The organism is Flagellimonas sp. 2504JD1-5 (genome assembly GCF_053618295.1).
This window is the reverse complement of sequence record NZ_JBSIOU010000002.1, coordinates 977,895-1,035,565: the sequence shown is the minus strand read 5'-3', so window position 1 is coordinate 1,035,565 and position 57,671 is coordinate 977,895. Positions and strand designations below refer to the sequence as shown.

Annotated in this window: 52 protein-coding genes (2 of these 52 cut by a window edge); 39 read left to right on the top strand and 13 right to left on the bottom strand. The window is 39.9% G+C overall.

The window, feature by feature from the left end:
- The 12 genes from ACULLG_RS14160 to ACULLG_RS14105 all read left to right on the top strand — a co-directional run.
- On the top strand, window positions 1-171 hold the end of the coding sequence (locus tag ACULLG_RS14160) for a hypothetical protein (RefSeq protein ID WP_452127453.1). The gene continues 915 nt to the left of window position 1, outside the view; the window shows 171 of its 1,086 coding nt (coding positions 916-1,086); its start codon lies beyond the left edge, outside the window; it ends in the stop codon at window positions 169-171.
- Window positions 168-1,103, top strand: coding sequence for a hypothetical protein (locus ACULLG_RS14155; RefSeq protein WP_452127452.1), 936 nt, complete (start codon window positions 168-170; stop codon window positions 1,101-1,103). Before ACULLG_RS14160 ends, ACULLG_RS14155 begins: the two co-directional genes overlap by 4 nt.
- Before the next feature lies 1 nt (window position 1,104).
- Window positions 1,105-2,313, top strand: coding sequence for a hypothetical protein (locus ACULLG_RS14150; RefSeq protein ID WP_452127451.1), 1,209 nt, complete (start codon window positions 1,105-1,107; stop codon window positions 2,311-2,313).
- Complete coding sequence (locus ACULLG_RS14145; protein WP_452127450.1) at window positions 2,297-3,367, top strand: hypothetical protein; 1,071 nt, start codon at window positions 2,297-2,299, stop codon at window positions 3,365-3,367. The genes ACULLG_RS14150 and ACULLG_RS14145 overlap by 17 nt, the downstream gene beginning before the upstream one ends.
- 2 nt (window positions 3,368-3,369) lie before the next feature.
- Window positions 3,370-4,263: a hypothetical protein gene (locus ACULLG_RS14140; RefSeq protein ID WP_452127449.1), complete on the top strand. Its 894-nt coding sequence runs from the start codon at window positions 3,370-3,372 to the stop codon at window positions 4,261-4,263.
- Window positions 4,260-5,384 (top strand): hypothetical protein, encoded by a 1,125-nt coding sequence (locus ACULLG_RS14135; RefSeq protein WP_452127448.1) that lies wholly within the window; start codon window positions 4,260-4,262, stop codon window positions 5,382-5,384. The genes ACULLG_RS14140 and ACULLG_RS14135 overlap by 4 nt, the downstream gene beginning before the upstream one ends.
- An 11-nt stretch (window positions 5,385-5,395) precedes the next feature.
- The gene (locus ACULLG_RS14130; protein WP_452127447.1) at window positions 5,396-5,959 is read left to right on the top strand and encodes an OmpH family outer membrane protein; all 564 of its coding nucleotides are present in this window, start codon (window positions 5,396-5,398) and stop codon (window positions 5,957-5,959) included.
- 1 nt (window position 5,960) lies between these two features.
- Entirely contained in the window at window positions 5,961-6,569 is a 609-nt protein-coding gene (locus ACULLG_RS14125) for a hypothetical protein (RefSeq protein ID WP_452127446.1), read from the top strand.
- A 37-nt stretch (window positions 6,570-6,606) separates the two neighbouring features.
- The gene (locus ACULLG_RS14120) at window positions 6,607-11,868 is read left to right on the top strand and encodes a hypothetical protein (RefSeq protein ID WP_452127445.1); all 5,262 of its coding nucleotides are present in this window, start codon (window positions 6,607-6,609) and stop codon (window positions 11,866-11,868) included.
- 51 nt (window positions 11,869-11,919) lie between these two features.
- Complete coding sequence (locus tag ACULLG_RS14115; protein ID WP_452127444.1) at window positions 11,920-15,669, top strand: RHS repeat domain-containing protein; 3,750 nt, start codon at window positions 11,920-11,922, stop codon at window positions 15,667-15,669.
- A 2-nt stretch (window positions 15,670-15,671) separates the two neighbouring features.
- Window positions 15,672-16,358, top strand: a complete 687-nt coding sequence (locus ACULLG_RS14110) for a hypothetical protein (RefSeq protein WP_452127443.1) — start codon at window positions 15,672-15,674, stop codon at window positions 16,356-16,358.
- Window positions 16,359-16,478: 120 nt separating this feature from the next.
- Window positions 16,479-17,033 (top strand): hypothetical protein, encoded by a 555-nt coding sequence (locus tag ACULLG_RS14105; RefSeq protein ID WP_452127442.1) that lies wholly within the window; start codon window positions 16,479-16,481, stop codon window positions 17,031-17,033.
- Between the two features lie 129 nt (window positions 17,034-17,162).
- Here the strand turns inward: ACULLG_RS14105 and ACULLG_RS14100 are convergent, their stop codons facing one another.
- Window positions 17,163-17,570: a hypothetical protein gene (locus ACULLG_RS14100; RefSeq protein ID WP_452127441.1), complete on the bottom strand. Its 408-nt coding sequence runs from the start codon at window positions 17,568-17,570 to the stop codon at window positions 17,163-17,165.
- A 122-nt stretch (window positions 17,571-17,692) separates the two neighbouring features.
- On the opposite strand from ACULLG_RS14100, the gene ACULLG_RS14095 reads away from it, so the two are divergent.
- The 13 genes from ACULLG_RS14095 to ACULLG_RS14035 all read left to right on the top strand — a co-directional run bounded on the left by ACULLG_RS14095 (window position 17,693) and on the right by ACULLG_RS14035 (window position 28,255).
- Window positions 17,693-17,929 (top strand): helix-turn-helix domain-containing protein, encoded by a 237-nt coding sequence (locus tag ACULLG_RS14095; RefSeq protein WP_452127440.1) that lies wholly within the window; start codon window positions 17,693-17,695, stop codon window positions 17,927-17,929.
- A gap of 450 nt (window positions 17,930-18,379) precedes the next feature.
- Window positions 18,380-18,631 (top strand): type II toxin-antitoxin system Phd/YefM family antitoxin, encoded by a 252-nt coding sequence (locus ACULLG_RS14090; protein WP_452127439.1) that lies wholly within the window; start codon window positions 18,380-18,382, stop codon window positions 18,629-18,631.
- On the top strand, window positions 18,628-18,888 hold the full coding sequence (locus ACULLG_RS14085; protein WP_452127438.1) for a Txe/YoeB family addiction module toxin: 261 nt from the start codon (window positions 18,628-18,630) through the stop codon (window positions 18,886-18,888). The genes ACULLG_RS14090 and ACULLG_RS14085 overlap by 4 nt, the downstream gene beginning before the upstream one ends.
- Before the next feature lie 667 nt (window positions 18,889-19,555).
- Window positions 19,556-20,284 carry a hypothetical protein gene (locus ACULLG_RS14080; protein ID WP_452127437.1) on the top strand — a complete coding sequence of 243 codons (729 nt, stop codon included), beginning with the start codon at window positions 19,556-19,558 and terminating at the stop codon, window positions 20,282-20,284.
- A gap of 5 nt (window positions 20,285-20,289) precedes the next feature.
- Window positions 20,290-20,985 carry a hypothetical protein gene (locus ACULLG_RS14075; RefSeq protein WP_452127436.1) on the top strand — a complete coding sequence of 232 codons (696 nt, stop codon included), beginning with the start codon at window positions 20,290-20,292 and terminating at the stop codon, window positions 20,983-20,985.
- Window positions 20,982-21,449: a hypothetical protein gene (locus ACULLG_RS14070; protein ID WP_452127435.1), complete on the top strand. Its 468-nt coding sequence runs from the start codon at window positions 20,982-20,984 to the stop codon at window positions 21,447-21,449. The genes ACULLG_RS14075 and ACULLG_RS14070 overlap by 4 nt, the downstream gene beginning before the upstream one ends.
- Window positions 21,436-22,698: a hypothetical protein gene (locus tag ACULLG_RS14065; RefSeq protein WP_452127434.1), complete on the top strand. Its 1,263-nt coding sequence runs from the start codon at window positions 21,436-21,438 to the stop codon at window positions 22,696-22,698. Before ACULLG_RS14070 ends, ACULLG_RS14065 begins: the two co-directional genes overlap by 14 nt.
- Window positions 22,686-23,027: a hypothetical protein gene (locus tag ACULLG_RS14060; protein WP_452127433.1), complete on the top strand. Its 342-nt coding sequence runs from the start codon at window positions 22,686-22,688 to the stop codon at window positions 23,025-23,027. Before ACULLG_RS14065 ends, ACULLG_RS14060 begins: the two co-directional genes overlap by 13 nt.
- Entirely contained in the window at window positions 23,017-23,481 is a 465-nt protein-coding gene (locus ACULLG_RS14055) for a PulJ/GspJ family protein (protein ID WP_452127432.1), read from the top strand. Before ACULLG_RS14060 ends, ACULLG_RS14055 begins: the two co-directional genes overlap by 11 nt.
- Window positions 23,481-24,623 carry a type II secretion system F family protein gene (locus tag ACULLG_RS14050; protein WP_452127431.1) on the top strand — a complete coding sequence of 381 codons (1,143 nt, stop codon included), beginning with the start codon at window positions 23,481-23,483 and terminating at the stop codon, window positions 24,621-24,623. The genes ACULLG_RS14055 and ACULLG_RS14050 overlap by 1 nt, the downstream gene beginning before the upstream one ends.
- A gap of 326 nt (window positions 24,624-24,949) precedes the next feature.
- Complete coding sequence (locus tag ACULLG_RS14045) at window positions 24,950-25,969, top strand: formylglycine-generating enzyme family protein (protein ID WP_452127430.1); 1,020 nt, start codon at window positions 24,950-24,952, stop codon at window positions 25,967-25,969.
- Between the two features lie 5 nt (window positions 25,970-25,974).
- Entirely contained in the window at window positions 25,975-27,321 is a 1,347-nt protein-coding gene (locus tag ACULLG_RS14040) for a Gfo/Idh/MocA family protein (RefSeq protein WP_452127429.1), read from the top strand.
- 16 nt (window positions 27,322-27,337) lie between these two features.
- Complete coding sequence (locus tag ACULLG_RS14035) at window positions 27,338-28,255, top strand: hydroxypyruvate isomerase family protein (protein WP_452127428.1); 918 nt, start codon at window positions 27,338-27,340, stop codon at window positions 28,253-28,255.
- Between the two features lie 8 nt (window positions 28,256-28,263).
- On the opposite strand, the gene ACULLG_RS14030 is transcribed toward ACULLG_RS14035, so the two are convergent.
- From ACULLG_RS14030 to ACULLG_RS14015, 4 genes are all read right to left on the bottom strand, one after another.
- Window positions 28,264-29,352, bottom strand: a complete 1,089-nt coding sequence (locus tag ACULLG_RS14030; protein WP_452127427.1) for an aldose epimerase family protein — start codon at window positions 29,350-29,352, stop codon at window positions 28,264-28,266.
- 152 nt (window positions 29,353-29,504) lie between these two features.
- Entirely contained in the window at window positions 29,505-29,951 is a 447-nt protein-coding gene (locus ACULLG_RS14025; protein WP_452127426.1) for a Fur family transcriptional regulator, read from the bottom strand.
- A 6-nt stretch (window positions 29,952-29,957) separates the two neighbouring features.
- Window positions 29,958-32,141 (bottom strand): TonB-dependent receptor, encoded by a 2,184-nt coding sequence (locus ACULLG_RS14020; RefSeq protein ID WP_452127425.1) that lies wholly within the window; start codon window positions 32,139-32,141, stop codon window positions 29,958-29,960.
- Window positions 32,142-32,195: 54 nt separating this feature from the next.
- Window positions 32,196-32,510 (bottom strand): DUF6660 family protein, encoded by a 315-nt coding sequence (locus tag ACULLG_RS14015; RefSeq protein ID WP_452127424.1) that lies wholly within the window; start codon window positions 32,508-32,510, stop codon window positions 32,196-32,198.
- Window positions 32,511-33,084: 574 nt separating this feature from the next.
- Between ACULLG_RS14015 and trxB the strand changes: the two genes are divergently transcribed.
- Window positions 33,085-34,053 carry a thioredoxin-disulfide reductase gene (gene trxB, locus ACULLG_RS14010; RefSeq protein WP_452127423.1) on the top strand — a complete coding sequence of 323 codons (969 nt, stop codon included), beginning with the start codon at window positions 33,085-33,087 and terminating at the stop codon, window positions 34,051-34,053.
- Window positions 34,054-34,121: 68 nt separating this feature from the next.
- Here the strand turns inward: trxB and ACULLG_RS14005 are convergent, their stop codons facing one another.
- From ACULLG_RS14005 to ACULLG_RS13985, 5 genes are all read right to left on the bottom strand, one after another.
- Window positions 34,122-34,571: a hypothetical protein gene (locus ACULLG_RS14005; protein WP_452127422.1), complete on the bottom strand. Its 450-nt coding sequence runs from the start codon at window positions 34,569-34,571 to the stop codon at window positions 34,122-34,124.
- Window positions 34,572-34,751: 180 nt separating this feature from the next.
- Window positions 34,752-35,474, bottom strand: coding sequence for a head GIN domain-containing protein (locus ACULLG_RS14000; RefSeq protein ID WP_452127421.1), 723 nt, complete (start codon window positions 35,472-35,474; stop codon window positions 34,752-34,754).
- An 86-nt stretch (window positions 35,475-35,560) separates the two neighbouring features.
- On the bottom strand, window positions 35,561-37,294 hold the full coding sequence (locus ACULLG_RS13995; protein ID WP_452127420.1) for a PspC domain-containing protein: 1,734 nt from the start codon (window positions 37,292-37,294) through the stop codon (window positions 35,561-35,563).
- A gap of 9 nt (window positions 37,295-37,303) precedes the next feature.
- Window positions 37,304-37,633 carry a PadR family transcriptional regulator gene (locus tag ACULLG_RS13990; protein ID WP_452127419.1) on the bottom strand — a complete coding sequence of 110 codons (330 nt, stop codon included), beginning with the start codon at window positions 37,631-37,633 and terminating at the stop codon, window positions 37,304-37,306.
- 165 nt (window positions 37,634-37,798) lie between these two features.
- Window positions 37,799-38,281 (bottom strand): DUF4870 domain-containing protein, encoded by a 483-nt coding sequence (locus tag ACULLG_RS13985; protein WP_452127418.1) that lies wholly within the window; start codon window positions 38,279-38,281, stop codon window positions 37,799-37,801.
- 168 nt (window positions 38,282-38,449) lie between these two features.
- Here ACULLG_RS13985 and ACULLG_RS13980 point away from each other — a divergent pair, with 168 nt between their 5' ends.
- The 7 genes from ACULLG_RS13980 to ACULLG_RS13950 all read left to right on the top strand — a co-directional run bounded on the left by ACULLG_RS13980 (window position 38,450) and on the right by ACULLG_RS13950 (window position 44,043).
- Entirely contained in the window at window positions 38,450-38,902 is a 453-nt protein-coding gene (locus ACULLG_RS13980; protein ID WP_452127417.1) for a DUF4442 domain-containing protein, read from the top strand.
- A gap of 87 nt (window positions 38,903-38,989) precedes the next feature.
- Window positions 38,990-40,579, top strand: coding sequence for an outer membrane protein assembly factor BamB family protein (locus ACULLG_RS13975; protein WP_452127416.1), 1,590 nt, complete (start codon window positions 38,990-38,992; stop codon window positions 40,577-40,579).
- A gap of 119 nt (window positions 40,580-40,698) precedes the next feature.
- Window positions 40,699-41,028 carry a YegP family protein gene (locus tag ACULLG_RS13970; RefSeq protein ID WP_452127415.1) on the top strand — a complete coding sequence of 110 codons (330 nt, stop codon included), beginning with the start codon at window positions 40,699-40,701 and terminating at the stop codon, window positions 41,026-41,028.
- A 136-nt stretch (window positions 41,029-41,164) separates the two neighbouring features.
- Complete coding sequence (locus tag ACULLG_RS13965) at window positions 41,165-41,962, top strand: TIGR00266 family protein (RefSeq protein ID WP_452127414.1); 798 nt, start codon at window positions 41,165-41,167, stop codon at window positions 41,960-41,962.
- Window positions 41,963-42,074: 112 nt separating this feature from the next.
- The gene (locus ACULLG_RS13960; protein WP_452127413.1) at window positions 42,075-42,728 is read left to right on the top strand and encodes a DUF2461 domain-containing protein; all 654 of its coding nucleotides are present in this window, start codon (window positions 42,075-42,077) and stop codon (window positions 42,726-42,728) included.
- Window positions 42,729-42,918: 190 nt separating this feature from the next.
- Window positions 42,919-43,503, top strand: a complete 585-nt coding sequence (locus ACULLG_RS13955) for an NUDIX domain-containing protein (protein WP_452127412.1) — start codon at window positions 42,919-42,921, stop codon at window positions 43,501-43,503.
- Between the two features lie 21 nt (window positions 43,504-43,524).
- A complete protein-coding gene (locus ACULLG_RS13950; RefSeq protein WP_452127411.1) occupies window positions 43,525-44,043 on the top strand; it encodes a peptide-methionine (S)-S-oxide reductase in 519 nt (172 codons plus the stop codon).
- Here the strand turns inward: ACULLG_RS13950 and ACULLG_RS13945 are convergent.
- A complete protein-coding gene (locus ACULLG_RS13945; protein WP_452127410.1) occupies window positions 44,018-45,214 on the bottom strand; it encodes a D-alanyl-D-alanine carboxypeptidase in 1,197 nt (398 codons plus the stop codon). The genes ACULLG_RS13950 and ACULLG_RS13945 overlap by 26 nt on opposite strands.
- A gap of 208 nt (window positions 45,215-45,422) precedes the next feature.
- Here ACULLG_RS13945 and ACULLG_RS13940 point away from each other — a divergent pair, with 208 nt between their 5' ends.
- Entirely contained in the window at window positions 45,423-45,620 is a 198-nt protein-coding gene (locus ACULLG_RS13940; RefSeq protein ID WP_452127409.1) for a hypothetical protein, read from the top strand.
- 36 nt (window positions 45,621-45,656) lie between these two features.
- On the opposite strand, the gene ACULLG_RS13935 is transcribed toward ACULLG_RS13940, so the two are convergent.
- Complete coding sequence (locus ACULLG_RS13935; protein WP_452127408.1) at window positions 45,657-46,598, bottom strand: LysR substrate-binding domain-containing protein; 942 nt, start codon at window positions 46,596-46,598, stop codon at window positions 45,657-45,659.
- Window positions 46,599-46,768: 170 nt separating this feature from the next.
- Here ACULLG_RS13935 and ACULLG_RS13930 point away from each other — a divergent pair, with 170 nt between their 5' ends.
- The 5 genes from ACULLG_RS13930 (at window position 46,769) to ACULLG_RS13910 (ending at window position 54,908) form a co-directional block, all read left to right on the top strand.
- Window positions 46,769-48,619, top strand: coding sequence for a sigma 54-interacting transcriptional regulator (locus ACULLG_RS13930; protein WP_452127407.1), 1,851 nt, complete (start codon window positions 46,769-46,771; stop codon window positions 48,617-48,619).
- A 176-nt stretch (window positions 48,620-48,795) separates the two neighbouring features.
- Window positions 48,796-49,350 carry an OsmC family protein gene (locus ACULLG_RS13925; RefSeq protein ID WP_452127406.1) on the top strand — a complete coding sequence of 185 codons (555 nt, stop codon included), beginning with the start codon at window positions 48,796-48,798 and terminating at the stop codon, window positions 49,348-49,350.
- 69 nt (window positions 49,351-49,419) lie between these two features.
- Window positions 49,420-52,890, top strand: coding sequence for a 4Fe-4S binding protein (locus tag ACULLG_RS13920; RefSeq protein ID WP_452127405.1), 3,471 nt, complete (start codon window positions 49,420-49,422; stop codon window positions 52,888-52,890).
- 159 nt (window positions 52,891-53,049) lie between these two features.
- Window positions 53,050-53,283: a hypothetical protein gene (locus ACULLG_RS13915; protein ID WP_452127404.1), complete on the top strand. Its 234-nt coding sequence runs from the start codon at window positions 53,050-53,052 to the stop codon at window positions 53,281-53,283.
- Between the two features lie 191 nt (window positions 53,284-53,474).
- Window positions 53,475-54,908, top strand: coding sequence for an adenylate/guanylate cyclase domain-containing protein (locus ACULLG_RS13910; protein WP_452127403.1), 1,434 nt, complete (start codon window positions 53,475-53,477; stop codon window positions 54,906-54,908).
- A 5-nt stretch (window positions 54,909-54,913) separates the two neighbouring features.
- Here ACULLG_RS13910 and ACULLG_RS13905 read toward each other — a convergent pair whose 3' ends face one another.
- Window positions 54,914-57,671, bottom strand: the 3' portion of a protein-coding gene (locus ACULLG_RS13905; RefSeq protein ID WP_452127402.1) for a response regulator. The gene runs 638 nt beyond the window's last position; 2,758 of the gene's 3,396 nt are visible here — the last part of the coding sequence; the start codon falls outside the window, past its right edge; it ends in the stop codon at window positions 54,914-54,916.

Below are 57,671 nucleotides of genomic sequence, written 5' to 3'. Positions count from 1 at the left end.
GCAAAGGAAGTTGAAGAAAATGGCATCTTACTAGGCGAGATGGACAAACTGCTCTTGGAGAAAATTGAAGAGCTCACGCTTTATGTTATTGAAATAAAGAAAGAACAAGAGATGCTCAAATTGGAAAACAGAAAACTAAAGCTTGAAATGGACAAAATTCTCAAAAAATGAAGCAACTAATTTATATTGTCACTTTATCCCTTTCCGCATTGGTAACAGCTCAAAACCAATATACAGAAACAGAAAATGTAAATAATATGACTTCAGGGGTTTATTATCAACAAGGCCCTGGGAGCAATAATTCTGTATTGAACTGGACATATCCTTACGGGACAAAACTCACGGTTCTTGGTGTAGAGCATAGAAATTTTGAACTGGCAACAACTACCTATCCTTATGGTGATTTAAAGCTAAGACAGTGGGATCCAACTAATGACATTTGGATTGGTTGGAGAAACATTTTGGTAGAGAACGAAAATGGGAATTATGGTGTGGGGACATCAAATCCTTCTGCTTTTTTGGAAGTAAATAAATCCATCAATAATTCGTGGACAGCGAAGATTTATAATGGAGGAGGTGATGGACAAGGACTTTTGGTGCAAAGTGGATATGGCGGCTCACAATCATCCAACAATCCAACGATTCTCAGATTGGAAGACGGAAGTGGCAATGTTAGGATGAAAGTGCAAAGTAATGGAAAAGTGGGAATCGGAACGACTAATCCAGACTCCAAACTCACCGTAAAGGGCAATATCCATGCCGAGGAGGTTAAGGTGGATCTTTCTGTTCCTGGCCCTGATTATGTTTTTAAGGAGGATTACAACCTTAAATCTTTAGAGGAAGTCCAAAACTATATTAAAGAGCATGGGCATTTGCCTAACATACCCTCAGCCAAGGAAATGGAGGCCAACGGTATCCAATTGGGCGAGATGAACATGAAGCTCTTGGAGAAAATTGAGGAGTTGACATTATATACTTTGGAACAAGAAAAAAAGCTAAAGACTCAAAATTTCAAAATTGAAAAACTGGAAGAAAAGAATAAAAAGATAGTTGAACTTGAAAACCGCCTTCAAAAAATCGAAAAACTTCTAAATAAAAAATGATATGAAAAGAAGACTATGCCTTGTATTGACGATTTGTTTGCCTTTTCTGGGTACTCATGCCCAATGGGACACTACAACGGTAAGCAATGAGGTGAGCACTACCGATGAAATTGTGGGACCTGTCTTAAGATTGAGCAACGAGATCAGAATACCGAACACATTTAGTGCAACTGACCCAACCATTGGCACTTTGGATAACTCACACTATGGAATCAACCTTCATAAGACCGATGGGATAGGATTTGCCTTTGATGGCACTCACAAAATGGTCTTTAAACCAAATGGCAATGTAGGTATAGGTACCACGAATCCTGATGCAAGACTAAAGGTCATTGGCACCACGACCATCGGAGGGAAATGGAACCCGGGCAATAGCATCTTCACGGTCCATGATGGGGCCAATTCCATTATCATGGATACCAACGAAATATATGGTTATAGCACTTTGTATGTGGGAACAAAAAATGGGGATATCATGCGACTGAGAACGGTGACTGATACAGGAAGTACAGACAGGGTCATTTTTAAGGGTAACGGTGATGTGGGCATTGGGACAAATTCTCCACAAGGCAAGCTCCATGTTTCCACAGGTACTTCCGGCGATGCCATATTCAGGTTGGAAGCCGATACGGACAACAACAATGAATCGGACAATCCACTGATCCAGTTGAGGCAGGATGGTGGTCTCTTGGGTGTAAACATGGGCTTTTCAGAAGGAAACTTTGGAGGCAACATCTTTGGGATAGGTACGAGGTACAGTGGCCAAGAAAGCTGGGATGCATTTACCATGAACACCCAAAATGGGAACATTGGCATTGGGACAAAGAATGCAGGCACATGGAAGCTTGCTGTAAAAGGCAAAATACGAGCGGAAGAGATCAAAGTGGAGACGGGCTGGGCCGATTATGTCTTCAAAGAAGGTTATGATCTCCCTACTTTGGAAGAAGTGGAAAAACACATCCAAGAAAAAGGCCATCTCATCAACATCCCATCCGCAAAAGAAGTAGAGGAAAATGGTATCCAATTGGGTGAAATGAACATGAAGCTTTTGGAGAAGATTGAGGAGTTGACGCTCTATACTTTGGAGCAGGAAGAAAAACTAAAAGCGCAAAACTCCAAAATTGAAAATCTTAAAGGAGAGATTACACAAATCAAGGAATCCCTTGCTCATATAATCCAAAACAAACAAGAAAATGAAAAAACTGATTGAAACCACATTGTATTTGTTTCCGTTGGCACTATTATTTGGGCAAACAACAACATTCGATAATCTAAATGCAAATCCATATACAGGAAAAGCCATTACATGGACCTCTTCGAGCTGGGGAAGCGGTTTTGGCCATAGAATTATTAACACGGATCCAGGAGGATTTACCCTTTTAAATTTTCAAGGCAGGAACAACTCTTCAACGTGGTTTGATATAATGAGCATAACTTCCTCCGGAAAAATTGGTATTGGCACGACTTCCCCTTTGGGTAAACTTCATGTTTCCACAGGTACTTCCGGCGATGCCATTTTTAGACTTGAGGCAGATACCGACAATAACAATGAATCTGACAACCCATTGATTCAGTTACGGCAAGATGGTGGTCAATTGGGTGTGAACATTGGTTTTTCAGAAGAAAACTTTGGGGGAAACGTTTTTGGAATAGGTACCAGATACACAAGCGTTGAAACATGGGACAATTTCACGATTAGTACCCAAACAGGAAAGATTGGTGTTGGAACAGCACCCCAGAGCTCTAGATTAGGGATAAAGGATGCCACTAACGATCAACTGGCCCTTGTCAACAGTTCCAATAATCAATGGCAGTTTCGTACGGGAAGTACTGGGTCATTAATATTCAAGGATGATAGCGTAGAAAGAATGCGGATGGATGCCTCAGGGAACCTGGGTATAGGTACAGCCTCTCCCGACTCCAAGCTCACGGTAAAGGGCAACATCCACGCAGAAGAGGTCAAGGTGGATCTTTCTATTCCCGGCCCCGATTATGTGTTCAACGAAGATTATGACCTCAAATCCTTGGAAGAAGTCCAAAATTATATTAAAGAAAATGGTCACTTGCCCAACATCCCTTCGGCCAAGGAGATGGAGGCCAATGGTATCCAATTGGGTGAAATGAACATGAAGCTCTTGGAGAAGATTGAGGAGTTGACACTTTATACACTAGAACAGGAAAAGAAAATCAATGCCCTTGAAAATCTCAAGTATGAGGTCATGGAATTGAGAAAAATAATCGTAGAACATGTTAAAACAAAATAGAGATGACAAAAAGAATCTTTCTGACAATTCTTCTTTTGACAACATTATCTGGTTATGCAACTGATAAAATTCTTGGCGCAGTTGGCAGCACCGGTAGATGGGTGAAAATAGCCCGAATTCAAAATAGAAACCCAATAGATGGGGGTGAATGCTCTGGTTTTTCAGGCACCTTGAACATCAGAACAGATTATGGACAGGCCGGAAACCAGCAGTACTATGCCATATTTTCATTTGGAAGCAGAGGAGGCATAAAACCACTTTTACAGGAATTTGGGGATGCAGCGAACAGGGCGGTCACTGATCCAAGTAGAGTTGAGTGGCGTGTTTATTCCGATTCACAAGGCTGGCACTATTTGTGGTTTTGGCAAAGTAACTATTCCCCATTTGCAGCATTCGATTATCAGACATCATGTGCCACTCAATATTGGACATTTGAGGCTCCACCTTCAGGTTATGTACAAGTATGGAGCAGTTTGGATGGAGATAGACAAGGTTCAAGTCAAACCATAGGTTCTTTATCAGTGGATCAGAGTGTAGGCATCGGCACCACCAACCCCGGCTCATATAAACTTGCCGTAAAAGGCAAAATACGAGCAGAGGAAATCAAAGTGGAGACCGGTTGGGCCGATTATGTCTTCAAAAAAGATTATGACCTCCCCACTTTAGAGGAAGTCGAAAAACATATCAAAGAAAAAGGGCATCTCATCAATATCCCTTCTGCCAAGGAGGTAGAGGAGAATGGCATCCAATTGGGAGAGATGAACAAACTGCTATTGGAGAAGATTGAGGAGCTGACGCTCTACACCATCCAACAACAAAAAACGCTTGAGGATTTGGTTCAACAAAACGAGATTCAAAAAAAGGAAATTGATGAACTAAAAAAGGACAAAAAATGAAAAAAATAGGCTTTTTAGTCGTGTTGATGCTAACCGGTTTTTCAGTAATACACACCAACGCACAATCATGGATCAATTTGGGCCCGACTTATTCCAATCCCAGTCCATATCCTTACAATTATTTCCTCCTTATGGACATGAATGGTTTCAATGGAAATATCAGTGCGGAATTTGAGGTTTTGGTCCTGGCCGATCGTAACTATATGTACCATTCTAGAAATTCCATTTTTGTATCAAGGCATTCAAGTACAGCTCCTAACAGATTGGACGGGGTTTCGATGAACTATATAAGTGGTAAACCCGGTATGTTGGAGGTGTTGGTGAAGAACAACCAAATATGGATGCGTGCAATGGCAAAATGGGGCTCTATTAAATACAGGGTCATAGATCAGATTGGCCATGGCAGTTGGACCACGCCATTGACAATTCAGACAACGCCACCCACAAATATTGTGGCATCCTCGACACAGCCATTCTATTATGATTTTGATGCACTAAAAATGAATCATTTTCCTTCTTTATTACCTAATGGAAATATGGGGATAGGTACGAACGCACCTTTGGTGCCCTTGGAAATTCGACAAGCTGAAGATCCCAATTCTGACCAAGCACTGGTTATATCAGAGCCTAACAATTCCCAAAAAATATATCTTCATCTAGCTGATAATACCAGTGGCGAATATGGCTTTTTCCGGTTAGGGGACAATACTATGTTCAGAGGTAATGGACAACCATCATCAATTGCTGGAAGTTTGTCCATAGGAACCACCATTCACGACGGGTACAAACTAGCTGTAAAAGGCAAAATCCGAGCGGAAGAGATCAAAGTGGAGACTGGTTGGGCCGATTATGTCTTTAAAGAAGGTTATGACCTCCCCACTTTGGAGGAAGTCGAAAAACATATCAAAGAAAAAGGGCATCTCATCAATATTCCATCTGCCAAAGAAGTAGAGAAAAATGGCATTCAACTGGGTGAGATGAACAAACTGTTGTTGGAGAAGATTGAGGAGTTGACGCTTTATACCCTACAACAGCAAAGGGAGTTGAAAAACCAAAAAGAAATCAATCAAAAACTTGAAGAGCGATTAAATCAATTGGAAAAACACCTTGAACAGAAATGAAAAAGAAACCTATGGCTAATAACAAAAATACAGCACGTCCTATGAACAAACTAGCATTACCCATTGCTATTCTTGCCCTAGTGGCAAGTATCACCACATTTTTTCTTACACAATCAAAATCGGAATTGGTCTACGTGGATATCAACAAATTGGTGGAAGGCTATGAGCGTACCAAAACGGAAAGGGAAACCTTCAATAAAAAGGCCAGTACCCTAAAAGCCAATGTGGACAGTCTTTTGGTGGATTGGCAAGATGAATTAAAAACCTATGAAAAAGAACGGTCGTCCCTGACCAAAAAAGAGTTGGAACTCAAACAACAACTGTTGCAGAATAAGCAACAACAGATTACCAACTACCAACAGGCCATTCAAAAACAGATACAGGAAGAGGATCAAAAAATGACCCAGACCGTGATCAACGATATCAATGATTATGTAAAGGAATATGGTAAAAAAGAAGGCTATCGAATCATTTTTGGCGCAAAAGGTAGCGGTAACATTATGTATGCCGAAGATGTCTCGGATTTGACCCAGACCATTTTGGAAGGACTTAACGCAGAATACCAAGGAATCTGATATGAGAGCGATAGTGACAATAAGTTTGATATTGCTCATTGGCTGTGGACAAAACACCTTTGATTCCGAAAAGGAATTGTTGTCCTATGTCCAAAAGACAGCCAATGGCTACCACCATGAAAAGGCCATTGGAAATGTTGTCTATACCCTTACCTATCGACCTACCGATGTGTTGGTAAGACAGGAGCTCGGCACCAGTTTTTCCCAAGAAGATGTGGACAAACTTAGAGAGAAATATGGCAATTATCTGTATTTCAATTTAGGTATGAAGGCCAACAACCAAGAGCTGTTGAATAGCCAAGCTGGAAACCGAAACGCTTTTGGTGCCATGGTAAACCAATTGGCCTTTGGAATGGGGCAAAAAGTACACCTCATAAGCCAAAAAAGGGATACCATACCCATGGCAGACTATATCTACCCGAGAATGTATGGGATGTCCAACAGCACTAGTATGTTGTTGGTGTACCCAAAGGATAAAAGACTTTTAGAAGAAGAGTTCTTTCATTTCACCATTGAAGATTTAGGCCTGGCCACAGGTGAGGTCGGTTTTAAGATTCCAGTGAAGCCATTAAAGAACGAACCCACAATAAATTTTGAAAATACCCTATAAGATGAATCGCCCAAAACACAATAAAAACAAACGGACTATGCAAAAAACCAAATTTTCGCACAAAGTAATGGCGGTGTTTTTAACGCTTGCCTTTTTACCCAGCTTGGTGCCTGTGAACATGTTGTACGCCTCCAATAGTGGGCCTACGGCACCGGAGGCCTCAAGTTTTGAACCTGTGGATGCCACAGATATGGTAAACTTGGCCACAGGAGACCTGAGCTATGTATTACCCTTGATGAACGTACCCTCTCCTGAAGGGGGATATCCCTTAGCGCTTTCCTATCACGCAGGAATTTCAGTAGACCAAGAAGCTTCTTGGGTGGGTCTAGGCTGGAATATTAATCCTGGCGCTATCAATAGATCTGTGAATGGTTATCCAGATGACTGGAAAAAAGGGAACTTCAAAGAATATTTTTACGACGTAGGAAATCAATCAACTTACACGTTTGCAAGTATTGGATATTCCAGTTTTGGTCCTGGACCTTCTGTTGGACTGTCTCTATCACATTCTGATGATCGTGGATTTGGAGGTAGTGTTAGTTTTGGTGTTGGCTTTGAAAATGGAGCTTCCATAGGCGGAAGTATTGGTTCCAATGGTGTTTCTGCCAATGGGGGTGTTGGCTTTGGGTCAGTGGGCATTGGAGGTAGTATAGGGTCAAATGGTGTAGGTTTAAATGCCGGATACTCATTCAACACTGCTATAAATGAAAATGGAAACATTACAGGAAACAAATTGAATGTTGGTGTCGATTCAAGTTGGAGTGGTGACATTTCTGTCAATGCAAGTTATAGTTCTGGCGAAAAAGGGAAGAAAAATAGTATTGGAATCAGCCTTTCTTCCAGAGGTGTTAGTGTTACGGGTAAAATAGCAGGTTATGGAACCGGAGCTAACTTTTCATTTGATCATGCAGTTAGTCAAACGGATTACAAACTAAGAACAAGCGGTTGGTTTATTCCCATTTTTATTCCATTAGGTGAGGGAACCTTAAATGCAAGTTTTGGAAGGCAAAAGGTAAAATACGATTTGAATGTTACTGAAAACAACGTTGTTGCTGGAACCTTGTATTATAATAGTATCGATCAGGTTATTGGTTATTGGAAATGCCAATATTACATAGGTGGAGATCCTTATCATCCGTCCAGCTATAATTATCATGATCCTGTTGACAAAAACCATGATCATGGAGGTCAATATGATCGTACTTATTTTGTTGAGGAGGCAAACAGTCTTAGCGATATTTATGAGGTAGACGTTAATCCATATTCCCAATCTTTGGATTTGGATAAGAACAACGCGGTTTTTCCAAATTATGACAACTACCGGGTTACCGCTCAAGGGTTATCAGGATCAATTACGCCCAGAATTTATGAGAATGCGGCGTTATTCGGCTTAAGTAAAGAAATTGAAGGTGATACCAGCAACGAAAATTATGAATTAAACTATCAGGTAGAAAACAGTTCAACACTTACTTTTGATTTGTCTCCAGAATTTCATTTTGAAAATGAGTATTCATCCAATCTCATTATTAGCCCAGCCAGTTTTGACCCTACGGTCAGCCCAACTGAAATTTATGGGTTCTTGAATGGGGTTTCAACATTTCAGTCCGAAAGAAAAAAAGGCGGGCGATATGTAGAATCGTATACGAATGCAGAATTAGCTACTTCAACACCATATAATCAAGGTCTGCTAAAAGCCAACACAACAATTAATTATGGTAATACCACGGATTTTGATCAGGATGGTATTGGAGCCTTTATGGTAACAACTCCTGATGGTAAAACCTACCATTATGCGTTACCTGTGTACAACCATGAAATTGTTTCAAGACAATTTGGTATGGGTATAAACAGCACTTTGGAGGATGATGCTTTTTATGAGAAACGACAATTAAAGAAATATGCCACCCACTGGTTATTGACTGCGGTAACTGGTCCTGATTATATTGATATCAATGGAAATGGTGTCGCTGACGATGGGGATTATGGTTATTGGGTAAACATGGATTACGGAAAATGGAGTGATGGTTATATCTGGTACGCTCCTCATGGAAAAGATTACAACGTGGACAGCGCAAACTCTAACCTTAAATCTTATACATGGGGCAGAAAGGAAATATATTATTTGGATAAGATTAAAACCCGCACACATACAGCTCTTTTTGTAAAGGAAGAACGTAACGATGCCCAAGGAAAACGTCAATTTTATAATCACAGAAACAACCCACTTCAAAACACTATTCTAGACTTTAGGGCACAAACTTTATTACGTCTCAAAGAAATTATTTTATTGAAGAATGAAGATGCCAATGGAATCACAAAGACCAATGTTTCAAGTCTATCTACTATCCCTTCGGCCAACTTTTCCCAAAATGTCACCTTCTATGACCCATCAGATGAAGGCGGTGGAACAAAAACAATTAGTTATAGTCAGCAAAATAATGTCTTGGATAAAAATGACGTAACCAATTGGAGTACTACTAGACAAAATGCGCTTAAAATTATCGATTTTGAAGGCTATACGTACGAGTTGGCCGATGGAGCTCCTTACACCACTGGAGGAGTGCCCGGTAGGTTGACATTGAAGCATGTTAATTTCAAAGGAAAAGGAGGACAACAAGTTTTACCTTCTTATAAATTTGAATATAATCAAGCGGGTTATAATGCGGACCATGCAGATGAGTGGGGCTACAATAAATTTGTTCCAGATAGCTGGTCATTGCGAGAGATAACAATGCCCACAGGAGGAAAAATAAAAATAGATTATGAACCGGACAGATTCGTTTCAGCAATTGACCAAGATTTAACTATTGACGCAAATGCCGAACCTGATTCACAGAATGTCATTTATATAGATCACCCAAATAGTGAGAGTTTTTTATCATTGGGAATTAATGTGAATAGTCAACTATATACGACATTTCAAAAGTTAATAAGTTGTAACACCCAATACACCTACCCAGGGGGAGAGCCATCAACAGATCCTTTGGCATATTACGACCATAAAATGTATAGTGGATTAGCTACAGTTGAGCAAGTTCTTAATTCGGGTAGCAGATTAAAACTCAAACTAAATGCAGCTCCGACTCTTTATGAAGATGTCTTTGCGTATGGTCAGAACTGTACGGAGGTAACATCTACCTATCCAACGGCCAATAAAGTTGATGTTACTATAGGAGAATTAAGTACGGGAAGTAGAGTTGCAGCCATTACTACCACAGATGGGACCGTTGAGTATAAGACTGAATATGATTATTCGATTCCTGGCACTTCTCAAACCTCGGGTATTGTTAGTTATATCCCATTTGTTTCGCAGGTGGTAAATGAAGTTCCCTATGGGATAGAATTACCACCTCCAGTTCCAATGTATGGCCATGTAAAAGTTACTTCACGAGGGGATGACAATACCTCGTTGGGTCATACATCATATGAATTTAAAACATTGAGCAGTGTATTAAACTCGGGTACTGGTATATCATTTCCTGGTATTTTGGAAATGCAAAAGACGGTTGATGAGTATTTTCTGGACTCAAATAACAACAAGTATATTGATATTGAGAGTTTTGTGATTGAAGATTACATGTCCAACCTTGGTCAATTATTATCGATGACTTCGTACAACAATCAAGGACAGTTACTGTCTAAAACCTCCAATACCTACTTAAGTCCTACTGAAATAGATCAGGGTATTGCCCAAGAGTCATTTCAAACCTACAAAGAAGTTGATTACGAATCTTCTGGCAAAACCGATAAATGGATTGTGAATTCTTCTACCAAAAAGATTTATCCAAGTGCTTTGAAATCCACAACGGTGACTCAGGGGGGAATTACCAGTACTACCTACTTCGATGGATATGATGCAATTTCAGGACAGCTTCTGGAAACGAGAACTTACAGTAGCGATGGTACTGCATTTAAAACCGAGGTAATACCAGCTTACACCAAATATTCAGCTTTAGGTAGCCGAGCGGATAATATATTTAATAGAAATATGTTGACGCAGGAAGCGATGTCAAAAACCTATATCGATCAGTCTGGTAGTTGGTCTGAAATCGGAGCGGATATTACCACTTGGCAACCCAAAACCTATAGCTTTAATATAGGAGGTATTACCAATACAAAGGATGTCTGGCGAAAACATAAATCCTACATTTGGGACGGGTCTACCGATACCAATGGGATATTTACCAGTTTCAGTGGGGATGATGACGGTTTTGATTGGACGGTATCCGCTTCTTCACAACCGGCAGATTGGAAATTGGTATCTGAGATTTCAAAATACGATGAGTATTCGATGCCCTTGGAAGTTGTTGATATCAATCAAAATAAGGCTTCCACTAAAATGGGAGATGATGACTCCAAAGTAATAGCTACCTCCAATGCTGCTTACAATGAAATGCACTACAGTGGCGCCGAGTATATGTCAGGTCCAAATTTTGATGGAAATATTTATGGTGTGGGCCAGACAACAGAACGGGCACATACGGGAAGTCATTCAATTAAGATAACCACTCAGCAAGGTTTTAGGACCACCATGCCAAGTGGATATAGATCTGGGAAATACAAAATTTCTGTTTGGGCATCCAAAGACAATTATACCAATGCAAGGGTAAATGATGGTTCTGGGGTCAAGACATTTAATGGCGAAAAAGTGACCGCAGGGAGTTGGGTATTGCTTAACCATTATGTAGACTGGACTTCTGGGTCAAAAACAGTTTATGTTACCTCTTCATCCGGTACTACCTACTTTGATGATTTTAGAATTCATCCTGTCCAATCAACAATGACTTCCTATGCCTATAACGAATGGGGAGAATTGGAAGCAATTTTATCGGCCAATAATTTGGCGACCACTTTTGAATACGATGAAATAGGAAGATTGATCAGAACCCATTCTGAAGTTGCTGATGATACTGGTTTAACAGGGGGTTTAAAAAAGGTTGCAGAAAACGAATATGAATTCGCTCAAGAAGTAACCAGTCCAATCGACCCCTTGACCACTTCGGTTACCTATGGTTCTTCGGGAACAACCTACCAGCAATATATTGCCACGCCAAGTGGAGGTTCTGGCAACTATACTTATAGATGGTACAAGGGAATAGGAAACTCCAGCAGCAATTTTGAAAGTACTTGGTCTGGCAGTTCGTCCACCTTTACATGGACCGGCATATCAGGCTGTGATATCCATTGGGTAAAAGTAGTGGTTACTGATAATGTATATGGATATTTGGGAGAATCAACACGAATTATACGAAACAATAATGAATGTGATCCCGGCAGTGGTGGCGGAAACCATCAATAATCGTTTGTTATGAAAAAAAATAAAATAAATCAATTAGAAAAAATAGCCACAATGAAAACGTCATTTCTTATTACAGTTGCGCTGTTAACATCCTTGGTTGCTATTGGTCAAAACGATTGGAATACAGTACAGACCACTACCTATGATGCGGCCGGCACCAGAACATCAAAGACCAAGGTTTTTCATGATGATCTTGGCAGATTGGTGCAAAGTCAAGCTTTGGATACTGAGACCAATAAGGTATGGGCAAGCGAGATAAAATATGATGCCCAAGGAAGGCCGGTGATTCAGACGCTGAGTTCGCCCATAAATTCAAATGGGGTAATGAATCATAAGACCAATTTTATGCTCAAGACCAATGGTAGTGAATATTCCGTCTCTGATTTTGAGTCCAATCCATCTAATCCTGCCGTAGTGGGTAGTCAAACCAATTCATTGGGGTGGTATTATAGTGATAGCAATTCATCTGAGGCTTACCAGGATATTACGGAGCATCCTTTTTCGGCCACGGAGTACAGTACCTTAAATCCGGGTGTTCCGCTACGTTTGATAGGGGGTAACCAAATAAACGGCCAATGGCCACAAGCGTATAGTTTTACCATGCGAGCTAGTCAAGAACTGGCTAAGAGTGTAGCTTTTGGGGAAACCCAATACGAAAATCATAAAATTCTGAAGACCGTTGTTAGGGACGTACATGGTAATGAAAATGCGGTTTTTGTGGATAGCGATGGCCGAACCTTGGCCGCGGCAAGAAGCGGTGGTACGGCATCAAGGAGTATGAGCATTGACATCGGCGAACAAGGCTTTGTGGACATCCATGTCCCTCAAGGGAGTAATATGGGCTTTACCGTGACCGCCAACGGTCATACCGTAACCACCCATAATTTGATTACCGAAGGTACAGTGACCCCCTCCACCAGTTTGTCGAATGGGTTTTATCGAGTTTCGGTAAGCAACCCTGACAATTATGACCCCGCCAATCCAGTAACCGTTAACTACAATGAAAATTACTATGACTATAGCTTAAATGAATATGACGAGACAGGTCGCTTGACTGCCGTTTACCAACCCAAAGGAGATTCTAAAGCCACTAAGCCCAAGACTTCCTATGAATACAATACCTTGGGACAATTGATTAAGATTGTTAGCCCGGATGAGGGCACTTCTGAATTTAAGTACCGGGATGATGGACAGATTCGCTATTCCCAAAATAGTGTGCAAAAAGATGCGGGCCGTTTTTCGTATACCAATTACGATCAATTTGGGCGTCCCGTTGAAAGTGGGGAAGTACAAAATAGTGGCTTTGCGTCGGCAAATCCTGATGGGAGTATGGTCTCAGGTACCCGTACCGAGGTGCAACATACTGAATATGACGAAACGGCCCAGACCTATAGTTTGGGCTCCCGTCAATCTTCCTATCCATCCTTGGGCTTTTCGGCCGGAAACGTTGCCTACACTGCTAACGATTATAGCGAAACCTGGTATAGTTATGACATTTATAGCAGGATAGAATGGGTGGTACAAGAAATACAGGGCTTGGGCACTAAGACCATCGATTATGAATACGACCCGATAAGGGGGCTGGTTACTGAAGTCATTTACCAGAAAGGTGTGACCAGCGAGCAGTTTTATCATAGATATAGTTATAACACAAAGGATCAGTTGACCCAAGTGGAAACCTCCACTAATGGCACGAACTATCGAGTCCAAGCCGTATATGAATACTATGAGACAGGAGCGTTAAAACGTACCGAACTAGCGGGGAATGTTCAAGGGATTGATTATGTATATAATTTGGTAGGACAGCTTAAAAGTATCAATCACCCTAGTTTAAGCGGTTCGGATGACCCGAGTGGCGACACCAACGACCTTTTTGGCATGCAAATCGATTATCATAAAAACGATTACGCTCGTAAGACAAACAGTAATATTACCACTCCTGCTTATGGTGTGGACCAATTGAACGGGAATATTAAAGGGGTACGATGGAACAATCCTTTATACGATGTGGCAGGGAAGCAGAGTACCTATGCCTTTACCTATGACCGCAATAATTGGTTGACCGGGGCGGATTATGGACAGGTGAACAACGGACCGGAACCTGCTGATGACGACCCAGAAGATAATAATGTATATCTCAGCGGGAGCAATACCCTTGTGGAAGGAGGAAATAGTGTTACCTTAAAGGAAAATTTCCATGCGCAAAGCGGTAGTACCTTTACCGCGCGTATTGCAGGCACATTAAATGAAGTAGGCAATGGGGACTATGATGTAACGGGTATTACCTATGACCCTAATGGGAATATACAAAGCTTAAAACGAAACAAAGATGCCAGCGGGGGCAACGCCATGGATGACCTTACCTATAGCTATAAGACGACTCCGCAAGATGGGCCTAACCAATTGCTTAGAGTGGATGATGACACCTACAATGACACGGGAGATGCGGGGGTAGGCGATATTGTCGATCAAGATGGAAACAATTATGTGTACAACAAAATTGGGCAGTTAACCGAAAACGTGGAAGAAAAGGTTAAATATTACTATAATGCCAGCGGTTTGGTTACTGAAGTACGGAAAGACAATGCGCCCATCGTTAAATTTTACTATAACGACCGTAACCATAGGGTGCGTAAAGAGACCTTTAGCGGAGGCATGGCTGTATCCAATACCTACTATATTAGGGATGTATCCGGAAAGGTGATGGCTATTTATAGTGGTAGTACGCTTCAACAACAGCCTATGTACGGCAACCAGCGTTTTGCGGTATATGATCGTCCAGGGGATGCTACTACCTACCAGCTTACCGATCATTTGGGCAATGTACGGGCCATTTTCCAGAAAAGTGGAAGCAGCACCTCCAATGAAGGTTATAATGATTATTACCCTTTTGGGATGTTGATGCCCCAACGTAACAGTATAGATGCGAATAACTATCGTTATGCCTTTCAAGGGCAGGAAAAAGACCCCGAGACAGGTAAGGAGGCCTTTGAGTTACGCTTATGGGATGCCCGTATTGGGCGTTGGTTGACCACAGACCCTGCTGGACAGTACAGCTCTCCATATTTAGGTATGGGAAATAATCCAATTGGTCTAACAGATGTGGATGGAGGTTTTGCAGCTCCTCCCACTGATTTTATCAATAAAGAAACAGGTGAACATGTTTATGTGAATGATGGTATTGAACAAATTGTCCTTGTCGAAGACAATGATTGGTTCAAAGTCGCTGATTATGATTTGTTCGGACAGGGAAGCTTTAATAGTTTTTTTGGAAATTATACTCCAGTACTGCCTAATGAATTTAATATGTTCCAATTCCCTGAATCAGGCAAAGGGTTTGCTCGATACACTACGGCATCGGGAGCAAATAATGGTAATAATGAAAATTATTATGTCAATGGTGTTAGGCATACTACTGATAATTGGGCTAGCAAAGAGACTTTTATTAAACTCTATAGAACATTTGTCGATTTTAATGATAAGACAGGTATGTCCATGCATTATGGTGATATTTCAGCATATGACCCATCCATTAACTTAGGACATTCAACACATTTTACAGGTGATTCGGTAGACCTTCATTATATTGATTATCACACTCCGGGATTAGATTATTACGGGTATATAGAATTAAGAGGGAATCATGCTTATTTCGGCGCTAGTATAAGTTTAACGAATCAGTTTTTTACCATTGCGCAAAAACATGGATTTACGTCTAATTATAGCTATGGAGATAGATTTACTCATATTGGCAATAATAATCATAACTTGCATAGAAATCATTTACATATTGGGAGATAATCATGAATAGAACATTTAAAATATTTGCATATTCTCTATTGCTGCTGGTTTTATCTTGTATTGCAAAAAACAAAGAACCTGACGGTGTAATTTCGGATAAAAAAGAGCGAGTATTAGCTTTAAAAGAGAAAAACAATGAAGGAGAAAAAGAGTTGGGTAATGAAAAAGAGATAGTTAAGGAAAATGAGTTGAGCAACGAAGAAGAAATTACTCAATATTGTGGATATGAAAATGTAAGTGAATCCCTTGGCATCGGACTACTCGTTTGGAATTACGATTGCAGTAAAAAGATATCCTTATATGAAGATCAAAAGCTCTCATTAAAGTTCGATGATTTCAATTTTTGTGATGAGACATACGGAATATGCCCTCTTTTTTATAAACCGGACTACGGTATAATGCACTTTGCAGTTATCGAGGTAGTTGAGGATGTTTACAAAATAATATACAATAAGGTCGATTCTAAGTATCTAAGCAAAGATTCTCCTTTTAAATATTATACATGGGCCGATTTTTTTGAAAGTGACAAGATATCAGCTATTCGGATTAAAAAGGAAAATAAGTTATATAAAATCGAGTCTTTTAAAGATGATTTTTTGATTGTTACTGATGTTGATGGACAAACTCCTCATAAAATTAAATGGAGGGATTCGAATAATCTTTTGATTGACATTATGCTTTTGAATTAGGTGGCAATATACAGTTTTATATATAACCTGAGCCTCCTCAGCTGCCGCTGGTCTTTGACTAGTGGGTCGAGTATTAATATTAAATGTTTGATGTAAAAGGAAGCCATAAACTGTAGTAATATGAAAAATAAGATTTTAACATTCTTTTTGGCAATAGGTTTTGTGGCCATGGCCCAAAAAGAAGCCAAATGTGTGGTGACCACGCAAAACGGTTCTGAGATTTCCGGCTATGTTAAAAAGTACAATAGTTTCTACACCATGGCCAAGGGTTTTGACCTCTATAAAGGAGAGCGGAAGATACATTTTAAACCAGATTCTTTGGATAAGGTCGTGGTCAATGATACTATAGTATACCGACCTATGATCAATAAAAAAGGGCGTGAGTACTTAATGGAAATCTTAAATGAAGGAACTCCTCTATCATTGTACAGGTACCGAACCCGAATGTCTGGAAATATACCAGGGGAAGGATATAGTGTATGGATCTATCAAGAATATTACATAAAGGTGGGGGAGCGTATAATTTTTGTGGACGAGAAAAAGTTGCGGAACAACCCTGGAGCGTTCTTCCCAAACGCTCCTACTTTGCAGGCGTCTATTAAGGCCACTAAAAGAAGGGATATGAATATCCCCAATTGGGTAAAACAGTATAATGAGATAATGGCGAGCCAATAGATGGGATTATAGATGAGAAAAATGGGCTGCCTAAAAAGTAAAACCGTATTGTCAAACTGAGCTTGTCGAAGTTTTTGAGATTCTAATTTTATGAGGTCTTCGACGGGCTCAGACTGACAATTTTATCCTTTAAATTATATCCGTTATTTGAGTATAGGTATGCCTTACCTTAACCCGTAACTCTTTATCCGGCGCATCAATAGCAAATTCCAGCACCAGCTTTTCAGCCTCTATTTCCAAAATACCTTGGGCAAGTGGTCTGGGCAGTTGCTGCATATCGCTTTTATAAGATAGATAAGACGTAGGCTTTTCAAACCGAAAAGAAAAACGGAACGCAATATTGTCCACCACATCCATTTTGACAAGGGAGCTGGTTTTTAATCTACGGATAATGATTCTACAATTAGGCTTATGAAATCGTCTTAAAAATTTACCGTTTTGGTAGGTCTCAATTTCCAATAGGGCAAAAGTGATTTCCAAAGTGTTTGCGGAATCCCTTTCTAAAAAATTGTTGATCTCCCCTAAAATATTGGACATAGCTTGGTGGTTTTTCCAATTTAGAGGGGTTATGCAAAAAGTTAGTTCAATATTAATGAAAAATTATCAGATTACCCCAACGAAGGTGTTTATTAATTTTTCAACTATGACCACATTGGCGTGTGCTTGAAAAACTTACCGAAAAAGACATAGAGGTTATGAAAATGGTCGGAGATAAGATTCGACAAATTCGTGATGAAAAGGGATTGTCCCAATTTCAACTTTCAGTTGATGCGGATTTAACCAAAAACCAGATTGGCCGCATAGAACGGGCTGAGCATAATACAAGTTTGGTAACCTTAAGTAGAATTGCGGAGGCACTAGGCCTCGAACTCAAAGACTTATTTGATTTTTCCTAAAGTAAAGGAGCGCTTTAGATTTCTCACCCTAAAGGGTTCGAAATGACATTGCCCAGTTTTTGTCACACTGAGCTTGTCGAAGTGTAGGATTTATCGCTTGCTCCTTCGACGAGCTCAGGATGACAGCTCGAAATGACAGTGGACCCATTTTGTCATTTCGAAGGAGCAAAGCGACTGAGAAATCTCTTAAGGAAAACTGATTTTTTCTTTTCCGGTAGAATAGGTTGGGAAAGTACTGGGTTATGTCACACTGAGCCTGTCGAAGTGTCTATAGAATCTTCATCCTTCGACACCCTGTCCTCCGTACGAGACTTCGGAAGGCAGGAGCTCAGGATGACAGGTCGGAGTAACAATGGAACCGTTTGTCATTTCGAAGGAGCGCGGCGACTGAGAAATCTAATCAATATTTATAAAAGTACGCATTTAAGTACTTTTTTTTATCTTTACACCATGGAAACCGTTAATTACACAGATTTTCGCTCAAACCTTAAGCATTGGTTCGATAAGGTCGTCAACGATGTAAGTGATATCATCATCAAACGAAAAGGCGGAAAAGACCTTGTACTGATATCGTTGGATGAGTATAACTCCCTAAAGGAGACCACCTACCTGCTTACCGGAAAGAACAGGGATGTTTTGCTAAACTCCATCAAAGAATTGGAAGCGGGCAAAGGCGTTGAAAAGGATTTACTCGAAGAATGAAATTGATTTGGTCGACCACTTCGTGGCAAGATTATCTGTATTGGCAAAAAGTGGACAAAAAAATGGTCAAGCGCATCAACGACCTTATTAAAAATTGTATGCGAACCCCTTTTGAAGGTATTGGAAAACCCGAGGCGCTTAAGGGCGATTTGCAAGGCTACTGGTCAAGACGGATAACCTCGGAACACCGATTGGTTTACAAATATGAAGACGACCAACTCTTTATTGCAGCTTGCCGTTATCATTATGGGAAGTAACACGGTTCTTTTACGGTGAATCTATGTTGGAATAACATTTCGGTGCTTTTTGTCATTTCGAAGGAGCGTAGCGACTGAGAAATCTTTTAAGGAAAACTGATTTTTTATTTTCCGGCAGAATAGGTTGGGAAAGCGCTGAAATTCAGGTGAATACCTTGCGATTCGCATATAGTGTCAGGTCGAGCGCAGTCGAGACCTAATTTAAACAAAGAGGTTGTGAGATTTTTCGCTTGCTCCTTCGACAGGCTCAGGATGACAGCTCGAAATGACATTGATGCCCGTTTTGTCATTTCGAAGAAGCAAAGCGACTGAGAAATCTTTTAAGGAAAACTGATTTTTTCTTTTCCGGCAGAATAGGTTGGAAAAACGCTGAGATTCAGGAACGGAGTGACGCAGCGTTTACCAGCCGGTTTTCAACGCGTTGAAAAATTCCTTCGGAAAAGCGTCGTTTTCTTTGGTTCGTTTCTTTTGGACGAGCAAAAGAAATGAACATAAAACCACTCTGTTAAACAATATATTTTTGCTCTAATTTACCTCTCAAAAAACAGTACCAATTCTACAATTAAACTTTTAACATAAAAACCCGATTTTCAAGCAAAATTATCCCTTTAAAAAGGGGATTTTAGCCCGTAATTTCTGTATTTTAGTGTATCTATATGTTGACTACATGAAGCAGGTAAAAAAACTTATATTTCTAGGGTGTGGCGCCCTATTTTTTGTGACTTGCAGCACCTACAAAGCCAAAAAACAAGAAGCCCAATTAAGTTTTCCCGAACTGGGTACCCTGATCAAGACCAAAGGCGATTTATGGTACTCGGCAGCGGAGCAAATTGGCGTTCCCGATTGGTCCGAATTAAAAGTGGATGTACAGCAAATGCCCTTTAACCGGCAGAGCTATACCGACTATGCCAAACATATGCAGCAGGCAGCCAAGATCAATACCATTTCCTATAACGATTCGCTGCCCTACAAACCTAAATATTTACGTCTGCAATTGTTGGACCAACTGGGTCTTGCACAATTATTGAACCAGGATAAACATGATGCCCTACGCTCCTATATCTCCAATGATGATAGCTATAAATTGGTGACAGGTTTGAATATAACAGTTCCCGAAACCGAAATGCCCGGCTTTTTGCAAGCCGAGGCCATTCAATTGCAAAAAGACAAGTATGATAATATTGTTTTGACCGTGATCAACGGCGAACAAAAAAGACAGTATTTTTTCTCTGAACTTCAGGTTTTCGATTACCAATATGCCCATTTTTGTTGGGGTGAGGACCAATATCATAATATGATCATAGAAAATTTGATTTCCGAAGGCCAAAAATGCCCGAAGGGTACTTATTTAAAGGCCTCAAAGGTGAACGGAGATAAAGCATACCTCAAATTCTGACCCCAATGACAAACAAATTTAAGACCATCTTTGCCCTAATTTTGGCCATTTCATACAGTTGTGAGGACATTTTGGAGGTGCCCGATATTTCTAACCAAACGGTAACGGTTTTTGCGCCTTTGGACAATACGGTAATCAATGGTAACGACATCAGTTTTAACTGGGACACAGTGGAAGATGCTACCAGGTACCGATTTCAATTGGCCGCTCCCAATTTTGAAGCTACCCAACAGTTGGTGCTCGATAGCATTTTTGAAGTGGACAGTTTGGGTCGGGTCGGTACGCGAATCCAACAGACTTTGGTGAACGGCGATTATGCTTGGCGTATTAAGGCCATGAACAGCGATTACCAAACGGCCTTTACCCTAAGTAGTTTTCAAGTCGACGGCGATGAAAATCTGGATGTGACCCCACCGAACACTCCACAATTGGTAGCGCCGGCAAATGGGGCTTCACAAAGTGAAGCAACTGTAGATTTCACTTGGACTCGTGAAGATGTAGCAGGAACAGCAGAACGTGACAGCATCTTTATCTATTCCGATGAAAGTTTGACAGCCCTTTCCACCAAAGCATTGGGTGCCAATAAAGCTTTTAGTACCAATTTGGCGGCCGGAACTTTTTATTGGGTGGTCAAAGCTTACGACTCGGCCGGAAACGAAAGTGATTTAAGCACTACCTTTAATTTTACTATCAGCAATTGAGCAAAAACACCAAAACATATCTATTGCTTGGAGCAGTGCTGCTCATTTGGGGCATCATAGGATTTAAGGTGCTCGGTGCATTGTCATCGGAACCGGAAGCTCCTGTTTTGGCAGAAAACATCAATTTTAAACCCAAAGAACAGGTCAAAAAAGACACTTTTAGCATTTTGGTGGATTATAGAGATCCCTTTTTGGGAACCATGCCACCCTCCAAAAAGAAACCCAAAACTAAAGGTGTCGCCAAGCCAAAAGTGCAGTTTCCGAATATTAATTATACGGGACTCATCACAGACCAAGACACCAAGAACCATATATTTTTTGTGACCATTTCAGGTAACCAATATCTCATGCGCAAGGGCAATACCCAAGCCGATATTACCTTATTAAGTGGTTCTTCCAAGAGTATTCGGGTACGTTTTAAGGGCATTGCAAAGACCATAACCCTTCAAAATGCTACACAATAAAAAACTTCGGGCAGGCGCCCTTCAGTTTGTACTGTTCATCGGAGCAGTGATTGCCGTGCTGCTGTTGACCTTTGTATTGTTGCATCAGACGCATTCACTGTTCGACAAAAAAACATCAAAGGCCATTGACCTGATCAAGAGTTCCGATTTGGCACTTCAGCAGGCGATGGAACAAAAACTACGATTAAATGATTCAGTGTCCATTGACTTAAAACAGGAAGATGGAATCAAAACCACGGCCATCAAATCCCACTGGGGTATTTTTGAAAAATATGTTGTGGTGTCTCAATTTCATAAAAACCGATTCGTTAAAACTGCTTTGGTGGGTGGAGGAATGGATCAAGACTTTTCAGCACTTTATCTAAAAGATAACGACCGCCCGATGGTCATTGCTGGAAAGGCAAAGATCACCGGAAATGCATATCTGCCCAAACAAGGTATTCGTCCCGGAAGTATCCGAGGGCAGTTTTATCAATTCACAAGACCGGTTTATGGAAATGTGAAACAGAGCACCAAAACCTTACCGCCTCTAGATTCAGAGATGCGTGCCTACATCCAACAACTGCAATCCAAAGTTTTTGGTATGTCAGGAAACAACACTCTTCGGTTTTCCAGTAGGTTGCAATTGTCCAATTCCTTCAAATCACCTACCCAATATATTCAAGGGGATGTTTTACGATTGTCGGGCTGTAATTTGGTTGGAAACGTAGTGGTTGTGGCCACGCATAAAATTATGGTGGGCAACGATTCCAATCTTCAAGATGTATTGCTTATCGCTCCGGAAATTGAGATAGAAGATAGGTTTAGTGGCAGATTGCAGGCTATTGCCTTCAATCGAATTGAAGTGGGAAGGCGGGTCAATTTGGAATATCCATCTGCATTGGTGGTGGATAGGGGAAGTAGGCCAAATAACAAAGAACGAAGGCAACCCAATATTGAGATTGGCTCGGAAACCATGTTAAAAGGTATTGTAGCTTATTTTGAAAAGACTGAAGAAAATCAGTTTTTTCCGCAAGTAGTGATTTCTAAAAAGGCATCAGTGTATGGAGAGGTGTTTTGTGAAAAGAATTTGGAATTAAAAGGAGATGTTTTTGGAAATGTGACCACCAATGCCTTTATGGCCATGGAAAATGGAAGCGTATATCAAAACCACCTTTTCGGGGGCACCATAAACACCGATTTTTTGCCCCAACAATACGTGGGCCTATTGTTGAACAAGGAAAAAGCAGTGGCAAAATGGCTCTATTGAAAAAAAGGGTAAAAGCATCGACATTAATGGAAACCATGGTGGCGACAGTGCTCATTGTGGTCATTTTTATGCTGTCGAGCCTTATTTTGAACAACCTTTTTGCCGCCCAAGTTCGAGGAAATCTTCAGCCATTGAAAACTCATCTTGATGAAGTGGAATATTTATATTCCAACGGAAAATTGACCTCTCCATACTATGATGAATGGGAAGACTGGAGCATCAGTATTGAAGGACAAAATGATGGAACGGCGCTTATAGAGGCCAAAGAACAAGTTGGAAACGAACCACGAACCATAAAACGAACAGTAAAAAACATCCATGAACTATAAAAAAGTACAGGCTTTTACCTTAAGCGAGATGTTAGTGGTTTTGCTGCTGACCATTATAGTTGTGGGTCTTGCTTTTTCCATTTTGGGACTGGTACAAAAACAGATGTTTGGAATCCAGGAAAATTATGAGGATAAAACCGCTGGGAATTTACTGAGACAAGCATTATGGGTGGATTTTAATTCTCACCCTCAGATTACATTCTCCCAAAAAACAGGTTCCATACAGTTGCGCAATGAGATGGGCGAGCGGTATTATGGTTTTTATAAAGATTATGTTACTCGGGATTTGGATACCTTCTATACGGATTATAAACTTGGAAAACTGTATTTTGAGGGCGAAGAGGTTATGGGAGGAGTTATTGATGCCCTTGAGCTATCCACAAGTGGAGAAGAAGAAAGCAACAAACGAATTTTTGTCTATAAAAAGAACACTGCCGCCGATTTTATGAACTGATGGGATTTAATCTGGATAACATATCAACAACAAATACCCAAAGTAAAGATGGGGCCATAGCCAAAGAAAAGGTTCCATTGCTGGAAAGGGAGCTTACCTTTTTGGGCAAATCGTTTTCCAACAAGAAAAAAGAGGACTTTTATACTGAACTGGCGGTGTTGCTCAAAGCTGGGATTACTTTAAAAGAAGCACTCCAACTCATTGAAGAAGGACAAAAGAAGGAAAAACAGAAGGAATTGTTCAAAAATTTGGGTGAAAGCCTTCTATCTGGAGCTAGTTTTTCTGAAGCGATAAGGGAAAAGAAGGAGTTTACGGAATACGAATATTACTCCATTAAAATAGGAGAGGAATCTGGAACTTTGGACACCATTGCTGCGGAATTGGGGTCATTTTTCGCCAAAAAGAACGAGCAACGGAGAAATTTGGTGAATGCGCTCACCTATCCAATTATCATTTTGGTAACCGCCATTTTGGTGGTCATTTTTATGTTGCGATTGGTAGTTCCCATGTTCCAGGATATTTTTAAACAGAACAATGTGGAATTGCCATGGATTACCCGTTTTATTGTTTCCGTTTCCGATTTTATCAAGGACTATGGCTGGTGGATAGTGTTGCTGATTATCACCATGCTAATATTGCGAAAAGCACTTTTTGGCCAAGAAGGGTTTAAAAAGCGCATGGACTATTTGCTTTTACGAATACCCTATTTGGGAAACTTTATAAAATCTGTGTATTTGGCACAATTCACTAGGGCCATTAGCTTGCTTACCGCATCAAAAGTGCCTGTGCTGAACAGTATAGAACTGGCTGGAAAAATGATTGAGTTTTACCCGCTGACGGATGCTCTAAAATCTGTAACTGGCAAAATAATGCAAGGGGAAAGCTTGAGCAACAGTCTTAAAGGAAACAAGGTTTTTAGTAACAAAATGATTTCCATGGTCAAGGTTGCAGAAGAAACCAACCAGACCGAATTTATGTTCGAGCGGCTAAATCAACAGTACAGTATTGAGGTACAGCAAAAATCCAAACTTTTGAGCACCTTGCTGGAACCCATGATTATTTTAGTGGTCGGAATCTGTGTAGGGGTAATTCTGGTGGCGATGTACTTACCCATGTTTAAGTTGGGTAGTGTTTTGGGATAAAATGTCCGCTGCTGCAACCTAATAATAATCCATGGACATGTGAAATCAATCCCAGCCAATAATCCACTTTATTGTTAATTATTATAGGGTTTTTGGCTTCACAAGTGTACTATTTTGGAAGAAGAACTATAATCTTGGCTTAAATAAAACTTGATGGAAAACCTAGGGGTAAAGGGAATATCATTTTGTTTTAAAATCAATCGCATCAAAGAAACTGGGCAAAAAAAGTATTGCTCTGGGTGAGTTTTTCAGTGGTTAATTGCCTTGCCAAAGGATAACTTTGACGAGTTCTTTGTTTTTATCCCAATTGTATACATCCAATAAAGATGACCAAAAAAAATACTCCAAAAAGGAAGAATAACATCAAACAGACTTTGATTGTATTATTTGTCTGTGTTTTTGCCATTAAAGTTAATGGACAGAAGAAATCTTTTGGTGCCTATAAACAAAAAATTTCCGGGACGGATTTGACAATATCGATGAAACCTATACCTGGGGGAAGTTTTTCAATGGGTAGCCCAAATACAGAAAAAGGAAGATTGCCAGATGAAGGCCCGACACATAAGGTGGAAATCGCTCCATTTTGGATGGCCGAGGTAGAGATCACCTGGGATTTGTACCAACTGTTTATGTCAAGGGAAATAGATCATGCAAAGAGCAATGGTGCCACAGGGAAAGAAGTTTTATTGGATGTTGATGCCGTTTCTGGTGCAACCACACCCTATGTTGAAATGAGTTTTGGAATGGGAACAGAAGGGTATCCGGCCATAAGTATGACCCAATATGCCGCATCAAAATTTTGCGAATGGCTATCGGCAAAAACAGGAAATTTTTATAGGCTTCCCACCGAGGCGGAATGGGAATATGCTTGTAGGGCAGGGACACAGGAAGTTTACTCATTTGGAAATAGCCCTGACCAACTTGCTGAATACGCATGGTATTCAAAAAACAGTCAAAACAAATATCAAAAAGTTGGCAAAAAGAAACCCAATGCTTGGGGACTTCGCGATATGCATGGAAACGTGGCCGAATGGACATTGGATGCCTATGATTCGGATTTATATGATGAACGAAGTGGCAGCAAAACAGCAGATCCTTTTATAAAGCCAATGAAAACCTATCCAAGAGTGGTGCGTGGTGGCTCGTGGAAGGATGGTCCCGAAAAATTAAGGAGTGCCTCAAGGCAGTATTCCGAAAAACGCTGGAAAATGCGGGATCCGCAAATTCCCAAAAGCAAATGGTGGCATACCGATGCACAATTTGTTGGGTTTAGGATCGTACGACCTTACAATACCCCAAATCAAAAGGAGCAGAAAATTTACTGGAAGAAAAAACATACAAACTAAATATCATGGATGATCAAGAAATAATCAAAAAAAACGATTCCTTTAGCAGGAGATCGTTCGTAAAAACTACAGGACTTGCTACGGGGGGAATATTGGCAAGCAGTATCCCGCTTCAGGCCATGGCCCAAACGGGAAAGGTCGAAAAACTTAAGCTTGCAGTGGTTGGCTGTGGAGGAAGAGGTACAGGTGCGACCGTTCAAGCGCTTACTGCTGATCCGGATGTGGAATTAGTTGCAATGGCTGATGCTTTCAAAGATAGATTGGAGGGCAGTCTTAGCGCTATTCAAGAGCATTTTGAAGGGGAACGAAAAATAAACGTAAAGGAGAAAAATAGATTTACAGGGTTTGATGGGTACAAGAAAGCTATTGATGCTGCAGATGTGGTTGTATTGGCTACACCTCCTGGATTCCGCCCATTGCATTTTGAATATGCAATTTCCCAAGATAAGCATGTGTTTATGGAAAAACCTGTTGCTACAGATCCAGCAGGAGTTAGAAGAGTATTAAAATCGGCCAAATTGGCCAAAGAGAAGAAACTAAATGTAGTCGTTGGTCTTCAACGGCACTATCAAAAAAAATATACTACCCTATATGATCAGATCCAGCAAGGAGCGATGGGCAAGATTGTTTCCGGTCAAGTTTACTGGAACGGTGGAGGTGTTTGGGTGAGGCCAAGACAAGAAGGGCAGAGTGAGTTGGAGTATCAAATGCGAAATTGGTACTATTTTAATTGGCTTTGCGGAGATCACATTTTAGAGCAGCACATCCATAATATTGACGTGGCCAACTGGTTTATTGGGGAATATCCAACTATGGCTCAAGGAATGGGTGGTAGAGAAGTGCGCAACGGAAAAGATCACGGTGAAATATTTGACCATCATTTTGTAGAGTTCACCTATCCTTCGGGAGCGGTAATATCAAGTCAATGCAGACATCAGAAGGGTTGTCACAATAGAGTGGACGAAGCTTTTCAAGGAAGCAGCGGAAGTGTTGTGGTCAGCAAGGGGATTATCAAAGATCTGACGGGTGCTGAGAAGTTCAATTATGCGAATGTCAAGGAAGGGGAGCATGACCCCAATCCGTATCAAGTAGAGCATGATCGACTTTTTGCGGCAATAAGGAGCAAATCAGAAGTATTGGCCGATGGGGAAAATGGTGCCAAATCCACTTTGGCCGCAATTATGGGACGTATGGCCACTTACTCAGGAGATATAATTACGTGGGACCAGGCGTTGAACTCAGATTTACATTTGGTTCCGGATAACCTTGATTGGAATTCCCAGGCTCCTACTTTGCCAGATGCAAATGGCAAGTATAAGATTCCCGTTCCAGGAGTAACCAAATTTTCATAATCATAAAAATTAAGAAATGAAACGAAGAAATTTTGTTAGCTCCATTGCAGCAACATCAGCTTTGGGCATTGTTCCCGGTGTAATGATGGGACAAAAGGAAAGCAAACCCATTTACAAAGATTTCAATTTGAAATATGCCCCGCATTTGGGAATGTTCAAAAATCATGCAGGAGAGAACCCTATTGATCAACTTAATTTTATGGCAGATCAAGGATTCACCGCCTTCGAGGACAACGGCATGAAGGGAAGGACCATTGATCTTCAAGAAAAAATGGCATCTACCATGGCTAAAAGAGGAATTTCCATGGGAGTTTTTGTAGCCCACAAAATATACTGGCAAAAACCAAACTTAGCCAACGGGGACAAAAATCTTCGAGAAGAATTCCTCACCCATATCAAAGAATCTGTTGAGGTGGCCAAAAGAGTCAATGCCAAATGGATGACCGTGGTGCCTGGTCATGTTGATTTAAGGCAGAATATGGGATATCAAACGGCTCATGTGGTGGAATCCCTAAAAAGAGCATCGGAAATCTTGGAGCCTCATGGACTTGTAATGGTCTTGGAACCTCTTAATTTCAGGAATCACCCGGGTCTTTTTCTTTCAGAAAGTCCACAGGCTTATGAAATCTGCAAAGCGGTTGATTCTCCTTCATGTAAAATTCTTTTTGATATTTACCATCAGCAGATTCAAGAAGGAAACCTTATTCCAAATATAGAAGCATGTTGGGATGAGATAGCATATTTCCAAATAGGGGACAATCCTGGCAGAAATGAACCTACCTCGGGGGAAATCAATTATAGGAATGTATTTAAGTTCATTCATAGTAAAGATTATAAAGGTATCCTTGGCATGGAACATGGAAATTCCATTAAAGGCAAGGAAGGAGAAAAAAGGGTAATTGCGGCTTATTCCGAGAGCGACAATTTTCTTTGATTCTGTAACTAAGCTTTTATCTTGAATTGATAAACCGTAGTGCTTTTATAGGTTTCACCAGGTTTTAGTACTGTAGAGGGGAAATGTGGTTGATTTGGAGCATCTGGAAAATGTTGTGTTTCCAAACAAAACCCTGTTCTATGCTGATAAGTAGTACCACGTTTTCCGGTTATTGTACCTTTTAGGAAGTTACCTGAATAGAATTGAAGACCAGGTTCAGTGGTTAGCACTTCCAGCACTCTTCCTGTTTCATGTTCGACTATTTTGGAGATTAATTCCAAGCTGTCGGAAGTTTTATCCAAAACATAGTTGTGGTCATATCCCAGTCCATAATCGAGTTGTGTGTGGCTTGCATCAATTCTTTTGCCAATTGGAGTTGGATTTTGAAAATCGAATGGGGTATCGGTTACTGGTACAATTTCACCGGTTGGAATCAAACCTTCATCCACAGGAGTGTAAAGTGATGCGTTGATTTGCAATTCATGATCCAAAATCGGCGAGTCGCCTCCATCCTTCAGGTTAAAATAAGTATGGTTGGTCAGGTTGATCACGGTGGTCTTGTCGGTTACGGCTTTGTAATCAATTTGAAGAGCGTTGTCCTTGGTAAGGGTATAGGTCACCTCGCACTTAAGATTGCCAGGGTATCCCTCTTCACCATCAATACTGGTATAGGAGAGCTTCACGCCCATGGTATCTTCATTTTCAAATGATTTTGCTTCCCATACCTGTTTATCAAATCCTTTCCGCCCTCCATGTAGCGTATGACCGTTATTGTTTAAGAAGAGTTTGTATTCTATACTATCCAGGCTAAATTTTCCGTGGGCAATCCTGTTTCCAAATCGACCTACAATACATCCAAAATAATCGCTCTTTTCCTCATAATCCTTGATGTTATCGTGGCCAAGAACCACATCGCCAAAAACACCCTTTTTATCAGGAACCTCTATGCTGGTGACAATTCCACCATAATTGATAATACCTACCGACATGCCGGAGGCGTTGGTCAACTGGTAATGGGTTATTTCATTTCCATCTTTGGTTGTTCCAAAAGAAGTTTCCACAATCCCTTTAATTCTTGGAGTTTCTTTACATCCCATATGGATTAGCATAAGTAGAAAGACAATGATCATTGCCTTTGGTTGATAATTATATATGGAGGAATTTTTCTTTAAAACCACTTTTCCTTGTTAGGTGATGAACCTACAACCATTCATTGTTAGATATCTCAAAACTAACCAAATAATAGAATCTACAAACTTGAACTACAATTCTTGTCAATTTTGTGAAAACAACTTGGGCACCGCCCTTTGACCAACAGATTCATGTTTTCGGGCATATAACCATTAGGTAAATTTATTGTGGGGATCTTATGATTGGTCAAGCAAAGTGTTTCGCCACATTTTGTACAATGAAAATGTAGGTGCAGATCTTTTCCCGGTACACAGTTGCAATTTTCTTCACAAAGTGCATAGTTGGCAACGCCTGTTCCATTATCAATTTGATGTACCACTCCCTTTTTTTCAAAAAGTTTTATAGTACGATATACCGTTGTGCGGTCCGCCATATCGAAAGAATTTTCAATGGCGTTCAATGTTTTGGCCGTTTTACTGTTAGCTAAAAACCTTAAAACCAGCATTCGCATTGCCGTGGGTCGTATGCCACGATTTTTCAATACGTTATCCAATTGAACCTCCATATCCGATCAGTGATTTTGTTTGTTGCCAAATGGTTTTAAAATTAACCCAGCGCTGACTATTATACCATCTGTTGGAGCGTAGATTTCTGGAAATGTTGGATTTTCATGAGGAGGTAATACCAAAGGGGAGAATCTACTTTGTCTACGATCTGTGAAATTTTCGAAATTCACAAAAATACTTCCCCAATCAAAATTTCGGATTGCCAACAGTCCCATCGTTACAAAATCTGTGGTTTCGGTATTGTCGGACAGAAGTTGTTTACCGGTATAATAAGTTTCATAACCAATACGCCATTTTGGTGATTCGAACATAAAAACACTGCCAAAATTGTGCTTTGCGGTTAGTGGTTTTTGTGGATTTCCAGGCAAATAGTTTAACCTTGTATCGATGAGTGCGTAGTTCAAAAACCATCTAAAATCTTTATAAGTAAACTTTATATTGGTTTCAGCTCCCTTGCTTGTGACATTTCCATCGGCATTTATAAATTGAAACAATTGAGCATCAATGGGATTAAGTAAAAGTCCATTTTTAATTGCCGTGAGATAAAACAACTGATTGATTGAAAAGCTAGTTTGCTCCGACAATTTTGTTTGAAAGTTGAAATCGAGATTCACGCCATAAGAACGCTCTGCTTCCAAGGCATTTTTGTCAATTGGAAGAATATTGTTAAAGTTGATAAATGAAGCTTCCTCGGTAAATATATCCGGGATTTTATATCCCAACCCACCGCCAATTCTGCTGGAAAAGTTGAAACCTGTTTTGAACAACAACGAAATTCGCGGTAGGGCAAAAAAGCCCCAATCCTTTGTATAGTCTGTCCGTAGTCCGGTTTCCAGAATACAATTATCGGAAATGTCGTAAATATTGTTCACAAAAAAACCTGTGGTTACATCCTTTTGATCCCTTTCCAGGGATTCGGTATCTTCAGTAAAATTGGTGGTGTAAAGATTGGCACCAAATACCCAATCCAATTTATCCGACCGGTTATTCAAGGAGATTTCGGAAAAGGAATTCCATTGTTTGCCCGAAAAGGTTAAATCTGGTATATCAAGACTTCTATCAAAAAATGAAATACTATTTTTTGCGATAAATGTTCGAGAAGCGTCAAATTGGGTTTCAAAAACCGCCTGACTACTTATTCGTTTGGAACTGTTCTTTTCGGAATATTGGTGTATTCCGTTTTGACCATTCTCTATTCGAGATATGTCTCCACCGTGCCGATTATCCAAAGTCCCGTTGATACCAAACCAGAAAGTGGTTTTATTCGAGGGATAAAAAAATAACTTGGGATTTAAGGAAAATGTGGTTGTTTCTGGTAGATTGCTAAAACCATCATCTTCCGGGTCGTATACCTTTTGATAATGGGCAGAACCATAAACGGTCCAACCCATTTTGCCTCTTTTTTCTCCATAAAATATGTTCCCTGTACTTCCCCCTGCATGAGTTTGAGTTAACATAAGATCTAATTGGGGTTCTTCTTCAGGTACTTTAGAAATCAAATTGACCAGACCTGCAATGGCACCACCCCCGTAAAGTGTGGACGAACTCCCCTTTATAATCTCAAATTGGCGCAGGTCCAATGGCGGAATTTGCAAAATACTCAGACCACTTGAAAAACCTCCATACAAGGGAAAACCATCTCGAAGCAACTGTGTATAACGCCCGTCCAAACCTTGTATTCGAATATTGCTGCTACCACTGCTCAGAGATGTCTGCTGCATTTGGATTCCAGTACTTTCACGAAGTACCATAGAAATGTTGGCTGGATTCATGGCGACTTTTTCTCCCAACTCCTCCAGACCGATATATTCTATCCGGGTGGGTATCTTTTGAATGGTACGTGTGCTTCGCGATGATTGTAAAACAACTTCTTCAAGGACATTCGCACTTTCTTTTAAGTAAAAAACCATTTGGTTTTCGGATGGAACTTTGATGATGCTATTTAAGGTTTCAAAACCTAAATAAGAAATTGTCAATTCGTGATTCCCCGTTTCTAGATTTTCCAAGACGGCCACGCCATCAAAATTGGTTGTTGCACCAACATTTAAATTGGCCAAATAGACGGTTGCACCCAATAAAGGTTCTTGCTCCTGTTCAGTAAGTACTTTTATTTGAACAGTATGTTTTTGGGCTGTGGATAATCCACAAATAGTAAGCATAAGCCACAGGCTTATTATATTTTTTTTCATTGAAATGTATTTTTTTGACTCGTAATTTTTTGGAAGAATATCCCGATGAAAAGATCAGCCAAAAAATCGCGGAGGTTGAAACAGGGAATGCGAAACTTCTTGAATAAAGCCGGCTTCATTCCCGTACACTTCTGAGGAATAGGTAATGTGTATTGAGGATATACTTTCATGGTCAATAGGAAATACAGGAATGTGACAGCATTGACATTGACAAAAAGGAGAACAAAGGTGACTGGAATCATGATCATGACCGTTATCGGCACAATTGACTTCTATCTTCGTTATCTCCGATGAAGAATCAGAATCACCACAAGGAAGTAGGTTCAGGGATAAAAAATATACAGATAATATGATCAATGTCCATTTCACGCAGTAAAGATAATCCAAAACAAATGCAACTGTGTTGCAAAAACAAAGACTGGCAAAAAAAGCATATCATATTTGCTGCTCCTTTTAATATTATAAGTGTTTTGTAAGATCAAGGAATATGGACAGACTAATTTATGATCGTGAATTCAAATGACCCATCCATTGTCAAGAACACCCCATTGATTAATTGGGAAGCCTTTATCGTATGTTTCCATAGTAAGTTTACCCCGAATTGATGATAGGTCATTTAATTCAGGAAATAACCTCCATATAAAATGAGATTAGGGGTAATTGTAGGGAATACTTACCTGTGCTTAACCTAAAGGTCTTGTTTAATGAGGTTTCCGTTGCGCCAAGGGGTTTTGAGGTTGAGCCTCTTGGTTGTAACGGTTTTATAACCTCATAATAACAATAATTAACTTAGCCTACCATAATAACAAAAGAGTCATTGATCCAATGGCTCTTTTCTTTTTACCGGTCATGGGGTGTTGGTAAGTCCTAATAAACCAAGTGTAAGTTTTTGTGCAAAAAACCTACTTTTGTAGAACTAAAACATAAGAGTAGATTTTTAATTATGTCAGAAGAGATAGAGAGAATAAAAACATTGATCATAGGATCCGGCCCCGCAGGTTATACAGCGGCAATTTATGCGTCAAGAGCTGATCTAAAACCCGTGATGTACACTGGAATGGAACCTGGAGGACAATTGACCACGACGACAGAAGTGGACAACTTTCCTGGATACCCTGAAGGGATTGATGGACCAACAATGATGGTACAATTGCAGCAACAAGCAGAACGCTTTGGAACAGAGGTGAGGATTGGCATGGTGACCGCGGTAGATTTTAGTGACGAGGTTGGCGGAATTCATAAAGTTACAGTCGATGATAGTAAACAGATTGAAGCGGAGATCGTGATTATTTCTACTGGAGCCACAGCAAAATACCTTAACATTCCAAGTGAACAACGCTTAAGGGGTGGAGGCGTTTCCGCATGTGCCGTTTGCGATGGTTTCTTTTATAAAGGACAAGATGTTGCCATAGTTGGAGCGGGCGATACAGCTGCAGAAGAAGCTTCTTACCTAGCAAATATTTGCACAAAAGTGACCATGTTGGTACGGAAAGACCATATGAGGGCATCAAAAGCCATGCAACACAGAGTAAATAGCTTGGACAATATTGAAATACGTTATAACACAGAAGTGGATGAGGTACTCGGAGATCAGGTAGTTGAGGGTTTACGAATTGTGAACAATCAAACTGGGGAAAAGGAGGAAATCTCCATAACTGGACTTTTTATAGCTATTGGACACAAACCAAATACCGATATTTTTAAGGGACAACTGGATATGGATGAAACTGGGTATGTCATTACTGAAGGAAAATCCACAAAAACCAATAAGCCAGGAGTTTTTGCCAGCGGAGATGTTCAGGATAAGGAGTATCGTCAGGCGGTTACTGCTGCTGGAACAGGGTGTATGGCCGCTCTGGATGCTGAACGTTACTTGGCATCGGTAGAAAGTAAGGAGACTGTGGTTTCTTAAACGAATCACACATATTTATATTAAAAAAGGCACCTGTTTGGTGCCTTTTTTTTTAATGGAGTGCTAATTCAATCTATCCGTTTATAGTTTTCTGAAAAAGTACGATTACCCTCTTCATCAAAACTAATTTGACTGTAAGTATCGTTGGTCATTTCCAATTCAAACCGAAACACTCTTAGGGTATCAAGTGCAGACATCATTGAACCTGAACCATATTCCAAAGTTTCGATAAGAGAATCTGAGGTGATTCTGTACGTACCATATCCAAACCATTCCAACGAATCTTTTGGAGCGTGCCTACTCCACATGATTTTACCATTGTAATACATTTTTACCTGTCGATAACCTTCTGCGGTAGGGACCGTATCCGAAATATTGACACCGTCGTCGTAGTTATAAAAGCTTTGCAGTTCCCAGGTTCCTTCAATGGAGTGCATTGATTCTGGCATTGGAGAAGCAAATTTCGTCGCAGAAATCAAAATGAGCATCAACAAGGCCAATCCAAAATTTTTTTTCATGGCGATATGTGTTTAGAGTTATAGTTTCCTTTCCTCTAATAAGATACAATTTTTTTGTTAAATGATTAAGTGACAGGTACTTTAATGTTTGTTATGCATTAGGAAATAATAACATAAAAAAAAGACCTGGAAGTTACCAGGCCCTTAATTCTCCCCAATGGGATATTTTGATTGTTCATTTTAGTATTTGTGCACGCTTCCAGAAACAGATTTTTTTGTCTGTACACTGGCTTCACCTGAATAACGAATGTCTGCTCCACTGCTGGCATCTGCAACCAGGGATTCCGAAACATTTACAGAAATGTCCGCTCCACTACTGGCATCGGCATTACATTTTTTGGTAAATAGCTCACGAGCTCTAATATCCGCTCCACTACTGGCATCGGCATACAAGCTATTTGCTTTACCGGAGATTTTAATTCCGGCTCCGCTACTGGCATCGGCAGACACTTCCTCGGCAACTAGTTCAACCCTTAAATCAGAGCCACTGCTGGCGTCCAAGTCAATTTTCTTGGACTCAATTACATTTTGGGCAATAAGGTCGGCACCACTTGAACTTTTAAGCCCAGTAATCTCTGGCATGGAAACATATATTTTCTTAGTGGCCCTACCGATATTTTCTATGGCATGGATACGAAGTTTTCCGTCCCTGATATCAGTTCCAATTAAATCGATGATATTTTCATCTGCTTCAACCGATATTTTAAAATCGGAATCCTGGGTAACATACACATCCAGACCTTCGGATGCTGATACCACTGTAAAATCTTCGGTAACTTTGCGGCTTTCCTCAACTACTTCACCATTTCCTTTTTTACCATTGCCAAAATTGACATCCATAATACAGGAGGAGGCAAATACTGCCAAGATAAATGCGATTGCTATTCGTGCTAGTGTTGTCATGATTGTTGTTTTTTATGATTGATTAAAATTCGTTTTTAGATTGTTTTTTACATAGTAAAGGTTTCCGAACTGTTGAATTCGGATACTCAATTGTTATTTTTCTCTTCTGCTTTTATTTCCAGTCCGTCTTCATCAATTTTCATTTTAAAACTGTCTGCTCCATCCTCAACATTGATGTCGATGCCATTTTTATCAATAATTATGGTTCCTTCCTCTTCATTATCTTGCTGGATTTCTTCTTCAGGGCAATCCTGGCATTTAAGTTCACCATCTTCACCCATGATCCATGTATATTCCACAATTCCACTTCGGTAGAGGTCTCTATCATTACGAATGCCTCGGCCAATGTGCCCCTTGGTGGATTCTTCAAAAGAGATGACCTTACCTTCGGGGATGTAAATGGTTGTGGTAACCTCCTGGTTTCGCGCCTTATTGGAAGGGGAGGTGGTCAAGAACTCATCTAAAACCACCTCATTTTCCGTAAGCTCGTAGCCATAATTTATTTGTTTGGCCCTTTCCCTTGCGGCCAGGGTGCTGCTACCGTGGGAATCTTTTCTAATATTGAGTTTGACATAACCGTCATCAGACTTTCTAATTTTGATATCCACATCGTCCGAAATCAACATGCGATTGTCGTTTTCGTCATAGGTGAAGGTCATTCTTCCAAAATGGATATCTTCCATTCCATGATCATAATCAGAGTCCTTCATCCTAATTGTCAAGGTATCCGATTGCTCCGCCATCACCATTTGATCCTTAATATTTACGCTACCCACATGTGTGAACTCGGCAGCCTGCCTTACGCCAAGGGCGAACAATGTTCCAACTGAGATCAACCATAATCCGAGCAGCGAGAATTTGGCAATATTCCCTATTGACTTCAGATTATTTACCAAAATCTTGAGACCTAAGTACAACAAGAAGAAAAATGGAATACCAAATGCCAAGAATAACAGTATTGATACAAGCCATACTGGTGCTCCGGTAGTTCCAACAATTTCATAAAAATCGACTCCTGGTAGGTTTACCGCATCGAACATACCCACAGTGAACATGGCCACAAATAACCCAATTAGGGTAGAGGCACCAACAATGATCAGGATAATGCCAATGAATTTTCCAAATATTTTAAAAAGAAACATGATAATCTCACCAATGGTGTCAAAAAAGGTCTTGGAGCTGCTTTTAACCTTGTTGCCCACTTTTTCGTAGTCAACATTTTTAATACTGTCGGCAACATCATCAAACCCCTCTTTTACTTTGCGTTCTATATTGCTGATGTTGATGGGCTCTCCCGACATATCCAGTTTTTGGGAGGTGGTTGCCGCCTCAGGCACCAAAATCCAAAGTAGGATGTAGGCAATTAAACCGAAACCGGTGAATACGGCCAATAGAATGAATATCAAACGAATCCATAGCGCGTCCAACCCTAAATAGTGTTCCAAACCGGAACATACCCCGCCAATGTACTTTTGGTCCATGTCGCGGTACAACTTTTTTGATTTTCGGGTGGTTTGCTTATGGGTTTTTCTAGGTTCGTCTTCAAAAATATCCTCATCAACCATGTAATCTTCTGGTTGTCCCATTACATTGATTACTGCGTCGACTTCTTTTTCGGTGATTACCTGTCGCTCGTTCTCCATTTTTTCCAAAAAGAGTTCGGCAATCCTCGCTTCGATGTCGGCAATGATCTCATCACTGCCCGGAGTGCCCGAAAAGGAGCGTTTTAAAGATTCCAGATAACGTTTAAGCTTGTTAAAAGCAGTATCGTCTATATGGAAGAGCGTGTTTGCTAAATTTATATTTACTGTCTTGTTCATTTCTTGATTTTATTTTGTGTTGGTTACCAGATTAACTGCGCTTCTAAGTTCATCCCAGGTGCCGTTGAGTTCGTTAAGGAACAAGCGCCCTGTTTCGGTAAGTGCATAATATTTTCGTGGCGGCCCCGAAGTGGATTCTTCCCAACGATAGTTGAGTAACCCAGCATTCTTCAGCCTTGTAAGTAGAGGGTAAATGGTACCTTCCACCACCAGCATCTTAGCGTCTTTAAGGGCCCCGAGAATTTCTGATGCATATTTATCCTTATCCCTTAATATGGAAAGAATGCAATACTCCAAAACCCCTTTGCGCATTTGTGCTTTTGTGTTTTCTATATTCATAATTGCATAGTTCTATTTAATTAACTGTTCGTTTTTGTTTCCCTTTGCTCCCCTGTGATGAGCAGGGGAGTGGAAACGGTTTTTTGATTGATTGTGATTGATGCTACTTCGTTTTTTGATGCTTCGACTGTGCTCAGCACAGGTTGATGAATAAACTCCTATTTTTTATTTGATGAATTTTATAGTGAATGGATATTTAAAAGTTTCGCCCTCATTAGTTCTTATAGTTGCCAAAATGGTATAAACAATGTTAATGATCACCAATGCAACTTGTAACAATCCGGTAATTCCGACAGGCAAGAAAAAACGTCCAAACTTGAAATCATCACTGCTGATGTGTATGTTCAGGTTGTTCAAATCGCTTAATCTATGAAAGTCAAAAAAATTCCAATCGAATAGGTTTGGTAAGAAACCCATAAAAAAAGGTATGCTTATAATACCCACAATAATGGAATATAATAACAGGCTAATTTGAAAATTGAGCGCCTGTTTACCGTTATAGTCTACAAATTGATACTCTTTCTTGTTCGCGGTCCACAAAATCAATGGGAGTATAAAATTCCCAAAGGGAATAAAGTACTTTGAAAAGGTGGATGCGTGTATGATCGCAGACAAATTTCTTTCGTGTTTGGTTAATGTTGTTGCCATTTTTAATTGATGATTTTAACTGTAAAAAGGGTTTACCTATTAGCTTACGATGCAAATATATATCCAAAAGATGGTACTATGCAAAACAAAGTACTAAATATTAACAATTATTTAACATATTGAGAATGTAATTATTTTAGGTATTTTTAGCAGATATATATGACATACATGGCTTTAAAACCTAGTAAATTCAATACGTTCACCTTCTTTAAACTTCCTGCGGCATGGTGGTGCGGGGTAAGACTCAAACATATCGATAACCAAAAAGCGGTTACTTCGGTAAAGTACCGATGGTTCAATCAAAATCCATTTAACTCCATGTTTTGGGCGGTTCAAGGCATGGCCGCAGAGTTGAGTACCGGAGCCATGGTCATCTCCCAAATCAAAAAAAGCGGTAAAAGAATATCGATGTTGGTGGCGAATAACAATGCAACCTTCACAAAAAAAGCTACCGGAAGAATTACATTTACCAGCGAGGATGGTCATCTGATTCAAGAAGCCATTAAAAAAACCATTGAAACCGGTGAGGGGCAAACCTTTTGGATGAAATCTGTCGGAATGAACGAAGATGGAATTCCGGTATCCACCTTCAATTTTGAGTGGACCGTAAAAATTAAGTAGAAATAGTGTTTTTATAGGTCAATTTAGTATTGGCATCTTTATGGTTTATACGCTTTATTGCATTTGTTCCATCAACTGCATATAAAAATGATTCACAACAAAATTAAAACACACCTATTTTTCATTTCATTGTTTTTTTGTGTTTCCATATCTGCACAAAGAGAAAATAATTGGCCCCAACCAGCCGGACCCAACGGAGATTGGACAATGACCACTCAAGATAAGGTTCCTACAGATTTTAGTGTAACAATAGGGAAAAACATTCTATGGAAAACCGAATTGCCCGAAGGGGGGCAAAGTGGTATTGCGATATGGAATAACCACATATTCCTTACCGTAATGAAACCCATATATCAAATAGAGGAGGGAAAAGGGATTAAAGGTTCCAGTGTGCTTGCCTTGTGCATAGATGCTAAAGGAGGTGATATTATTTGGCAAAAAGAACTCAAAGGAAGCGTTGATAGTGAATACATGTATGGTTTCAGTGATTCGTCCACACCAGGACCGGTTACCGACGGAAAGCATGTTTGGTTTTATAATGCCAGTGGCAATCTAAGCTGTTTTGATTTTGAAGGCAATTTAATTTGGGAAAGAACTTGGAATCCGGTCGAGGAGTTGGATGGAACCCATTTTCCATTCAACAAGCAATTTGAACCCTTTATAATTGATGACTTAATCATCAACATGGAAACCTATTGGGAAAAAGATGGGCGAAGAACTTATGGCTGGAACTATCTCTATGGCATAGATAAAAGTACAGGTAAGACGGTCTGGATTTCGGAGGATGGACTAACCCATTACAACACCCCATTTCTTTCCAAAACAAGAAAGGGTAAATATGCTATAATGATTGGTAGGGGAGGGCACCATGGTGTGCCAGAAACACCAAAAGGATACTCCCTTGTAGATACGGAAACAGGAAAAACCATTTGGCAATACAAAGCAGATGAGGGCATGGCCCTGTATCACGCTACTTGGAACCGGGATTATGTTGTATGGTATACCGAAAGCCAAAATGAGGTACATATTGTAGATCCCGAAACTGGTATACTTCAAAAAAAAGTATCGTTAACTTCAAATACTGATATAACAAAGTACGATTCCAAAAGCGGAAAATATACAACCCGAAATAATGTGGATCTGCAAAAAGATTGGGGTTTAACTGTATTCCCGGCTTGGTACACTAATATTATCGTAAACAACAAACTCTTTTTTCTGTGTTTCAAAGAAGGGCAATATCGAAGGAATATTGGTCCGAAATACACCATTGCAAGGATTGATCTGGAAACAGGGAAGGCTGCCTATTTGGAAGTACCGGTCCAAGTAGATTTTAATGATGGGGTCAAATCTTATCTATGGAATACAGAGTTCAGCACAGAAACTTTAAATGTTCGTGGATTGGATGTGTCCAACGATAAAAGATCCCGAAGGGATGGCTGGCATTGGAATTTTAACGGTAACCCAATCGTGGTGAACGGAAAAATATTTTTTAGCACCATGTTGGGTGTGGTTTATTGTATTGACGCTACTACCCAATCTTTCGATGAGAGCGCTTTCATTAGTTTAAACGACCTTGGCCGCCAAGGACAAACCTGGTCTGTAAACACCCCTTCCTTCTCCAAAGGAAAATTATATCATAGAACCTTAAAACACCTAATTTGTATTGGCGAAAGGTAACTGAATAGATTTTTTTGGGCCAACCCATATAAAATAAGACCTAAACTTCATATCTTAGGGCAATTACTATTTTTTAGTAATTTCACCATTAACAGTAATTAATAGAAAACTAAGCACACATGGGAAAATTTGAAATTAAATCCACTAGTTCGGGTAAAACAATGTTTAATCTAAAGGCCGGAAATGGACAAGTAATTTTGACCAGTCAGTCATATGCAAGCATGGATGGATGCAAAAATGGTATCGAATCTGTTCGCACCAACTCTCAAGATGATGGTCGCTTTGAGCGCAAAACAGCCAAAGACGGAAGTCCTTTCTTCACATTGAATGCGGCCAATGGGCAAGTTATAGGAAAAAGTGAAATGTACACATCCACTTCGGCCATGGAAAATGGCATAGCTTCCGTAAAGAAAAATGCCCCTGATGCAGATGTAGAGGATAATTCTTAAGACCTCTAACGAAATTATAACATCCGAAGGATGTAACAGAACTCAAGCAGCCAAATTGGCTGCTTTTTTTGTGCTGAATTCTGTAACAGAAACTAGAAACCATCAACTAACAAGTATCAACAAAAAACTATAAAAAATGAACGCACACGAAATAGACTATACAATTTATGGGGAAGAGATGCAATATGTAGAAATTGAACTCGACCCCCAAGAAGCTGTTGTGGCCGAAGCCGGTAGCTTTATGATGATGGATACCGATATTAAAATGGATACCATTTTTGGTGATGGCTCAGGTCAAGTCTCCGGGGTATTGGGTAAATTATTCTCTGCCGGAAAGCGATTGCTGACCGGGGAAAGTCTGTTTATGACCGCTTTTTTAAATATTGGCCAAGGTAAAAAAAAGGCGAGCTTTGCCTCTCCTTATCCTGGTAAAATATTGCCCATAGACCTCTCCGAAAAAGGAGGCAAGTTCATCTGTCAGAAAGATGCATTCCTCTGTGCTGCCAAAGGGGTGTCGGTCGGCATCGAATTCTCTAAACGTCTTGGGCGGGGATTGTTTGGTGGTGAAGGTTTTATTATGCAAAAATTGGAAGGGGATGGAATGGCCTTTGTACATGCTGGAGGGACCATGGCAAAAAAAGAGTTGGCACCCGGTGAAGTTTTAAAAGTAGATACAGGTTGTATTGTTGGCTTTTCACAAACCGTTGATTATGATATTGAATTTGTAGGCGGCATCAAAAACACCGTGTTTGGTGGCGAAGGACTCTTTTTTGCTACCCTCCGTGGCCCTGGCACCGTTTATGTGCAATCATTGCCATTTAGCCGATTGGCCGGCAGAGTGCTGGCTGCTGTTCCAAGAGGGGGAAAAGACAAAGGCGAAGGAAGTATTCTTGGTGGTTTGGGCGATATTGTGATGGGGGATAATCGATTTTGAAGTACGAGCTACGAAAACGAAGTAGAAAATAAAAATCAATGGCATTATTGAAGTATGGAAATAATGGATTGATACTTTGTATTTCTAATTTTGTATTTTTTACTTTCGACCCATGAATTTCAAAGATCTTTTCAACTTTCTCACCCAACTTCAACAAAACAATAATAAGGAATGGATGGACGCCAACAGAAAGTGGTATAGGTCCCTTCGATATGACTTTATCCTTTGGTTGGATGATTTGGACCTGATCATGGCCGAACTGCATCAGGATTACTATCCCACCCCTGGCAAGAATGGTATCAACAGGATCAACAACAACTTAATGTTCCATCCGCATAAACCTATTTATAAAGACCATTTTGGGGCAGGATTGGACAAGGCACCGAAATCGGCCGATTTTTATATTGAGATTGGATTGAAACAATGTTTGTTGGCCGGTGGCTTCTGGCGACCTGAACCAAAAATCTTACGTAGTTTGCGTGATGGAATTGATTATAACGGCGAGGAATTACAGGAAATTTTGAACAAACCTTCCTTTAAAAAACGTTTTGGCGGACTTTACGAAGATGAAAAATTGACCAATGCGCCCAAAGGATTTTCCAATGACCATCCCTACATTGATTTATTGCGAAACAAAACCTTTGCTGTGGAATGTGAATTGGGTCGAGAGGAAGTTTTTCAATCGAATTTTAAGGAAAAAATAAAAGAAATCTATTTAGAAATGCTACCATTTAGACAATATTTGAACAATGCTGCCTCAGTTTAATTTTGTAATCAGTAATCAGTAATCAGTAATCAGTAATCAGTAATCAGTTGGCGATTTTATGTGTAATTAGTATTTTCCTAAACCCTAAACCCTAAACCCTAAACCCTAAACCCTAAACCCTAAACCCTAAACCCTAAACCCTAAACCCTAAACCCTAAACCCTAAACCCTAAACCCTAAACCCATCAGCAATGAAATACGGAAACGTAAGAAATATCAAAAAAGAACTTTTGTCTGACAATTGGTATTCTTTGAACAAAGTATCTTTTGAATATCAAAGGGAAGATGGAGAATGGGAAGAACAAGCCCGCGAAGCTTATGACCGAGGGAATGGGGCGGTGATTTTACTGTACAACAAATCCAAAGGAAGTGTTGTGCTGACACGGCAGTTTCGAATGCCTACCTATTTGAATGGCAATGCCGATGGAATGATGATCGAGGCTTGCGCAGGAATATTGGAAAAAGGAAATGCCGAACAGACTATAAAAATGGAAGTGGAGGAGGAGACTGGCTACAAAATTGACCGGGTAAAAAAGGTTTTTGAATCATATATGTCTCCTGGCTCGGTTACCGAAATACTCTATTTTTTTATTGGTCAATATGAAGATGCTATGCGGATTAGCGAAGGAGGAGGTTCTTCTGAAGAAACTGAAAATATTGAGGTTATGGAAATGCCTTTTTCCGAAGCTTTAAATATGATGGAGACCGGAGAGATACGCGATGCTAAAACCATAATGTTGTTGCAGTGGGCACAAATCAATACGTTATTCGAATAAGATTTTAACGACCAATGGAAAATGAATATTTCCAAAATTGCATTGGGAGGCGGTTGTCATTGGTGCACCGAAGCTGTTTTTTTATCACTTAGGGGAGTACAAAAAGTTAAGCAAGGTTTCGTTTCCATTAAAGAAGAGAAAAACGGTTTTTCGGAAGCCGTAGTGATTACGTACGATAGGACTATTATTTCAATGATGGACTTAATTCAGGTTCACTTGCACACCCACAAAAGCACTTCCGCACATTCGTTTAGGAATAAGTATAGGTCAGCGATTTATGTCTATTCAGAAGAAGATTTTAAACAGGCCACTTCAATTTTAAATGAGCTGCAATCCGATTTTGAACAAGAATTGGTTACCAAAGTCCACTACTTTGCCAAATTCAAGCCATCTGAAGAACAGTTTCACAATTACTATTATTCAAATCCAGAAAAACCTTTTTGCGAAACGTATATTTCACCCAAACTCAAAACCATACTCAGCAAGTTTGGCAATTTGGCCAACAGGGAAAAAATCAATGCTTCTCGTGAAGGGATTTAAGTAGGGCATACATTTGTGAACGAACTTCACTGCCAGGTATTCGAAAATGATTGTTCATAAAACTAAAAATCAAAACTTTTCCCGATTTGGTTTTAAGGTAACCGCTGAGGTTATAGTTATTTCCGAAGGAACCTGATTTGGCAAAAATAAACGGAGCTATATCTGGGTTTTTCCATTTTGAAACCGTTCCTGTGGCATCCCAATTTGGAAATATGTCGAACAATCGTTTCTCATCAATTTCTTGATATAATTTTTGAAGGATTTGCACAAAAGATTCTGGTGTAAATAAGTTATACCGCGATAATCCAGAACCATCCACCCAACGAGGGGGGTGTTTCAAAAAAGAAAGCTCACTTTCAAGCATGTGATCAATGGCTCGTTGAATTCCTAACGTATCTGAAAGTGTGGACGAAGCCGTCATCATAATCTGTTCTGCCAAAAAATTATCACTAACATGCATCATTCTTTTATATATGGAGTCGGAAGGAATCCCATAAAGAATATCAGTTGCCCCGCTTGGTAAACTATCCAAGAGAGTTATTTCTTTTCCCAAAACCGATTCCAACAAGTTTTTGGTCAAGCCCTCATTTATTAGAAAAGGAACTTCAATGGTATCTTGCTGTTCTAAATGCATGTAAAATTGATTGTGGAACTCATCCCTACCGGTTGGCGAAGTTGTCACCTCAACACTATCCATAAAAATTGATGGAACGGTTTCCAGACTATCAATGTTGGACAGGGATACCACATTGCCGTAAAGGGGAAGCGGGCTTCTTTCTGCTGAAAAATAATAAGGGTAGTCTTCCCATGCCCATCCAGGGCCGAATCTTCCGTCCTCAAAGTTATCTAGGTACAGGGCAATATTTCTCCTTTGCTTTAAAAAATTGATACCTGTGCTGTCTTTGAAATAGGGGTGTAACCAAGAAGGGTCTCCCGTAGGTACAATAAAAACCGAATCGTTTTTCTCAATATACTTTAGGGTTGGAAACTGTTTGGGAATTATTTTTATACCTGCAAATAGGGTAACAATTTTGGTATTGCTCGCAGGAGTATAGTATCGGTCTCCATTTGTATTATATAGTACCTTATTGGTTTTGGAATCCATTACCACCAATCCATGAAAAGAATTCTTAAAAGCGCCCTCTTCTAATTGATTATTAAATTTTGACAAGCGTGAAGTAGAACAGCTAAAAAGAAGGAAAAATCCTGCTAATGACGTGAGCCTTAGATTTTTAACTACCTGATTATAGGCTAGGTACATTTTGTGGTTTGTCGAATTTAACACGAAATTATTTAATTTTTAACCTCATTTTGGTGAATTGAAGGTCTATTTTTTGTAATTTGGGGTACAACCTTTAAATCAAAATAATCAAATTTCTATGCCCAGAGCAATGTTAGATTACACCAAAACTATACTCTCAAAGGTAAGTTTTGATGCTAAACTCTTCGCTAAAGAATTGAAGAAAGCCGTTTCTAGGTTATTACCAAATGAAATCGAAGAACTCAAAATCTGGTTACAACAATTTATTTTGGACAAGCCAGAATTACAACCCACATTATTATTAATAAAAAAATAGAAAAGCCGCTTTAAGCGGCTTTTTGCTTTCTAACAATCAGTTTTTTCCAAGTGGACTTATAATTTCCACATCTTGGAATGCGATTGCACCCCTGACAATACTTGAAATCACCTCCTTTAAAGCCTCCGTAATCTGAATTTTTAATTCACTCTTGTGATAAATGAGACTTATTTCCCGCGCAGGAGAAGGTTTTTTAAAATGCTTTAAATGTTGTCTTTTCTTTTGATCTAATTCAAGCGTATTCAAATACGGAAGTAAGGTCATGCCCATACCCTCATCCGATAGGCTGACCAATGTTTCAAAACTGCCACTTTCAATTTTAAAGTGTTCCTGGTTCATATTTCTTGGCGATTGGCAAAGATTGATTACCCCATCCCTAAAGCAGTGCCCATCCTGAAGTAATAAAATATCATTGACCTGAAGATCCTCTGTGATAAGCTGCTCTTTTACAGAAAGTCTATGATTTTCGGGCACATAACCAATAAACGGTTCATAATATAATGGACGTTCTTTGATAAACTCTATCTCGAGCGGAGTGGCTGCAATTCCAGCGTCCAAATGTCCATCCAGAATATTTCTAATTAGCGCATCGGTAGGTTGTTCTTTAATAATCAAATTGACCTTGGGATACTTCTTAATAAAGGTCCCTAAAAACATGGGCAACAAAGTTGGCATCACTGTTGGAATTATGCCTATGGTAAAGTCCCCTCCAATAAACCCTTTGTCCTGGTCAACAATATCCTTGATGCGTTCCGCTTCCGCAACAATATTTTTGGCCTGGGCCACAATCTTTTTTCCAACTTCCGTGATAGAAATTGGCTTTTTGCTCCGGTCAAATATTAAAACATCCAACTCATCTTCAAGCTTTTGCACCTGCATACTCAATGTCGGTTGGGTCACAAAGCTTTTTTCTGCTGCAAGCGTAAAGTTTTTATATTCCGCCACCGCCAGAACATATTGCAATTGGGTAATTGTCATGTAGTATAGGTTTGTGAAATAAAAATATAAAAAACCATCAATTATATTTATAATTGATACAGAAAAGACTTGGGAAATTAATAAGTGGATATGCTTCGTTTCCGTAAACTTGGTCCGGTTAATTTCCAAATCTTTATATTTATTTACTGCTGAAAGACCAAAAGCTAGAAATGGCGACAACCGAACTAAATGATTTAGTGGATTTCCTTAAAAAGGTCCCTTTTTTTTCCGAAGTGGATAAAGCTTCGCTCCTGCAATTGTGTAAGGATGCCAAAACAGAGCGTTTTGAAAAAAATGACTGTATTATTCAAAAGGGAGCCATAGGCGATGGAATGTACGTTATACTGGACGGCAAGGTAAAAGTTCATGATCAAAGCCATGTTTACAGTACATTGTCACCAACTGATTGTTTTGGTGAGTATGCCCTAATTGATGAAGAACCAAGATCTGCCTCCGTTACGGCTATGAAGGAAACCTCCTTGCTAAAAATTCAACCTAAAAACTTTGTCGACCTTATAGCTACAGACAGGGGTTTTACGAAAGGGGTTTTATCCGTTTTGATCAAAAGACATCGGGAGTTGGATATTATCCAGGAAAGTCTGGCAGCCTCCAAAAAGGAAATCGAGTTGTCCAATTCCAAAATGTTGGGACTCATTGACGGGGCCATGGATGCCATTATCATGTTTGACAGCAGCTTTAAAATTGTATTGGCCAACGCTTCGGCAAACACCATTTTGGAAAATGATGATGTGATTAAACGCAACGTACTTTTCTTTTTGGATGAAGAAAGTGCGGATACATTGGAATCTTTGGTCAAATCACATTTAGATGGAAAAAACAATGGGATGAATACTTACCTTCCTACGGAAGTGAAAGTAATCGGTTCCAACGAAACCGAAACGCTGAATGAAGGGACCATAAGCTCATATGGTTCTGGAGATGAAACTTTTTATACATTGATTCTTAGGAATATCGATGATAGGGTATTGGCAGAAAGAAAAATAAACTCCCTCACCAATCAGACCCAATACTTAAAGGAAGAAATAAAACAACTGACCAACGATTATGGAATAATTGCCCAAGATCGAACCATGGCCAAAGTTTTGGATTTGGTCGAACAAGTTGCCAGCACCGAAGCCACGGTTTTAATTCAAGGAGAAACGGGGACGGGAAAGGAATTGGTGGCAAGGGCCATTCATAATTCGAGTGATAGAAGTGACAAACCGCTGATACGAATCAACTGCGGCGCAATCCCCGCCAATTTAATTGAAAGCGAACTTTTCGGTCATGAAAAGGGGGCATTCACTGGGGCAACAACTAGCCGAAAGGGAAGGTTTCTATTGGCGGATAAAGGAACCATATTTTTGGACGAAATTGGGGAACTACCTTTAGATTTACAGCCTAAGCTGCTACGCATAATCCAAGAAGGTGAATTTGACCCGGTTGGCAGTTCAGAAACCATTAAAGTGGATGTTAGAATCATTGCCGCTACCCATCGTGATTTATTGGAATTTTCAAAAACCGGAAAATTTAGGGAAGACCTCTATTATAGATTGAATGTATTTCCAATTATTGTTCCAGCATTAAAAGATAGGGGAGACGACGTCTGTTTGATTGCCGACAGAATGGTGAGGCAATTCTCCAAAAAAATGAACAAATATGTCGAGCCTCTATCCAATAACCAAAAGAAATTGTTTTTGGATTATGATTGGCCAGGGAACGTTAGGGAGCTTCAAAACTTAATTGAGCGTGCGATTATTGTTTCGAATAACGGACAAGTGAACTGGCAAACTATTATACCCCAGGAATCCTCAGAAGTGACAGCTTCGCAAGGTCCTGAATCAAATCGAGTACTTACTTCCAAAGAGATAATGGAATTGGAAAGGGAGAATATTCTTAGAGCATTACGACAAAGCAAATGGAAAATCTCTGGAGAAAATGGTGCAGCTAGCTTATTACAATTACGTCCTACAACCTTAACTTCCAAAATAAAGGCGCTGGGCATTGTACGTCCGGTGTAATTCACGAAATTTCATAAAAACACTAACGATATTTCGTTAAATAACGAAATATCGTTACTTTAAAACATACAAAATAAACATGTAATTAATTGATTTTTAAATAGTTATAATTTTTGGCACACCCAGTGCACTAATAAAGGCAAAACATAAAAATTAAACTTTTAAAAATTAAAACAATGATTACAACAGCAAACATTAAAAACGGAGTAAACGTAGATCAACTGGTAGACACCATCAATCACGTACAAGAAGATCCTTCTTTGGCAAAATTTGAATTTAGGGCTAAAACCAACTGGATAGATGGTGGTCACTGTGTAACCAGTATCAAAGATTGGTATGGTGTAGGTGCCGAACACACGGAGCGTAGCAAAGATGCTTTTACCATGGAAGCTGACCACGTGGAGCCTCTTTTAGGTAAAGATTTGGCACCTAACCCAGGAGAGATTGTATTACACGCCTTGGGTTCTTGTTTGACTGGAGCAATGGTTTATCATGCTGCTGCCAATGGAATTGACATTGAAGGTATGGAAGCTTCTTTAGAAGGTGGTGTCGATTTACACGGTTTCCTTGGTCTAGATCCTGAAGTAAGAAAAGGATACGACGGAATCAAAGTAAAGTTTAAAGTAAAATCCGATGCTTCTGAAGAACAATTGAGAGCTCTTTCACAATTCTCTCCAGTATTTGACATGCTTACCAATCCAACTCCGGTTTCTATCGAGTTCGAAAAGTAAAATTTGAAATAAGCCGCCCATTAATGGGCGGCTTATTCATTTTCCCAATTAATTTCCAGACTGAACAAAATGAAAAATCAGCATAACATATTAAATGGTAATCAAGCAGCAGCTCATATTGCATATAAGACCAATGAAGTTTGTGCCATTTATCCCATTACACCGGCATCTGAAATGTCAGAATTGGTCGAGGAGTGGAGTGCTGATCAACAAGAAAATGTTTTTGGTAATGTTCCCTCTGTATTTGAAATGCAGAGTGAGGCAGGTGTAGCTGGAGCAATGCATGGAGCATTGCAAACTGGTGCAATGGCAACCACATTTACGGCCTCTCAAGGCCTTTTGCTGATGCTGCCCAATATGTACAAAATTGCAGGTGAACTAACACCCAACGTGATTCACGTAGCTACCCGTTCCATTGCCACCCATGCTTTATCCGTTTTTGGTGATCATAGCGACATCATGGCCGCGAGAAATACAGGCTATGCCTTTTTAGGGTCTTCTTCCGTGCAAGAAGCTATGGATTTAGCCTTGATTGCACAAACGGCATCGCTGGCATCAAGAATTCCCTTCGTTCACTTTTTTGACGGATTCAGGACTTCACATGAATTGAACAAAATTGATATGGTGCCCGATCAGGTAATCAACGCAATGATCGACAAAGAACTTATAGGTGCCCACAGAAACAGGGCACTCAATCCAAATAAGCCTGTTATTAGAGGAACTTCTCAAGGTTCGGATGTGTTTTTTCAAAGTAGGGAAGCTGTGAATTCATATTACAATGCCTGCCCTGAAATTGTCCAGAATGAAATGGATAAATTTTTTGAATTTACGGGAAGACAATACAGACTTTTCGATTATGTAGGACACCCAAAAGCAGAGCAGGTTGTCATAGCTATGGCCTCATCTACAGAAACTATTGAAGAAACTATTAAAGATTTAAATGCTGCTGGCGAGCGTATCGGATTGATCAAAGTAAGGTTGTTTAGACCTTTTAGCACAGCAAACCTAATCAACAGTATTCCATTAACCTGCAAAAATATCGCGGTGCTAGACCGAACTAAGGAGCCAGGAGCTACAGGAGAACCACTTTATTTGGATGTGGTGCAATCTTTGTTTAAAGCTGCGGACAAGTTTGATAAACTTCCTGAAGTGGTAGGAGGTCGATACGGGTTGAGTTCCAAGGAATTTACACCTGCAATGGTAAAGGCCGTTGTGGACAATTTAAAAACAGAAAGACCTAAAAACAGTTTCACGATTGGAATCGAGGATGATGTTACCCATACCAGTTTAACTTATAACCAAGAACCTCAAAATGATAGCCAATATCACCAAGCCGTATTCTATCAAACAAAAACGGAGAAAACCACCAGTCATTTTAACAGATATCTGAAGTTACATGGCGGGGAACCAGGCACTTTTGTTCAAGGATATATTGAATGCGACTACAAAAAATCGAATTCAAGAAACGTTTCCCACTTACGAATTGCTCCAAAAAAAATCAAAGCCCCTTATTTAATAGCCAATGCGGATTTTGCAGGATGCGATTCCATTTCTTTTTTAAAAAAGGATTCCGTTTTAGAGCATATAAAATCCAATGGAAAAGTTTTGGTGTCTTCGGATTTGACCCCAGATGAATTTTGGAAAGAAATCCCATATGAAGAACAATCAAGCATACAAGCAAAAAAGCTGGAATTATTCATTGTGAATCTGAAAGAATTGCCAAGACTCATGGACATTGATGACCATTCAATCTCATTGTTCCACGTTTGTCATTTGGCTTTAACCAGCCAAGTATCAGATAATCCAAATCTGCATTTTGTGCAAAAGCATATTGAAAAAGTGGATACTTCAAAAATGTCATCAAAAAAATTACTTGTAGAAGATGATGCTTTTTCAAAAAGCTTGTTAGGCCAATTATTGGCTCAAAAGAGTAATGAAATTCCGGTAAGTGCCCTGCCTGTGGATGGTACCTTCGAGAGCAATACTTCTAAATTTAATATAAGAAAAGCCAACTCGGAACTTCCTGTCTGGAATACCGATTTATGCACGCAATGCGGAGTTTGCAGTATTGCTTGCCCACAAGGAGCACTCCGTATTAAGGCATATGACGAAGTGCACCTGATCCAATCACCAACCCATTTTAAATCTGTGGAATTTTTGGAAGACATGGAAGGTTTCGATTTGCTGAATTATACGGTACAGGTAAATCCCGCTCAATGTACTTCGTGCAATAACTGTGTAGATGCCTGTCCAGCTAAGGCCCTTGTAATGAACAATAGCCAATCTGAAATAAAGGAGGAAAAGGAAAATTGGGAATATTTCGAAACCATTCCCGAATTTGATAGAACAAAAATTGATGCAAGTAAAATAAGCCAACAGCAATTGCAAGAGCCACTTTTCAAATACGCCATGGGTGTTGATGGCTGTGGGGAAGCTCCCTATCTAAAATTGGCATCACAATTGTTTGGTGACCGAATGGTAGTGGCCAATGCGACAGGAGCCAGCTCAATTTTTGGCGGGGCATTGCCAACAACTCCCTGGTCCAAGGACCAAAAGGGGAGGGGACCTGCTTGGTCCAATTCATTGTTTGAGGATAATGCCGAATTTGGATTGGGCTTTCGATTGTCCATAGACCAACAAGAAGTTCAGACAAGAAATTTGCTCAAAAAACTAAAGGGTCAATTGGATACAGCATTGGTAGAGCATATTCTTACCGTCAAACAAGACACTGAAACTGAAATCGCTTTGCAAAGAGCTCGAATTGAAAAATTAAAGGAGTTACTTGATGCTTTGAGTTCTTCAGAAGCAGAACTTCTAAAGCAAAACCTTGATTGTTTGGTCAAAAAAAGTGTGTGGATCGTAGGTGGCGACGGTTGGGCTTACGATATTGGATATGGCGGATTAGATCATGTATTGGCTTCTGGTAAAAATGTAAATATTCTGGTATTGGATAATGAAGTCTATTCAAATACTGGAGGGCAAATGTCCAAGGCTACACCCTACGGCGCCTCTGCAAAATTTGCCGCCAAGGGAAAACAAAAACAAAAGAAAGATTTGGGTCTTTTAGCGATGAACTATGAAGATGTTTATGTCGCTTCTGTTTCCATCGGCGCTGACCAAGAACAAACATTAAAGGCATTTATAGAGGCAGAACAACACGATGGTCCATCATTGATCATTGCTTACTGTCATAGCCCTGCTCATGGCATTGACATGAAAAACCCCTCACAATATCATAAGGCCATGGTAGCTTCTGGGCAATGGTTACTTTATAGAAATGACCCTTCAAGAAAAGCAAATGGATTAAGCCCATTGCAATTGGATTCTAAAGTACCAACTCTTCCTATTTCAGAATATTTTAGAATGGAAAAACGCTTTGAAGCTCTTTTTGAAAACGATATCGATGCTTTTAACGCTATTATTGAGCGAGCGCAGAGGTATGTTGACCAGAGATTTTCAAATTATATGCTTCGAGAACGAATGGATAGCTTCGGACAGAGATTGGATATTCCCTTGGAACTTTCTGGGAAGTTTGGGTAGAAAAGTAAAATAACTACTTATCTATCAGAAAATCAATGATGTAACAGAAATTTATTATCTTTAATTTGTTCAGCACCTCCATGGTTTTCTTTCCCCCGTAGTTGAACAATTTCTTTGGATTCAAGGTTAAACAAATAACAATCTTAAAATAGTAGGATTATGAGAAAAGTAATTTTTTACGCAGGTATCTTTTTTTTAGTATTGATGGTTAGTAACTCTTGCAAGGCCCGCCCTGAAATAGGAGATGATTTGAATGCGTGTAGAAAGAATTGCAATACAGGAAGCTTGGATGGCGATACGGCCTGTTTGGATAGATGTAATTGCTACCATACCCATGATCAAAAACTTACCAAATGCAATGATGAATATGATGAGACAATAAGTACTGATTAGTTTTTTCAAATAACAAGTGTAAATTCAGAATATTGGTGTTGGTCCTATGCGTTGAAGATATCATCACGGGCAGTCCTCGTTTGGCGGTTTTAGTTTCTTCTAATCTTTGTAGAACCATGATACTTTCATGCCTATTTATTATTTTTTGGTAACTTCTAGTCCACATAACCAACACCTTTCCTTCCATTTTTATGAACTCTTTAATAACCAAAATAGGTAGCCTAGGATCTAGTGCTGAAGATAGTCAAGAGGTCCGTTTGCAGAAAACACTGTTAATGGTTCTTGCCGGAATAATGTCCGTTTTAGGTGTTATTTGGGGCAGTATGTATTTTTATTTTGATGAAATTGTAGCCGGTTCCATACCCATGTCCTATGGCGTTGTCTCCATGATTAGCATCGCAATTTTTGCCCAAACCAAGAGTATTACTTTTCTGCGTGTAAGCCAATTATTGTTTTGTCTTATTTTACCTTTTGCATTGATGGTATCCTTGGGAGGATATGCAGGATCTAGTGGAGTAATTATGTGGGCACTGACATCTCCTTTGGGAGCCTTGGTTTTTAAAGGACGAAAAGAAGCGATAAATTGGTTTTTGGCTTACGTTTTTCTTTTAGTGGTTGCTTTCTTTCTTGAGGGCAGATACCCTTACTCCAACAACCTTCCTGATTCAGTGATTCCTGTATTTTTTTTAATGAATATTGGAGGACTATCCATGATCACATTTGTACTGGTGCGTTATTTTATTGGTGAAAAAAACCTGGCATTGACCATCTTGGAAAATAAGCATCAATGGATAAAAGATGCTTTTTCAGCTTATATGTCTCCTAATTTAGTTGAGCATCTTATCAACAATCCCAGCGATCTAAAATTAGGCGGGGAACGCAGGGAATGTACCTTTATTTTCACCGATTTGGTCGGTTTCACCACTTTAGTGGAAAAATCCGACCCCGCAACATTGGTAACATCCCTTAACGAATATTTTGAAGGGATGACTGAAATTGTTTTCAAACATGAAGGGACAGTTTCTAAAATTGTGGGAGATGCAATTACCGTAATGTTTTCAGCTCCGGTAATACAGCAGGATCATGCCGCTAGAGCGGTGGCGTGTGCCATGGAAATGGATGAATATGCCGAACAGTTTGCTTTGGCTAAAAAGAAAGAAGGTGTTGATCTGGGACGCACACGGATAGGAGTGAACACTGGTGACGTGATCATTGGAAATATTGGAGGAAAAAACCAATTGGATTATAGGGCCTTGGGAGACGCAATTAACGTTGCTGCTCGCCTCGAGAGTGCCAACAAACAATTAGGCACAAGGGTATGCGTAAGCGAGACCACAGTAGAACAATGCCCTGATTTTAAGGGGAGACCCATAGGGTCTATTTTACTTAAGGGAAAATCGAAACCCGTAGCCACATATGAACCGTTAAGGGCGAATCAAATGAATACAGAGCATGCAAATGACTATTCGAGAGCTTTTGATTTTATGGGGAAAGATACCTTAAAAGCCATATCACAGCTAGAGAAAATTGTCACAAATCATCCGAAAGATACTTTGGCGGCATATCATTTGGGACGACTAAAATCAGGCAAGTCGGGCACTACTATTGTACTTCTTTGGAAGTAAATCAACTACTTTTCGTGCATTACCATCATGGATTGCCAGTTTTCCGGTGTACCTTCTGAAAGGTATTTTTTGGTCTTGGTGATAAAATAGCGGGTTACAGAATCGTTTGGATTTTCTCCCAGAATTTTGTCAAACAAGGCAAGGGCATCAACAAATTTTTGCTCAAAAAATAATTTAATTGCCCGATCGTAATCCGGTTTTGTTTCCAATTTTAAGCTGATATTTTCCACAGGATCTCCGTCGATGCATTCGTATATGCCAATTGCTTTTTGCTTTCCTTTGACCTTGACCATTCCTAAATACCTAAAATTAAACCCGTTGGCATCGGTCATGGAATTTAAAGTATCCTCACTAATTATAATATTAGCGCCAAAATGCTTGGTCACACCCTCAACCCGTGAAGCACTGTTTACGGTATCGGCAATTACCGCTGGGTCGTTTCGTTGTGTATCCCCAATTATGCCCATAATCAATTGCCCCGTATGTAAACCCATCCCAACTGAGATTGGAGCATAATCTTTTTCCTTTACACGTCTTTTATTGTAAAGGGCCAGGGTTCTTTGCATTTCTATGGCCGCATCTAAAGCGGTTTCTGATTTATGTGGGAACAAGGCCATTATCCCATCACCCAAATACTGGTTCACGAAGCCCTGATTTTCTTTGATTATGGGTCCCATGCGACCCACATATGCGTTGACAAACTTAAAGTTCTGTTCAGGGGTCATGGTTTCTGCAAGTGTCGTGTAATCCCGGATATCGGAAAATAACACAGTTACATTTTTTTCGATATGATCTCCAAGTTTTACGTCGGTAATGGATTGTTTGCCCACGGATTTCACAAATTCGGAAGGCACAAATCTTGATGTAGCCCGATGAATAGTATTTAGATTGAGATGGGTCTTTATCCTACTGAGCAACTCATTTTTGGAGATGGGCTTGGTCAAATAATCGTTGGCACCAGAGTTGAAACCGGCTACTAACTCGTTTACCGTGTTTTTGGCCGTTAACAGGATTACCGGAAGGTCACTGGCTATATAACGTTCCCTGATTTTCTCGCAGACTTCGTAGCCCGAGAGTCCGGGCATCATTACATCAAGAAGCACAAGATTATATAAAATGTCCTTATCCAATGCTTCTAGAGCCTCCTTGCCCGAACTTGCTTCGGTAACCTCATACCCAGCAAGGGTCAAATGGTTTTCCAGAACTCTTCTGTTAATTGGTTCATCATCAACGATTAAAATTTTGGGAATTTCATGGCCTAAAACCCTCTTTTGTCCAGGTACCGGCAATTTTTTTTGAAAACTGGATAGGGATTGGACAAAATCAGTTGAAACGAGTGCTTCGGATTCAAAATCTTTCCGGTCCATTGCACTTAAGGGTAGGGTGAAGGTAAAAATGGAACCCTTCCCCACTTTAGAGGTTACCTTCACTATACCTCCATGCAGTTCTACCAACTGTTTTGTAACGGAAAGTCCCAGACCTGTACCTCCGTATTCCCTTTGGGTGGATCCATCGGCTTGTTCAAAAGAATTGAAAATGGTGTCTAATTTATCCAGCGGAATTCCAATACCAGTATCGGTGATGGATATTTTTAGCATTTTACCGTTTATTTCCGATAGCAAGGTTACATAGCCTTTCTGGGTAAACTTAATGGCATTCCCGATTAAATTGTGCATGATCTGCTGTAGTCGGTTTTCGTCAGCATCCACCAATGGCACTTCTTTAGGAATTGAATTGATAAGTTTCAACTTTTTATCTTGAACCAAAGGAAGGGACAATCGCAACACAATAGCGGACAAGGCATGAATATCAACAGGGCGAATGGATAGATCCAGGTCGTTGTTTTTCAATTTTGAAAAATCCAAAATATCGTTCACCAAGTGCGAAAGCCGTTTTCCGCTATTGGCAATCATATCCAAATTTTCCAAAGCGGCCTTGGGAAGTTTTCCTGCAATACCATCCTTAAGTGACTCCGTTAATCCTATAATACCTACCAATGGGGTACGAAGTTCGTGCGAAGTGTTGGCCAAAAATTCATCCTTGAGCTGATCTATTTTTTGAAGTTCGAGTACCCGTTGTTTTTCAATATCGGTTCTTTTGCGTTCTTCTATGATTATTCTTCTCTTTTCTTCGTCAGCTTGTTTTATCCGTTGGTTATGTTTGTATCTGTTGAAAGCAAAATATGTGAACAATAAAATAGCCAAAGCCGCACCAATAACAATGTTTCTTAAGGTGGTCTGCCGTTCAAGTTTAAGCCCCGTGATCTCTGCATCTTTTTCAAGTGCTGCAATGGCACCCTGTTTTTTTTCCGTTTCAAAACGCACTTGAAGCTCTTCAACCTGCTTGGATTTGGACTCATTGAACAAACTGTCCTTAACTGCAATAAATTTGTTTTTAAACGCCAACGATTTTTGATACTCCCCAGTTTCCTCATAAAGTTGCGAGAGCACATCGTAATTATCTTTAAGTATGGCTTTTGCTCCAATTTCTTCTGCTATTTCAATGGCGTTGCTTAAACGTATTTCTGCATTTCTATACCGCTTTAGCTTAAGATTGATAACACCCATTTGAGCATGACTCATTGCCAATTCTCGTTTTAAACCGAGTTTTTCACGTAAAACAAGCGCTTGATTGTGATAATCCAATGCATCTGCATAATTTTCTTGAAAACCATATACTTTTCCCAAGGCCTCATAGTCATAGGCCATACCCCAATCGCTTTTCGTTTCTTGATCAAGCGCCAAAGCCCTGTTCAAGTATTCC

What these genes read in the sequence shown, in the direction of transcription:
- ACULLG_RS14130 (WP_452127447.1), top strand. Translation starts at nt 5,396, where the DNA reads ATGGCTAATAACAAAAATACAGCACGTCCTATGAACAAACTAGCATTA.
- ACULLG_RS14090 (WP_452127439.1), top strand. Translation starts at nt 18,380, where the DNA reads ATGGAAACCGTTAATTACACAGATTTTCGCTCAAACCTTAAGCATTGG.
- trxB (WP_452127423.1), top strand. Translation starts at nt 33,085, where the DNA reads ATGTCAGAAGAGATAGAGAGAATAAAAACATTGATCATAGGATCCGGC.
- ACULLG_RS14120 (WP_452127445.1), top strand. Translation starts at nt 6,607, where the DNA reads ATGCAAAAAACCAAATTTTCGCACAAAGTAATGGCGGTGTTTTTAACG.
- ACULLG_RS14155 (WP_452127452.1), top strand. Translation starts at nt 168, where the DNA reads ATGAAGCAACTAATTTATATTGTCACTTTATCCCTTTCCGCATTGGTA.
- ACULLG_RS13970 (WP_452127415.1), top strand. Translation starts at nt 40,699, where the DNA reads ATGGGAAAATTTGAAATTAAATCCACTAGTTCGGGTAAAACAATGTTT.
- ACULLG_RS14150 (WP_452127451.1), top strand. Translation starts at nt 1,105, where the DNA reads ATGAAAAGAAGACTATGCCTTGTATTGACGATTTGTTTGCCTTTTCTG.
- ACULLG_RS13940 (WP_452127409.1), top strand. Translation starts at nt 45,423, where the DNA reads ATGCCCAGAGCAATGTTAGATTACACCAAAACTATACTCTCAAAGGTA.
- ACULLG_RS14110 (WP_452127443.1), top strand. Translation starts at nt 15,672, where the DNA reads ATGAATAGAACATTTAAAATATTTGCATATTCTCTATTGCTGCTGGTT.
- ACULLG_RS14045 (WP_452127430.1), top strand. Translation starts at nt 24,950, where the DNA reads ATGACCAAAAAAAATACTCCAAAAAGGAAGAATAACATCAAACAGACT.
- ACULLG_RS14005 (WP_452127422.1), bottom strand. Translation starts at nt 34,571, where the DNA reads ATGAAAAAAAATTTTGGATTGGCCTTGTTGATGCTCATTTTGATTTCT.
- ACULLG_RS14135 (WP_452127448.1), top strand. Translation starts at nt 4,260, where the DNA reads ATGAAAAAAATAGGCTTTTTAGTCGTGTTGATGCTAACCGGTTTTTCA.
- ACULLG_RS13930 (WP_452127407.1), top strand. Translation starts at nt 46,769, where the DNA reads ATGGCGACAACCGAACTAAATGATTTAGTGGATTTCCTTAAAAAGGTC.
- ACULLG_RS13920 (WP_452127405.1), top strand. Translation starts at nt 49,420, where the DNA reads ATGAAAAATCAGCATAACATATTAAATGGTAATCAAGCAGCAGCTCAT.
- ACULLG_RS14000 (WP_452127421.1), bottom strand. Translation starts at nt 35,474, where the DNA reads ATGACAACACTAGCACGAATAGCAATCGCATTTATCTTGGCAGTATTT.
- ACULLG_RS14050 (WP_452127431.1), top strand. Translation starts at nt 23,481, where the DNA reads ATGGGATTTAATCTGGATAACATATCAACAACAAATACCCAAAGTAAA.
- ACULLG_RS14060 (WP_452127433.1), top strand. Translation starts at nt 22,686, where the DNA reads ATGGCTCTATTGAAAAAAAGGGTAAAAGCATCGACATTAATGGAAACC.
- ACULLG_RS14055 (WP_452127432.1), top strand. Translation starts at nt 23,017, where the DNA reads ATGAACTATAAAAAAGTACAGGCTTTTACCTTAAGCGAGATGTTAGTG.
- ACULLG_RS13935 (WP_452127408.1), bottom strand. Translation starts at nt 46,598, where the DNA reads ATGACAATTACCCAATTGCAATATGTTCTGGCGGTGGCGGAATATAAA.
- ACULLG_RS14140 (WP_452127449.1), top strand. Translation starts at nt 3,370, where the DNA reads ATGACAAAAAGAATCTTTCTGACAATTCTTCTTTTGACAACATTATCT.
- ACULLG_RS13990 (WP_452127419.1), bottom strand. Translation starts at nt 37,633, where the DNA reads ATGAATATAGAAAACACAAAAGCACAAATGCGCAAAGGGGTTTTGGAG.
- ACULLG_RS14085 (WP_452127438.1), top strand. Translation starts at nt 18,628, where the DNA reads ATGAAATTGATTTGGTCGACCACTTCGTGGCAAGATTATCTGTATTGG.
- ACULLG_RS14040 (WP_452127429.1), top strand. Translation starts at nt 25,975, where the DNA reads ATGGATGATCAAGAAATAATCAAAAAAAACGATTCCTTTAGCAGGAGA.
- ACULLG_RS13980 (WP_452127417.1), top strand. Translation starts at nt 38,450, where the DNA reads ATGGCTTTAAAACCTAGTAAATTCAATACGTTCACCTTCTTTAAACTT.
- ACULLG_RS14030 (WP_452127427.1), bottom strand. Translation starts at nt 29,352, where the DNA reads ATGGGATGTAAAGAAACTCCAAGAATTAAAGGGATTGTGGAAACTTCT.
- ACULLG_RS14080 (WP_452127437.1), top strand. Translation starts at nt 19,556, where the DNA reads ATGAAGCAGGTAAAAAAACTTATATTTCTAGGGTGTGGCGCCCTATTT.
- ACULLG_RS13915 (WP_452127404.1), top strand. Translation starts at nt 53,050, where the DNA reads ATGAGAAAAGTAATTTTTTACGCAGGTATCTTTTTTTTAGTATTGATG.
- ACULLG_RS14065 (WP_452127434.1), top strand. Translation starts at nt 21,436, where the DNA reads ATGCTACACAATAAAAAACTTCGGGCAGGCGCCCTTCAGTTTGTACTG.
- ACULLG_RS14035 (WP_452127428.1), top strand. Translation starts at nt 27,338, where the DNA reads ATGAAACGAAGAAATTTTGTTAGCTCCATTGCAGCAACATCAGCTTTG.
- ACULLG_RS14145 (WP_452127450.1), top strand. Translation starts at nt 2,297, where the DNA reads ATGAAAAAACTGATTGAAACCACATTGTATTTGTTTCCGTTGGCACTA.
- ACULLG_RS13995 (WP_452127420.1), bottom strand. Translation starts at nt 37,294, where the DNA reads ATGAACAAGACAGTAAATATAAATTTAGCAAACACGCTCTTCCATATA.
- ACULLG_RS13985 (WP_452127418.1), bottom strand. Translation starts at nt 38,281, where the DNA reads ATGGCAACAACATTAACCAAACACGAAAGAAATTTGTCTGCGATCATA.
- ACULLG_RS13910 (WP_452127403.1), top strand. Translation starts at nt 53,475, where the DNA reads ATGAACTCTTTAATAACCAAAATAGGTAGCCTAGGATCTAGTGCTGAA.
- ACULLG_RS14105 (WP_452127442.1), top strand. Translation starts at nt 16,479, where the DNA reads ATGAAAAATAAGATTTTAACATTCTTTTTGGCAATAGGTTTTGTGGCC.
- ACULLG_RS13975 (WP_452127416.1), top strand. Translation starts at nt 38,990, where the DNA reads ATGATTCACAACAAAATTAAAACACACCTATTTTTCATTTCATTGTTT.
- ACULLG_RS13955 (WP_452127412.1), top strand. Translation starts at nt 42,919, where the DNA reads ATGAAATACGGAAACGTAAGAAATATCAAAAAAGAACTTTTGTCTGAC.
- ACULLG_RS14115 (WP_452127444.1), top strand. Translation starts at nt 11,920, where the DNA reads ATGAAAACGTCATTTCTTATTACAGTTGCGCTGTTAACATCCTTGGTT.
- ACULLG_RS13950 (WP_452127411.1), top strand. Translation starts at nt 43,525, where the DNA reads ATGAATATTTCCAAAATTGCATTGGGAGGCGGTTGTCATTGGTGCACC.
- ACULLG_RS14075 (WP_452127436.1), top strand. Translation starts at nt 20,290, where the DNA reads ATGACAAACAAATTTAAGACCATCTTTGCCCTAATTTTGGCCATTTCA.
- ACULLG_RS14100 (WP_452127441.1), bottom strand. Translation starts at nt 17,570, where the DNA reads ATGTCCAATATTTTAGGGGAGATCAACAATTTTTTAGAAAGGGATTCC.
- ACULLG_RS13965 (WP_452127414.1), top strand. Translation starts at nt 41,165, where the DNA reads ATGAACGCACACGAAATAGACTATACAATTTATGGGGAAGAGATGCAA.
- ACULLG_RS14025 (WP_452127426.1), bottom strand. Translation starts at nt 29,951, where the DNA reads ATGGAGGTTCAATTGGATAACGTATTGAAAAATCGTGGCATACGACCC.
- ACULLG_RS13925 (WP_452127406.1), top strand. Translation starts at nt 48,796, where the DNA reads ATGATTACAACAGCAAACATTAAAAACGGAGTAAACGTAGATCAACTG.
- ACULLG_RS13960 (WP_452127413.1), top strand. Translation starts at nt 42,075, where the DNA reads ATGAATTTCAAAGATCTTTTCAACTTTCTCACCCAACTTCAACAAAAC.
- ACULLG_RS14020 (WP_452127425.1), bottom strand. Translation starts at nt 32,141, where the DNA reads ATGAAAAAAAATATAATAAGCCTGTGGCTTATGCTTACTATTTGTGGA.
- ACULLG_RS14125 (WP_452127446.1), top strand. Translation starts at nt 5,961, where the DNA reads ATGAGAGCGATAGTGACAATAAGTTTGATATTGCTCATTGGCTGTGGA.